At 43.8% G+C, this 57671-nt stretch carries 59 protein-coding genes (2 of these 59 cut by a window edge); 44 read left to right on the top strand and 15 right to left on the bottom strand.

Going from position 1 to position 57671, the window contains the following annotated elements; all coding sequences use genetic code 11:
• Positions 1–704 carry the 5' end (the start) of a peptide MFS transporter gene (locus tag QWY16_RS17030; protein WP_300990420.1) on the bottom strand. Its footprint begins 793 nt before the window's first position, so only the first 704 of its 1497 coding nucleotides appear in the window; it begins with the start codon at positions 702–704; its stop codon lies off the left edge, out of view.
• A 412-nt stretch (positions 705–1116) separates the two neighbouring features.
• Here QWY16_RS17030 and QWY16_RS17025 point away from each other — a divergent pair, with 412 nt between their 5' ends.
• The 13 genes from QWY16_RS17025 (at position 1117) to QWY16_RS16965 (ending at position 19445) form a co-directional block, all read left to right on the top strand.
• Positions 1117–1458, top strand: a complete 342-nt coding sequence (locus QWY16_RS17025; RefSeq protein WP_300990419.1) for a helix-turn-helix domain-containing protein — start codon at positions 1117–1119, stop codon at positions 1456–1458.
• Positions 1459–1716: 258 nt separating this feature from the next.
• Entirely contained in the window at positions 1717–2229 is a 513-nt protein-coding gene (locus QWY16_RS17020; RefSeq protein WP_300990418.1) for a hypothetical protein, read from the top strand.
• A 200-nt stretch (positions 2230–2429) separates the two neighbouring features.
• Positions 2430–2927, top strand: coding sequence for a DUF4334 domain-containing protein (locus tag QWY16_RS17015; RefSeq protein ID WP_300990417.1), 498 nt, complete (start codon positions 2430–2432; stop codon positions 2925–2927).
• A 113-nt stretch (positions 2928–3040) separates the two neighbouring features.
• The gene (recQ, locus tag QWY16_RS17010) at positions 3041–4822 is read left to right on the top strand and encodes a DNA helicase RecQ (protein WP_300990416.1); all 1782 of its coding nucleotides are present in this window, start codon (positions 3041–3043) and stop codon (positions 4820–4822) included.
• 242 nt (positions 4823–5064) lie between these two features.
• Complete coding sequence (gltB, locus tag QWY16_RS17005) at positions 5065–9657, top strand: glutamate synthase large subunit (protein ID WP_300990415.1); 4593 nt, start codon at positions 5065–5067, stop codon at positions 9655–9657.
• An 18-nt stretch (positions 9658–9675) separates the two neighbouring features.
• On the top strand, positions 9676–11163 hold the full coding sequence (locus QWY16_RS17000) for a glutamate synthase subunit beta (protein ID WP_300990414.1): 1488 nt from the start codon (positions 9676–9678) through the stop codon (positions 11161–11163).
• A 247-nt stretch (positions 11164–11410) separates the two neighbouring features.
• Positions 11411–11845 carry a hypothetical protein gene (locus QWY16_RS16995; protein WP_300990413.1) on the top strand — a complete coding sequence of 145 codons (435 nt, stop codon included), beginning with the start codon at positions 11411–11413 and terminating at the stop codon, positions 11843–11845.
• A gap of 86 nt (positions 11846–11931) precedes the next feature.
• Positions 11932–12837 carry an HD-GYP domain-containing protein gene (locus QWY16_RS16990; protein WP_300990412.1) on the top strand — a complete coding sequence of 302 codons (906 nt, stop codon included), beginning with the start codon at positions 11932–11934 and terminating at the stop codon, positions 12835–12837.
• A gap of 134 nt (positions 12838–12971) precedes the next feature.
• The gene (locus QWY16_RS16985; RefSeq protein WP_300990411.1) at positions 12972–13568 is read left to right on the top strand and encodes a hypothetical protein; all 597 of its coding nucleotides are present in this window, start codon (positions 12972–12974) and stop codon (positions 13566–13568) included.
• 112 nt (positions 13569–13680) lie between these two features.
• The gene (locus QWY16_RS16980; RefSeq protein ID WP_300990410.1) at positions 13681–15138 is read left to right on the top strand and encodes a circularly permuted type 2 ATP-grasp protein; all 1458 of its coding nucleotides are present in this window, start codon (positions 13681–13683) and stop codon (positions 15136–15138) included.
• Entirely contained in the window at positions 15138–17021 is a 1884-nt protein-coding gene (locus tag QWY16_RS16975; RefSeq protein WP_300990409.1) for an alpha-E domain-containing protein, read from the top strand. The genes QWY16_RS16980 and QWY16_RS16975 overlap by 1 nt, the downstream gene beginning before the upstream one ends.
• A gap of 142 nt (positions 17022–17163) precedes the next feature.
• Positions 17164–18609: a DEAD/DEAH box helicase gene (locus QWY16_RS16970; protein ID WP_300990408.1), complete on the top strand. Its 1446-nt coding sequence runs from the start codon at positions 17164–17166 to the stop codon at positions 18607–18609.
• 269 nt (positions 18610–18878) lie between these two features.
• On the top strand, positions 18879–19445 hold the full coding sequence (locus tag QWY16_RS16965) for a LysM peptidoglycan-binding and 3D domain-containing protein (RefSeq protein WP_300990407.1): 567 nt from the start codon (positions 18879–18881) through the stop codon (positions 19443–19445).
• Between the two features lie 86 nt (positions 19446–19531).
• Here QWY16_RS16965 and QWY16_RS16960 read toward each other — a convergent pair whose 3' ends face one another.
• A complete protein-coding gene (locus QWY16_RS16960; protein ID WP_300990406.1) occupies positions 19532–19765 on the bottom strand; it encodes a DUF378 domain-containing protein in 234 nt (77 codons plus the stop codon).
• A gap of 446 nt (positions 19766–20211) precedes the next feature.
• Between QWY16_RS16960 and QWY16_RS16955 the strand changes: the two genes are divergently transcribed.
• From QWY16_RS16955 to QWY16_RS16935, 5 genes are all read left to right on the top strand, one after another.
• Positions 20212–21054, top strand: a complete 843-nt coding sequence (locus QWY16_RS16955; protein WP_300990405.1) for a MurR/RpiR family transcriptional regulator — start codon at positions 20212–20214, stop codon at positions 21052–21054.
• A 79-nt stretch (positions 21055–21133) separates the two neighbouring features.
• Positions 21134–21970, top strand: a complete 837-nt coding sequence (locus QWY16_RS16950; RefSeq protein WP_300990404.1) for a transporter substrate-binding domain-containing protein — start codon at positions 21134–21136, stop codon at positions 21968–21970.
• A gap of 20 nt (positions 21971–21990) precedes the next feature.
• Positions 21991–22656, top strand: a complete 666-nt coding sequence (locus QWY16_RS16945; RefSeq protein WP_300990403.1) for an amino acid ABC transporter permease — start codon at positions 21991–21993, stop codon at positions 22654–22656.
• A 13-nt stretch (positions 22657–22669) separates the two neighbouring features.
• Positions 22670–23392 (top strand): amino acid ABC transporter ATP-binding protein, encoded by a 723-nt coding sequence (locus QWY16_RS16940; protein WP_300990402.1) that lies wholly within the window; start codon positions 22670–22672, stop codon positions 23390–23392.
• A gap of 221 nt (positions 23393–23613) precedes the next feature.
• The gene (locus QWY16_RS16935; protein WP_300990401.1) at positions 23614–24039 is read left to right on the top strand and encodes a CBS domain-containing protein; all 426 of its coding nucleotides are present in this window, start codon (positions 23614–23616) and stop codon (positions 24037–24039) included.
• A gap of 71 nt (positions 24040–24110) precedes the next feature.
• On the opposite strand, the gene QWY16_RS16930 is transcribed toward QWY16_RS16935, so the two are convergent.
• Positions 24111–24521 (bottom strand): BTB/POZ domain-containing protein, encoded by a 411-nt coding sequence (locus tag QWY16_RS16930; RefSeq protein ID WP_300990400.1) that lies wholly within the window; start codon positions 24519–24521, stop codon positions 24111–24113.
• Positions 24522–24716: 195 nt separating this feature from the next.
• Here QWY16_RS16930 and QWY16_RS16925 point away from each other — a divergent pair, with 195 nt between their 5' ends.
• Positions 24717–25016, top strand: a complete 300-nt coding sequence (locus QWY16_RS16925) for a cupin domain-containing protein (protein WP_300990399.1) — start codon at positions 24717–24719, stop codon at positions 25014–25016.
• A 39-nt stretch (positions 25017–25055) separates the two neighbouring features.
• On the opposite strand, the gene QWY16_RS16920 is transcribed toward QWY16_RS16925, so the two are convergent.
• Positions 25056–25772, bottom strand: a complete 717-nt coding sequence (locus tag QWY16_RS16920; RefSeq protein WP_300990398.1) for a DUF6904 family protein — start codon at positions 25770–25772, stop codon at positions 25056–25058.
• 11 nt (positions 25773–25783) lie between these two features.
• Positions 25784–26491, bottom strand: coding sequence for a 23S rRNA pseudouridine(2604) synthase RluF (gene rluF, locus QWY16_RS16915; RefSeq protein ID WP_300990397.1), 708 nt, complete (start codon positions 26489–26491; stop codon positions 25784–25786).
• 227 nt (positions 26492–26718) lie between these two features.
• Here rluF and adh point away from each other — a divergent pair, with 227 nt between their 5' ends.
• The 4 genes from adh to QWY16_RS16895 all read left to right on the top strand — a co-directional run bounded on the left by adh (position 26719) and on the right by QWY16_RS16895 (position 29638).
• A complete protein-coding gene (adh, locus tag QWY16_RS16910; protein ID WP_300990396.1) occupies positions 26719–28242 on the top strand; it encodes an aldehyde dehydrogenase in 1524 nt (507 codons plus the stop codon).
• A 123-nt stretch (positions 28243–28365) separates the two neighbouring features.
• Entirely contained in the window at positions 28366–28728 is a 363-nt protein-coding gene (locus QWY16_RS16905; protein ID WP_300990395.1) for a DUF779 domain-containing protein, read from the top strand.
• Positions 28729–28863: 135 nt separating this feature from the next.
• Positions 28864–29058, top strand: a complete 195-nt coding sequence (locus tag QWY16_RS16900) for a hypothetical protein (protein ID WP_300990394.1) — start codon at positions 28864–28866, stop codon at positions 29056–29058.
• The gene (locus QWY16_RS16895) at positions 29051–29638 is read left to right on the top strand and encodes a Fic/DOC family protein (RefSeq protein ID WP_300990393.1); all 588 of its coding nucleotides are present in this window, start codon (positions 29051–29053) and stop codon (positions 29636–29638) included. The genes QWY16_RS16900 and QWY16_RS16895 overlap by 8 nt, the downstream gene beginning before the upstream one ends.
• 43 nt (positions 29639–29681) lie before the next feature.
• On the opposite strand, the gene QWY16_RS16890 is transcribed toward QWY16_RS16895, so the two are convergent.
• Entirely contained in the window at positions 29682–30494 is an 813-nt protein-coding gene (locus QWY16_RS16890; RefSeq protein WP_300990392.1) for an AAC(3) family N-acetyltransferase, read from the bottom strand.
• 91 nt (positions 30495–30585) lie between these two features.
• On the opposite strand from QWY16_RS16890, the gene QWY16_RS16885 reads away from it, so the two are divergent.
• Together QWY16_RS16885 and QWY16_RS16880 are read left to right on the top strand one after the other, a co-directional pair.
• A complete protein-coding gene (locus QWY16_RS16885) occupies positions 30586–31068 on the top strand; it encodes an acyl-CoA thioesterase (protein ID WP_300990391.1) in 483 nt (160 codons plus the stop codon).
• A 230-nt stretch (positions 31069–31298) separates the two neighbouring features.
• Complete coding sequence (locus QWY16_RS16880; RefSeq protein ID WP_300990390.1) at positions 31299–31511, top strand: hypothetical protein; 213 nt, start codon at positions 31299–31301, stop codon at positions 31509–31511.
• 78 nt (positions 31512–31589) lie between these two features.
• Here the strand turns inward: QWY16_RS16880 and QWY16_RS16875 are convergent, their stop codons facing one another.
• Genes QWY16_RS16875 through QWY16_RS16865 form a run of 3 tightly spaced genes read right to left on the bottom strand, consistent with a single transcriptional unit; the run spans position 31590 to position 34097 of the window.
• Positions 31590–32609 (bottom strand): SEC-C metal-binding domain-containing protein, encoded by a 1020-nt coding sequence (locus QWY16_RS16875; RefSeq protein WP_300990389.1) that lies wholly within the window; start codon positions 32607–32609, stop codon positions 31590–31592.
• 49 nt (positions 32610–32658) lie between these two features.
• Positions 32659–33183: a GNAT family N-acetyltransferase gene (locus QWY16_RS16870; protein ID WP_300990388.1), complete on the bottom strand. Its 525-nt coding sequence runs from the start codon at positions 33181–33183 to the stop codon at positions 32659–32661.
• Between the two features lie 11 nt (positions 33184–33194).
• Complete coding sequence (locus QWY16_RS16865; protein ID WP_436837152.1) at positions 33195–34097, bottom strand: acetamidase/formamidase family protein; 903 nt, start codon at positions 34095–34097, stop codon at positions 33195–33197.
• Between the two features lie 132 nt (positions 34098–34229).
• On the opposite strand from QWY16_RS16865, the gene lepB reads away from it, so the two are divergent.
• A complete protein-coding gene (lepB, locus tag QWY16_RS16860) occupies positions 34230–34763 on the top strand; it encodes a signal peptidase I (RefSeq protein WP_436837151.1) in 534 nt (177 codons plus the stop codon).
• Positions 34764–35230: 467 nt separating this feature from the next.
• Positions 35231–37591 (top strand): purple acid phosphatase family protein, encoded by a 2361-nt coding sequence (locus QWY16_RS16855; protein WP_300990385.1) that lies wholly within the window; start codon positions 35231–35233, stop codon positions 37589–37591.
• Between the two features lie 674 nt (positions 37592–38265).
• On the opposite strand, the gene QWY16_RS16850 is transcribed toward QWY16_RS16855, so the two are convergent.
• Entirely contained in the window at positions 38266–39429 is a 1164-nt protein-coding gene (locus QWY16_RS16850; RefSeq protein ID WP_300990384.1) for a pyridoxal phosphate-dependent aminotransferase, read from the bottom strand.
• A gap of 87 nt (positions 39430–39516) precedes the next feature.
• Here QWY16_RS16850 and QWY16_RS16845 point away from each other — a divergent pair, with 87 nt between their 5' ends.
• The gene (locus QWY16_RS16845) at positions 39517–40317 is read left to right on the top strand and encodes a carbon-nitrogen family hydrolase (protein WP_300990383.1); all 801 of its coding nucleotides are present in this window, start codon (positions 39517–39519) and stop codon (positions 40315–40317) included.
• Between the two features lie 46 nt (positions 40318–40363).
• Here QWY16_RS16845 and QWY16_RS16840 read toward each other — a convergent pair whose 3' ends face one another.
• Positions 40364–40942: a GNAT family N-acetyltransferase gene (locus QWY16_RS16840; RefSeq protein ID WP_300990382.1), complete on the bottom strand. Its 579-nt coding sequence runs from the start codon at positions 40940–40942 to the stop codon at positions 40364–40366.
• A 152-nt stretch (positions 40943–41094) separates the two neighbouring features.
• On the opposite strand from QWY16_RS16840, the gene QWY16_RS16835 reads away from it, so the two are divergent.
• The 4 genes from QWY16_RS16835 to QWY16_RS16820 all read left to right on the top strand — a co-directional run bounded on the left by QWY16_RS16835 (position 41095) and on the right by QWY16_RS16820 (position 45372).
• The gene (locus QWY16_RS16835; protein WP_300990381.1) at positions 41095–42033 is read left to right on the top strand and encodes a carbohydrate kinase family protein; all 939 of its coding nucleotides are present in this window, start codon (positions 41095–41097) and stop codon (positions 42031–42033) included.
• A 29-nt stretch (positions 42034–42062) separates the two neighbouring features.
• The gene (locus QWY16_RS16830; RefSeq protein WP_300990380.1) at positions 42063–42512 is read left to right on the top strand and encodes an OsmC family protein; all 450 of its coding nucleotides are present in this window, start codon (positions 42063–42065) and stop codon (positions 42510–42512) included.
• A gap of 357 nt (positions 42513–42869) precedes the next feature.
• Positions 42870–43871 (top strand): M14 family zinc carboxypeptidase, encoded by a 1002-nt coding sequence (locus tag QWY16_RS16825; RefSeq protein ID WP_436837197.1) that lies wholly within the window; start codon positions 42870–42872, stop codon positions 43869–43871.
• A gap of 73 nt (positions 43872–43944) precedes the next feature.
• Positions 43945–45372, top strand: a complete 1428-nt coding sequence (locus QWY16_RS16820) for a M20/M25/M40 family metallo-hydrolase (RefSeq protein WP_300990378.1) — start codon at positions 43945–43947, stop codon at positions 45370–45372.
• An 85-nt stretch (positions 45373–45457) separates the two neighbouring features.
• Here QWY16_RS16820 and QWY16_RS16815 read toward each other — a convergent pair whose 3' ends face one another.
• Positions 45458–46150 carry an oxidoreductase gene (locus tag QWY16_RS16815; protein ID WP_367281323.1) on the bottom strand — a complete coding sequence of 231 codons (693 nt, stop codon included), beginning with the start codon at positions 46148–46150 and terminating at the stop codon, positions 45458–45460.
• A gap of 235 nt (positions 46151–46385) precedes the next feature.
• On the opposite strand from QWY16_RS16815, the gene QWY16_RS16810 reads away from it, so the two are divergent.
• The 3 genes from QWY16_RS16810 to QWY16_RS16800 all read left to right on the top strand — a co-directional run bounded on the left by QWY16_RS16810 (position 46386) and on the right by QWY16_RS16800 (position 49554).
• The gene (locus QWY16_RS16810; RefSeq protein ID WP_300990377.1) at positions 46386–47066 is read left to right on the top strand and encodes a hypothetical protein; all 681 of its coding nucleotides are present in this window, start codon (positions 46386–46388) and stop codon (positions 47064–47066) included.
• 93 nt (positions 47067–47159) lie between these two features.
• Complete coding sequence (locus QWY16_RS16805; RefSeq protein ID WP_300990376.1) at positions 47160–49268, top strand: type IA DNA topoisomerase; 2109 nt, start codon at positions 47160–47162, stop codon at positions 49266–49268.
• Positions 49269–49347: 79 nt separating this feature from the next.
• Entirely contained in the window at positions 49348–49554 is a 207-nt protein-coding gene (locus tag QWY16_RS16800; RefSeq protein ID WP_300990375.1) for a heavy-metal-associated domain-containing protein, read from the top strand.
• Between the two features lie 918 nt (positions 49555–50472).
• Here the strand turns inward: QWY16_RS16800 and QWY16_RS16795 are convergent.
• Together QWY16_RS16795 and QWY16_RS16790 are read right to left on the bottom strand one after the other, a co-directional pair.
• Positions 50473–50871 (bottom strand): hypothetical protein, encoded by a 399-nt coding sequence (locus tag QWY16_RS16795; RefSeq protein WP_300990374.1) that lies wholly within the window; start codon positions 50869–50871, stop codon positions 50473–50475.
• Between the two features lie 39 nt (positions 50872–50910).
• A complete protein-coding gene (locus QWY16_RS16790) occupies positions 50911–51081 on the bottom strand; it encodes a Na-translocating system protein MpsC family protein (RefSeq protein ID WP_300990373.1) in 171 nt (56 codons plus the stop codon).
• A gap of 210 nt (positions 51082–51291) precedes the next feature.
• Here QWY16_RS16790 and QWY16_RS16785 point away from each other — a divergent pair, with 210 nt between their 5' ends.
• Positions 51292–51792: a DUF2243 domain-containing protein gene (locus QWY16_RS16785; RefSeq protein ID WP_300990372.1), complete on the top strand. Its 501-nt coding sequence runs from the start codon at positions 51292–51294 to the stop codon at positions 51790–51792.
• On the top strand, positions 51793–52581 hold the full coding sequence (locus QWY16_RS16780) for a cytochrome c oxidase assembly protein (RefSeq protein ID WP_300990371.1): 789 nt from the start codon (positions 51793–51795) through the stop codon (positions 52579–52581).
• 48 nt (positions 52582–52629) lie between these two features.
• On the opposite strand, the gene QWY16_RS16775 is transcribed toward QWY16_RS16780, so the two are convergent.
• On the bottom strand, positions 52630–53211 hold the full coding sequence (locus QWY16_RS16775) for a protein-L-isoaspartate(D-aspartate) O-methyltransferase (protein ID WP_300990370.1): 582 nt from the start codon (positions 53209–53211) through the stop codon (positions 52630–52632).
• A gap of 160 nt (positions 53212–53371) precedes the next feature.
• Here QWY16_RS16775 and msrA point away from each other — a divergent pair, with 160 nt between their 5' ends.
• The 7 genes from msrA to QWY16_RS16740 all read left to right on the top strand — a co-directional run.
• Complete coding sequence (gene msrA / locus QWY16_RS16770) at positions 53372–54049, top strand: peptide-methionine (S)-S-oxide reductase MsrA (protein ID WP_436837150.1); 678 nt, start codon at positions 53372–53374, stop codon at positions 54047–54049.
• 113 nt (positions 54050–54162) lie between these two features.
• The gene (locus tag QWY16_RS16765; protein ID WP_300990369.1) at positions 54163–54858 is read left to right on the top strand and encodes an MgtC/SapB family protein; all 696 of its coding nucleotides are present in this window, start codon (positions 54163–54165) and stop codon (positions 54856–54858) included.
• Positions 54859–54989: 131 nt separating this feature from the next.
• On the top strand, positions 54990–55379 hold the full coding sequence (locus QWY16_RS16760) for a GntR family transcriptional regulator (RefSeq protein WP_300990368.1): 390 nt from the start codon (positions 54990–54992) through the stop codon (positions 55377–55379).
• A complete protein-coding gene (locus QWY16_RS16755) occupies positions 55376–56473 on the top strand; it encodes a DUF1648 domain-containing protein (RefSeq protein ID WP_300990367.1) in 1098 nt (365 codons plus the stop codon). Before QWY16_RS16760 ends, QWY16_RS16755 begins: the two co-directional genes overlap by 4 nt.
• Positions 56474–56495: 22 nt before the next feature.
• Positions 56496–56690 (top strand): PLD nuclease N-terminal domain-containing protein, encoded by a 195-nt coding sequence (locus QWY16_RS16750; RefSeq protein WP_300990366.1) that lies wholly within the window; start codon positions 56496–56498, stop codon positions 56688–56690.
• Positions 56687–57568, top strand: a complete 882-nt coding sequence (locus QWY16_RS16745) for an ABC transporter ATP-binding protein (protein ID WP_300990365.1) — start codon at positions 56687–56689, stop codon at positions 57566–57568. Before QWY16_RS16750 ends, QWY16_RS16745 begins: the two co-directional genes overlap by 4 nt.
• Positions 57565–57671, top strand: partial view of an ABC transporter permease gene (locus QWY16_RS16740; RefSeq protein ID WP_300990364.1) — the beginning only. Its footprint extends 679 nt past the window's final position; only the first 107 of its 786 coding nucleotides appear in the window; the start codon lies at positions 57565–57567; the stop codon falls past the right edge of the window. Before QWY16_RS16745 ends, QWY16_RS16740 begins: the two co-directional genes overlap by 4 nt.

Below are 57671 nucleotides of genomic sequence, written 5' to 3'. Positions count from 1 at the left end.
AAGATTTTTATAGTCCGTGACTTTTCAGTTGGAGACAAAGGGTTGGGAACAATTGTTCCGGCAAGGCCGAGGTTTTTCTTTTTCGTTGCAACAAAAAGGACTAAACCGAGGAACATCCCGACTGCCGCAATACTAAACCCTAAATGGAAGTTGACTTTCATGCCGACTGTACCAACAATCAATGGAGCCAGGAAAGCTCCTAAGTTGATGCCCATATAGAAGATGCTGAAACCGGCATCCCGGCGATTGTCATTTTCTGCGTAAATCTCCCCGACAACACTCGAGACATTAGGTTTTAACAAACCGGTTCCAAGTACAATCAGAACCATGGAGACGAAGAACAGAGGCAAGCTGCCTGGAATCGCAAGTGCGATATGTCCAAGCATGATCAGAATACCGCCATAGAATACGGCTTTTGATGTACCGAATATCCGATCGGCCAACCAGCCTCCGATAATGCCGGACATGTACACCAGTGAACCATAGATGGACATGATGGAAAGCGCAACGGTCTGGTCAAGTCCTAATCCGCCTTGTGAAAGTTCGTAGTACATATAGTAAACAAGGATCGCTCTCATGCCGTAATATGAGAACCGCTCCCAAAACTCTGTAGTGAATAATGTAAAAAGCCCCTTAGGATGGCCAAAAAAACCTTTTTGCGGCACGCTATTTACGATGTCTTGTCGAGTGTATTTGTCAGACATCTTACAACCTCCTTTTTATGTATGTTACTATAATACTTTTTTTGAAGTTGAAAATCAAAATAAATTTAAAAATTAGTAATATAGGCACTGCATAAAAAGAGGATAAGGTTTTCAAAAGATGGAATATTCGTTAAAGTTTGATTGGAATAATAGTCTACCATAAAAGAAGAACTGTAGAGCTATATGGGTTCTGTTTCCATTTATCCGAAAATATAGGTATTAGGTAATTGGAAGAACTATGAAAACAAGAACAAATAACCATTAAATGGACCCGGGGTCGAAATATGTCGAAGTTGTTCACTAAATTATCGAAAATTTAGTCGAATATTATAGAAATATATTGTATAATATTCTAAGATACAGTATATTTTAAATAGTTAGAAATTTAACCACAAAAGGAGCAGGAAGAAAAATGAAAGATTTAGGGAAAAAAATCAGAGATTTAAGAGAAGCAAGAGAGCTATCCCCGGAACAATTAGCTGAAAAAGTCGGTTTTGCAAAAAGCACCGTTTGGGCTTATGAAAGCGGGAAAAAGCAAATCTCTGTTAGCCATCTTTCAATGCTTGCCGATTTCTTTGATGTATCGGTTGACAGTCTACTGGATCGGACTGAGAAAGTCATTGATTTATCCACTATAAATGACTATAAAATATTGCTCGACAATAAGCCGCTTGATGAAACGGAAATTGCTGAAGCGGCGTCATATATTCAAGTGAAGCGCCGAATGGGAAGTTACGGAGCCGTCAATTCTTAATTTATTATTTTATAAAAACTATGATAAAAGCCCATTCGCTTCAGGAATGGGCTTTTATTTTTTGGAGTTTCTTGTTAACACTTTATTTAATAGCCTTCTTATAATAATGGAAGAAGCAGAAAAGAAGCAGGAGATAAAAAAAAGGACAAGAAAAGGGTCCAGGGATACTGCTTGGCTTAAAAGTTTTGTATGATATTTATATAGATAGAGAAACAATCATAAATTGTATGAAATTTAAGTGAAGCGGGCGATGATGCTATGGACAGAACCATTTTATATGAAACATACCGGCTGGCTATGCTGATTGATTTGATCAAGCCTGAAGACTTAATCCAGAAAATTGATGAGTATATAACAGAAAAGCCGATTGAAGAGATTCCTCATGTGTTTTATGTATTATCCCTTTCAAGCAACCGCCGCCGCATGCTTGAATTATTGACCGATTTATCAAAAGGCGTCGATCAAGATCTTCCTAGCTGCATTGTGGCGGGCCTGCTTCACCGTGAACAAGAACGTTTTGGGACAGAAGAGTTATATCGAAAAGCGGGAATGCTTGCTTCTTTATTAGCTGATCAGGATGAAGAAGTGGCCGTAGAATTCACTCATTTAAAAGCGGCAAACGATGCAGCTCAGCAAGCATATGGCATGCGGTTCAAACGCAAAAAAGCGCGAGAGCGAATGCTCGCTAAAAATGAGAAGGATTTGAAAGATGCCCTTGCAAAGTACGAAAAGTATACTGGGTTTTTCAATGATCAAGATTGGGGAAAGTAAACTGCAATTATTTTACCGGCTTTGCCGCTCTCTTTTTGGTAGTACATCGCTGCGGAATGTATATTATAGAAGAAAGCCGAACAATGAATTACTGTCGCCGCTTCAAAAAGAAAGTGGAAATCAGAGAATTACCAGTATAAGGAATCATTACAAACCTCTTTCTATGGCTGCTGTTAAAAAATGAAAAAGGAGTGTCTTCGATGAAAGCTGCGGCAGAATTCTGGATGATAAAAGAGCGCGGGGAAACGGACACCCATACTGCCTGCAGAATTTTTGATGAACTTCCTCCAGTAGGACTCGAAGAGCTGCTTGGTACATGGGAAGGCAGCGAATTTCGCACCGGGCATCCGCTGGACGGTGTATTGAAGAAACTAAATTGGTACGGCAAAGCATTTCATGATGCAGAAAATGTAGATCCTTTATTGTTCAGAGGGTTAAACGGAGACATATTTGCCGTCGATCCGGTTCCAATTATGGACTTGCGAAAACTGATAAAAGCGGAAGGCGGCAAAGCCCGGATGCGGCAAGTGGCCCATCGCGGAAAGGCTAGCGCAGCAATGGTCTATGACAATTTACCGATTATCGACCATTTCCGTAAAGTGGACAATCAGGTGTTAATGGGCATGATGGATCGCAAAGGCGATAAGGAACCTTATTTTTTCGTATTGGAAAAAGTGGAAACTGTTTCAGAAGCATAGGCTTTTGGAACAGTTTTTTTATTTCACCGCTGCCAGTGAATTCGGAAAGAGAAAAATTAGCCGAAAATATGATAAGCTACTCAGTACGAGACGAGTTTTGGGAGTGTTTAATTTTGTTGGAAGAAGCAAGAAAATTATTGCAGTCGTATTTTGGGTATGAGACGTTCCGGAAGGGTCAAGAACAAGCGATTACACAAGTGTTTGAAGGCCATAATTCGATTTGTGTCATGCCCACTGGCGGAGGGAAATCGATGTGTTATCAGATTCCTGCGCTGGTGATGGAAGGCACGACCATTGTAATATCTCCGCTGATCTCTTTGATGAAGGATCAAGTGGATTCACTTTTGGCTGCCGGGATACCAGCAGCTTATATAAACAGTTCCCTGGGTTTTGATGAAGTGCGGGAAACTATGTATGACGTCCAGCGAGGTGCGGTGAAACTTTTGTATATTGCACCGGAACGCCTGGATTCCGAAATGTTCCTGAACGAATTGCAAGGCGTTCATGTGCCGCTGATCGCTGTTGATGAAGCGCATTGTATTTCACAATGGGGACATGATTTTCGCCCGAGTTACCGCTTGATCAGCCGCATGGCGGGCTTGTTTCCGAACAATCCGACTGTGCTTGCGCTGACAGCGACAGCAACGCCGCAAGTACGGGAAGATATATGCCGTATTTTAGATATTGAAGAACAGCATACCGTTATGACTGGATTTGAACGTTCTAATTTAACTTTCTCGGTGATTCAGGGACAAGACCGCGAACGTTTTGTAAAAGAGTATGTGCAAAAGAATGATAAAGAAGCAGGAATCATTTATGCCGCTACTCGGAAAACAGTCGATTCCGTTTACGACATGCTGGTGAAAAAAGGTGTGAAAGCAGCCAGGTACCATGCAGGAATGCCGGATGCAGAACGTAAAAACGGGCAGGAGCAGTTCCTGAACGATGAAGTGACTGTGATGGTGGCTACCAATGCCTTTGGAATGGGTATAAACAAATCCAATATAAGATATGTTATCCACTATCAGCTGCCAAAAAATATGGAGAGCTATTATCAGGAAGCCGGGCGTGCTGGACGTGACGGATTGCCAAGTGAATGTATGGTTCTATATGCCTCACAGGACGTCCAGACCCAGCGTTTTTTGATCGATCAAGCACAAGATCCAAGCCGGATTCCCGGAGAATTGGTGAAACTGCAGGCAATGGTCGATTATTGCCATACTGAAAGCTGCCTGCAGCAATTCATCATTCATTATTTTGGTGATTTAGCTGCTGAACCATGCGGCCATTGCGGAAGCTGCAATGATGAGCGGGAAAGCATGGATGTTACAAAAGATGTACAGATGGTGCTGTCCTGCGTCATTCGCATGGGCCAGAAATTCGGGAAGATGATGACGGCGCAAGTGCTGACGGGCTCTCGCAATAAAAAAATTCTAGATTTCGGCTTTGATAAATTATCGACTTACGGCATTCTAAAGCATCAGTCCGCTAAAGAAGTGTCAAACTTAATGGAATTTATGATTTCCCAGGAACTGCTGGCAGTAGAGCAAGGGGCATACCCGACAATCTATGTGCCTGACGGTGGGCGGGATGTGCTTCTTGGCAAGCGGAAAGTAATGAGAAAAGGTGCAGTTGTAACGAAGCGGATAGCAGAAAACGATCCATTGTTTGAAGAACTCCGAAAAATCCGGAAAGAACTGGCCGATAAAGGAGGAGTGCCGCCGTTCGTTATTTTTTCGGATAAAACATTGCAGGATATGTGTGCGCGCCGTCCAAAAAATGCTGAAGACTTCCTGGAAGTGAATGGAGTCGGAGCCAATAAGCTAGAGAAATACGGAGAGGCTTTTCTTGAGGCGATCCGTGTTTTTGAAGCAACCACTAATTCAATAGGATAAACTGAAAAGCCCCTGTTTCAATAGACAGGGGCTTTTGGCTGTCTAGATGTATAATTATGCAGTGAATTAGATAAAGAGAGAGCCGATCAGAAGATGGATTTGAAAGCGTTTACAGCAACTACGTTGACATTTCTTATAAAAAACCTTGAAATTTATGCTTATTTTTGTTGTATATATATTCATCTCTTGTGTTATAATATTCTGACATTCCGACACTTTAATGTGTTGAAGGAGGCGATTTGATGAGAATGAAAGAATATCCATCACAACAGGGGCTTTATCATCCCGATCAAGAGCATGAGGCATGCGGCATCGGTATGATCGCCAATATCAACGGTGAAAAATCGCATGCGATTGTGCAAAATGCCATAAATATCCTTTGCAATCTTGAGCATCGTGGCGGCCAATCTTCGGATACAAGTACAGGAGATGGAGCAGGCATCCTTACGCAAATCCCCCATAGATTTTTTCTGAAACAATGTGATAAAGAAGGTATCACTTTACCGGATGAAGGAAAATACGGAATTGGTATGTTGTTCATGCCAAAAGATTACGACCTACGTATGGAAATTAAAGACATCATTCTTCGGATTGTAAAAGAAGAAGGACAAAACTGTCTAGGTTGGCGTCCAGTTCCAGTCAATGATTCATTCGTCGGTAAAGTGGCATCTAAAACAAAACCGGTCATTCGCCAAGTATTTATCGGCGCTTCAGAAGATTTAACAGACCGGATGGACTTGGAACGCCGGCTTTACATCATTCGCAAACGCATTGAACAGGAAATGGGCAATGACGAAAAGTACAAAGATGTGTATTTCAGCAGTCTTTCATCCAGTACCATTGTTTATAAAGGCATGCTGATTCCGGAGCAGCTGGATTCATTCTATATTGATCTCAACCATCCGGAATTCAAATCGGCAGTCGCACTTGTCCATTCCCGTTTCAGTACGAACACATTCCCCAGCTGGCAGCGTTCCCATCCAAACCGGTACTCGATCCACAACGGCGAGTTCAATACGCTAAGAGGAAATGTCAATTGGATGCGGGCCCGCCAGCTGCTTTGCACGTCGCCGTACTTTAATGAAGAAGATTTGAAGAAAGTATTGCCGGTCATCGATGAAACCGGAAGTGACTCGTCCATGTTTGACAATTGCTTTGAATTTTTGCATTTATCAGGCAGATCCCTTGCGCACACGGCCATGATGATGGTTCCGGAGCCTTGGGTGAACGATCCGACGATCAAGCAAGAGAAAAAGGATTTTTATGAATATCACAGTACGCTAATGGAGCCTTGGGACGGCCCGGCTGCTCTAGTCTTTACGGATGGGCGGCAGATTGCGGCATGTCTGGACCGCAATGGACTGCGGCCTGCCCGCTACTATGTCACCAAAAGCGGCATGATCGTCCTTGGTTCTGAAGTAGGGGCACTGGATATTTTTGCGGATGACATCATCTATAAAGAACGGCTGCATCCGGGCAAAATGCTTTTAGTAGATCTGGAAGCCGGAAAAATCATTCCGGATGAGGAAATTAAGCTGCAAATCGCAGCGGAGCTTCCTTACAAAGACTGGCTTGAAGAAAATATGGTAAATCTGGATGACCTGCCTGAACCCGACATGAACGCGAATAACAACACGGACCTAGCGTCCGTGTTGCTGGAACAGCAATTGGCTTTCGGCTATACAACGGAAGAACTGCAGAAAATCATTAAACCACTGGCTACAGAAGGAAAAGATCCGGTTGGTTCAATGGGCTACGATTCTCCTTTGGCTGTTTTATCCAAAAAGCCGCAGCTTTTATATAACTATTTCAAACAGCTGTTTGCGCAAGTGACAAACCCGCCGATCGATGCGATCCGGGAGCATATCATTACTTCTGCCCGCACGACGATCGGAGCGGAAGGAAACCTGGTGCAGCCTGTACCGGAAAGCAGCCGGCATATCCGCTTGGAAACACCTATTTTGACCAATCTTCAATTGGAAAAGCTGCTCCAGCAAAAGCATGCTGAATTCAAGGCAGTGACGCTTCCGATTGTATTTCCCAAATCAGGAGGTCCTTCAGCGATGGAACAAGAGCTGGAGGCATTGTTCCTGAAAGCGGATCAGGCGTTTGAAGAAGGGGCTACTTTGCTGATTTTGTCGGACCGCGGCGTTAATAAGGAATATGCAGCGATACCGGCATTATTGGCGGTTTCCGGGCTGCATCATCATCTGATCCGCCAAGGTACACGGACGAGACTAAGCCTCTTAATCGAATCGGGGGAACCGCGTGAAGTGCACCATTTTGCAGCGCTATTAGGATACGGCGCAGAAGGGATCAATCCTTATCTGGCTTTCCGCTCAATCAAAGAATTAATAGCAATAGAAGATATGGCGGGCACCACTTACGAAGAAGCGGAAGAGACCTATGTCAATGCGGTGACGGATGGCATCATTAAAGTGCTTTCGAAGATGGGGATCTCAACGATTCAAAGTTACCGGGGAGCGCAGATCTTTGAAGCAGTCGGCATTCACATGGATGTTATTGACCGCTATTTCACCCGTACTTCTTCACGACTTGGAGGCATCGGACTTGAAATCATTGCCAAAGAAGTGCTGATGCGCCATGAACAGGGCTATCCGGAGCGCAAAGCAGGAGACCAGTCGCTGCAAACAGGCGATGAATTTCAGTACCGGGCAAACGGGGAGACCCACCAATACAATCCGGTTACAATTCATACATTGCAGCATGCCTGCCGCACCAATAACTATGAAGTCTTCAAGAAGTATACAGGGCTTTTAACGAAAGAAACTTCGAATGTCCAGTCGCTTCGCGGTTTGATGGCATTTAAAGAACGGACGCCTGTGCCGATTGAGGAAGTGGAGTCGATCGAAGAAATCTGTGCACGCTTCAAAACCGGTGCTATGTCATTTGGTTCCATCAGCCAAGAAGCGCATGAAGCATTGGCTATCGCCATGAACCGGATTGGCGGCCGAAGCAATTCAGGAGAAGGTGGCGAACAAGTTTCACGCTTTATACCGGATGCCAACGGCGACAACCGCCGAAGTGCCATCAAGCAAGTAGCATCCGGCCGTTTCGGTGTGACGAGCCATTATTTGGTCAATGCCGATGAAATTCAGATTAAAGTAGCTCAAGGCGCGAAACCCGGAGAAGGCGGCCACTTGCCAGGTAAAAAAGTTTATCCGTGGGTTGCTGAAGTACGCGGCTCGACACCGGGTGTGGAACTGATTTCTCCGCCGCCGCATCATGATATCTACTCAATTGAAGATTTGGCGGAGTTGATCTTTAACTTGAAGAACGCCAATCCGACGGCCCGCATCAGCGTCAAGCTTGTATCTGCTGTTGGAGTAGGGACGATTGCAGCCGGTGTTGCCAAAGGACGGGCAGATCTCGTGCTGATCAGCGGCTATGACGGAGGAACGGGGGCAGCACCGAAAACCAGCTTAAAGCATACCGGGCTGCCTTGGGAAATCGGACTGGCGGAAACGCATCAGACATTGATGCTGAATGGTTTGCGTGACCGGATTGTCGTTGAGACCGACGGTAAAATGATGACTGGCCGCGATGTCGTAATCGCAGCGCTATTGGGAGCAGAAGAATATGGCTTTTCCACTGCGCCGCTTGTCGTTCTAGGGTGTATTATGATGCGCGTATGCCATTTGGATACATGTCCGGTTGGCATAGCGACACAAAACCCGGAACTTCGGAAAAAGTATATGGGAGATCCTGACCATGTTGCCAACTTTATGCGCTTTATCGCAAGAGAAGCCCGTGAATTGATGGCAGAGCTCGGATTCCGTACGATCAATGAAATGATTGGCCGCACAGATGTCCTTGAAGCCAATAAAGCGATTGACCATTGGAAAGCGGAAGGCATTGATTTGTCCGCATTGCTGTATCAGCCGGACCTGCCGGAAAAAGTGGGGCGCTATGCAACCATCAAACAAAACCATGGTTTGGAGCACACTCTAGATTGCCAGGAATTGCTGCCGCGCTGTGAAAAAGCGATCGAAACCGGAGAACGCGTCGAAGTGACTACTGCTATCCGCAATATTCACCGCGCCACTGGAACAATTGTCGGAAGTGCCATATCCAAAAAATACGGGGCAAAAGGACTGCCGGAAGATACCATCAAGTTGAATTTCAAGGGATCGGCGGGCCAAGCTTTTGGAGCGTTTACGCCAAAAGGGATGACGTTGAAATTGGTTGGAGACGCGAACGACTTTGTCGGAAAAGGCTTATCCGGAGGCAAAATCATCACATATCCTGCGAGTGATTCGACGTTTCTGCCGGAAAATAATATTATTATCGGCAATGTCGCCTTTTACGGTGCTTCTGCCGGTGAAGCATATATATATGGATTAGCGGGTGAACGTTTTGCCGTTCGAAACAGCGGTGCGAAAATTGTTGTTGAAGGCGTCGGCGACCACGGCTGCGAATACATGACCGGCGGCCGTGTTGCCATTCTCGGCAAGACAGGCAAGAACTTTGCTGCCGGGATGTCCGGCGGGATCGCTTATGTATTGGACGAAGAAGGCACTTTCGGAAAGCGCTGCAATGCAGAAATGGTCCACCTGCAGCCCATGGCCGATCCTGCAGAAATCGAAGAACTGCGTGAAATGATTACGAAGCATGTCAGTTATACCAATAGTAAGAACGCCAAACGCCTCTTGGCAAATTGGGATATTTACTCGGCGAAGTTTGTGCGGGTCATTCCAAAAGCTTACCTTAAAATCAATGAACGAATCAGTAATCTGCAAAACAGCGGCATGTCTAAATTTGATGCTGAAATGGCGGCATTTGAAGAAAGTAAAATGGCTGGAGCAGGAAAATAAGCGAATTGGGGGGATACGATGGGAAAAGCGACTGGATTTATGGAATACAACCGCCAGACACTGAAAGAACGCAATCCAGCGGAGCGGACGAAAGACTGGTCTGATTACACGATTCCGTTGTCAGATGAAGAAGTGAGAAAGCAAGGCGCACGCTGCATGGATTGTGGCGTGCCCACTTGCCAGTCGGGAATGGAGCTTAACGGAGTGACAACCGGTTGCCCGGTTTATCACCTGATTCCCGAATGGAACGATCTTGTTTACCGGGGGCAATGGAAAGAGGCATTACGCCGTGAACATGTCATGAATAATTTCCCGGAATTTACAGGCATCGCTTGTCCGGCTCCATGCGAAGGAGCTTGTGTGCTGGGAATCAACGAACCGCCAGTTGCCATCCGGACGGTTGAGCGCTCCATTATTGAGCGCGGCTTTGCAGAAGGCTGGGTTGTTCCGGAACCGCCAGAAACACGCACTGGCAAAAAAGTGGCAGTCATCGGCTCAGGACCTGCGGGGCTCGCGGCAGCTGCCCAGCTCAACAAGGCGGGGCATCTGGTGACAGTGTTTGAAAGAAGCGACCGTGTAGGCGGTCTTTTGACATACGGCATTCCTGAAATGAAATTATCTTACGACGTGGTCATGCGCCGTGTCCGCATTCTCGAGCAGGAAGGCATCACATTCGTCCCCAATACCGAAGTCGGAAAAGATTACCCGGTTTCAGCGCTTCGTTCAGACTTTGATGCAGTTATCATGTGTGCAGGCGCTACCATTCATCGGGATCTTCAAGTAGAAGGAAGAGAGCTGAAAGGAGTCCATTATGCGATGGATTTTCTTCATGCCAATACCAAAAGCCTGCTCGATTCCAATCTGGAAGACGGTCAGTATATCTCGGCGGAAGGAAAGAATGTAATTGTCATCGGTGGTGGAGATACTGGGACAGACTGTTTAGCAACAGCCGTCCGGCATAATTGCGACAGCCTCGTCCAATTCGATGTATATGATAAAAAAGGAGCCCTCCGCGACGAAGCCGGAAATCCATGGCCTCAATATCCGCGTATTCACCGTGTAGAATACGGCCAAAAAGAAGCGGCTGCTGCATTTGGTGATGATCCAAGAGCTTATGCTGTCATGACAAAGAAATTTGTCGGCAATGAAGAAGGGCATGTAAAAGAAGTCCATACTGTCAACGTTAAACTGAAAATCGGGGAAGACGGGAAGCGGATTCGTGAAGAAATTCCAGGGACAGAAAAAGTATGGAAAGCGGACTTGGTGCTGCTCGCTATCGGTTTTAGCGGACCAGATCAAAACCTGATTCAAAAGCTGGATGTGGAAACGAAAGCCAATTCCACCGTAAAAGCCGAATATGGCAAATATGCTACCAATATAGAAGGCATATTTGCAGCAGGTGATATGCGCAGGGGGCAAAGTTTAATAGTCTGGGCAATCAACGAAGGCCGGGAAGCAGCAAGAGAATGCGACCGCTTTTTAATGGGATCTACAGTATTGCCATAAAGATGAGAAAAGTCGGGGATAAATCCTCGGCTTTTTTGTTTTAGTAATTAGAATGATTTAATTTCCTTAAATTGTTAAAAATAATAGAATTATGTTGTACCAAGTGCCTAGTTCGTATATACTAAATAAAGTGAAGTAGCCTTTTTTGAGACTTTTTTACAGTTTGAAGACAATAGGAGAGTCTTTGGCCGGTACATCTCAAGTTTGTTTTCTTCACTATAATAAAAAAATGACAGGAGGAAATAAAATGTTTAAGAAAAGTTTAATCGCCGCATTTGTTGCTATTATGGTTGTCATGATGATCAGCACTTCAGCATTTGCCGCAGAAAAGACAACAATGAGCCCGGAAATAGCCCAAGCATTGACAGAGATAGAGACAGTTAATGCTGCTATCTATTCCGAAATTGCTAAAGCCCAAGAAGAAGCACAAGAAATGTATAACCAATACCGTTCAGATTACTATGCAGCTGACGATGCTGAAACTAAAGCAGCGCTGACAGCTAAATATGACGAAGAAGTGACGGCGTTAATCCATGAGTTGGATATGAAAACACGGGAAATGACTCGCCTTGGAGTCGAAGATGCTACGGCAGCAGGAGTTACAGTTGAAATTGAATGGGTGCCTGTACAGTTTCCAGACCGTGTTGCATTGATTGATCCTATGAAGGTAATTGACTGGTAATTGGTTGTATAAAAGTATAGCGATAGAGTACTATGAAAGTATAGAAATCCTATATTTTCATAGTTTTTTTGAAAGGTAGTGAGTTTGTGAAGGGCTTGAACATTTTAAAGAACAAGTACTTGGAAACCGTTAAAAACGGTTCTACGTCCCTGAGTCTATTAGGCCGTGGAGATGGTGTCGAGCTGATGAAGCAAACTGTATTAAAAGACAAATTAATAATTCTCTTTCCTGCAGAAGACTCTAATGTTCAGGAGTTTTTCTATATATTGAGTGGTACATTTGAGGTTGAAGTTGATGAAGAGAAAGTAGAGATTGGTCCTGATGACTTTTTTGCTGCCACTGGCTTAAAGGAAGCAATTAATTTTTATGCTAAGACAGACGTTACTTTTTTGTCAGTTTCTACGGCTCCAGTATTTCACTCGCTTAGCAACGAAATCAATGAATTACGTAAAATTGGGGAAATCGTTGAACAAAAAGACCGCTATACATTTAAACATAGTTCTCGAGTGTCAAAATATGCAGTAAAAACCGCTACAATGATGAATTTAGGGAGAGCCCAAATTCAGAACCTCTTTATCGCTTCAATCCTCCATGACATCGGAAAAATCAATATCCCGGAAGAGGTACTGAAAAAACCCGATAAATTGACAGACGAAGAGTTTGAATTAATTAAAAAGCACCCAGGTGACGGAGCCGACATGTTACGTAAAACGGCATACGCTGATTTAGCAGATATTGTGGAACAGCATCATGAACGGGTAAATGGCCGGGGATATCCTTTCGGATTGAAAGGCGAAGAAATATTAGTCGAAGCGAAAATTATCGGTGTTTGTGATACTTTTGATGCAATGACCGAAGACCGCGCATACCGCAAAGCTTTTACAGCGCAGTATGCGATAGATGAAATCAAACGGCTGGCCGGCATTCAATACGATCCGGAAGTTGTAAAGGCATTTGAACAGGTGATGCTTGAAGAAGGCAGACTTTCCTAAAAATGAATCTAACCGTTAAGACACCTAATATGCCAAAAGGTGTCTTTTATTTTTTTCTGAAAGGTTTGAAAATGGCTGAATTAGTCAATAATAAGAGCACAGTATATTTTAAAACTGAGAAGGAGTGAATCAATATGGCTAGAGGTTCAGGTGGAGTATTCGGAAAATTGTTATTATTGGGAGTCGGAGCAGTAATTGGTGCAGCTATGACTCAGAAAAAAGTAGATTCGGATGGCACATCCACATCCCAGGCAAGCAACTTGAAAGAGAATGTGAAAAAAGGTCTAGAGCGGTTCAATGAACAGTCAGGCGGTATGGTCGACAAGGTGAAACCTACTGTCAACAAAGCTGTGGAAAGCGTAAAAAGCGCCATCGACAGCCAGCAAAAGATGATGGATAAAGAGAAGGATATGCTAGACAAAGCGAACCAGACTTTGCAGGATGAAGTGGGCAGTACTTCAGGTGGAAGTTCGACCGGATCATCTTCGACAAGTACAGGAACGACGGGCACAGCAGGTGGTTCAGCAGGGTCTGTAGGATCTACAACTGGCTCTTCAACAACAGGTGCCGGTTCAACAGGAGCAACAAGTGGAAGTGATGCTATCGACTCTACTCCGGCAGGCGGCATTTATGGCGGCAGCACAGAGTATAGCGAGTCGCTGAAAAAGAATTTAGACAAAGACGATCCGTCAAAAAGCAAATCTTCAAACAATTCAACATTTGACAAATAAAATAAGTTAAAATAAAAACATGGAAAAGCTATTGCTCGTTTGCGACAGAGCCATAGCTTTTTTGTAACTTTAAAATTAACAGAAAATTATAAAAACCTGAGGGAGGGTTTCCATGTTTAAATCGTATAACGTAAAACCATTTTTTGATGAGATGTTCACGGCTGAAGGTTTGCCGAAGCCCCATTATCAGAAATTTTATGAGATGCTTACCCGATTTTCAAAAGATGATTTAAAAGAAAAACATGAAACGGCTCAACTTTCCTTCTTGCGCCAAGGCATTACGTTTACAGTGTACAACAATAATGTAGGCACTGAGAGGACGATGCCTTTCGATTTTGTTCCGATTATCATTTCACCTGAAGAATGGAAAACGATTGAAAAAGGGATGATTCAGCGGACAGAAGCCCTCAACCGTTTTTTAGACGATGTTTACCACGATCAGCAAATCCTCGAAGACGGCGTGGTTCCCCGAAGACTGGTCGAAGAAAACCCTTATTATTATGCGAAGCAAGTGAAAGGAATCGATATCCCACTAAAAAACCACATCTTCTTAGCAGGCATCGATTTAATCCGCGACGAGAATGGAAAATACCATGTTCTCGAAGACAATTTGCGGAACCCTTCAGGGATGTCCTACGTTTATCAGAACCGTTATGTAATGCGCCAAGTATATCCCGAATTCTTTTCCAAACATTCGGTCCATGCCCTTGAACATCAGCTGTCTCATTTACATGAGGCAATTTTGGATCATGCGCCTAAAGCGACGGGAGATAAAGCTTTTGCGGTGCTGCTGACTCCTGGAATGTACAATTCTGCCTATTACGACCATGTTTTTTTAGCGCAGCAAATGGGCATCGATTTGGTTGAAGGGCGGGATTTGATAGTCAGAAATAATATTGTGTATATGAAGTCTATCCGGGGGCTGAAGCGGGTAGATATTATTTATCGCCGCATTGATGATGACTTTTTGGATCCAGAGGCTTTCCGGGAAGATTCTGCTCTTGGAGTTCCAGGATTGGTGAAGGCTTACCGCCACGGCAATGTGGCTATTCTAAACGGCATCGGCAACGGAGTTGCAGACGATAAAGCGATTTATGCCTATGTTCCTGAAATGATCCGCTACTATTTAAAAGAAGAACCGATTATCGACAATGTGAAGACTTATCTGCTAGATAATCCTGAAGAGCGTGAATGGGTGCTTGAACATCTGGAAGAATTGGTAGTAAAGAATGTCGGCGCATCCGGAGGCTATGACATGCTTGTTGGCCCACATGCATCCCAAGAGCTTATTGAAAAATTCCGGGAGAAAATCATAGAAGCCCCGCACCAGTATATTGCTCAGCCGACCATTAAATTATCAAGAGCTCCGGCGTATCAAGGAGAAGAATTTTATCCTTGCCACGTAGATTTGCGGGTCTTTGTGATGAGAGGAGCCGAAACCCGAGTGCTTCCAGGGGGGTTGTCCCGTGTTGCATTGAAAAAAGGTTCGCTCGTCGTCAACTCTTCTCAAGGCGGAGGCGGAAAAGATACCTGGGTATATAAAGAAAAAGAAGAGAGGGGGGCTCTTTAATGCTAAGCCGTGTAGCCAACTCATTATATTGGATGTCACGAAATGCGGAACGCGCTGAAAATAATGCCCGCATTCTGGATGTACAATTGCTGCAGATGATTGAAGCATCTGATGAAGAACTGGTCCGGGAAAGTGACTGGAAACTGACGTATGAAATTTGTTCGTCGTGGCAGGAGTTGAATCAGCTCAAGTCTTTGTCGCCTTATAATGATGATCAACTGATTCATTATTTGGCCATGTCGGATAATAACTGGAATTCGATTGCCAATTGTGTTCGGTTAATAAGAGAAAATGCACGGGTCAGCAGAGACCATATAACGGATGATTACTGGGAAGTTTGGAACAGCTGTTATTTAGCGTTGCAGAACATTGATACTCAACAATGTTTGACAGGCGAGATCCGGGAGTTTCTGGATTTGGTGAGAACCACTTCCCTGACTTCACAAGGTATTATTGAATCCACCATGCAGCGGGGTGTGGAGTATCAGATTATCAAAATCGGCAAATGGCTGGAGCGAGCTGAAAAAACAGCGCGAATACTAAATGTCGTCTGTGAGCGGACTTATGAACAGCAGCTGCAGGAACAAACTGAAGATTATTATTATTGGCTGTCAGCTTTAAGGATGACTAAAGGCTATGAAGCTTATTTAAAAGCCCATCTGCCTAAAATGGATCCGCGCCAGGTTCTGAGTTTCCTGATTTCCGACAAGTCTTTCCCACGCTCAATCCGCTACTGTCTGGATCACGTAAGAGATGCGGTGGATGAATTGGAAGAAGGGAAAGTTTCACACTATTCTTGGGAGCTTTTTGCGAAGCTTGATGAAGTAAGGACGGAATTTGATGAAATCGATATAGACCAGCTTTCTGCCGACGAAATGATGGATTTCTTAAATCATTTCCAGGATGGCTGCAATGAAATTGGCCAGCTTTTCTCAAAGACTTATTATTTGATCGATCCTTCAACGGAAGAAACAGCCGACAGCCAAACCCAAACTCAATTTCAATCTAATAGTACGAAGGGAATTACCACTATGAAGTATAAAGTCGAGCATGCGAATATATTCAAATACGAAACGATCGTTGACCAGAGCATGAATTCCATCCGATTGAAACCGAAGACAGATGAAACGCAGCGCCTATTATCTTATCGGGCTGACATCACTCCGGCTACACTTACGAAAGAGCATATCGATATCTGGGGAAATGATGTAGAGACGTTTTTCATTGCAGAGCACCATGAGAACCTGGAAGTTAAGACGACGAGTATTGTCAGTATCCAGAAAAGCCCGTTTATCCACCGCATTGAGTATTCGCCGGAAATGAATGCCATTTTCCATTCCAAATTATTCAGTGAGCAATATATGGCTTACTTAAGCAATACATCGTATACGTATTTGAGTTCTGAGCAAATCGAGCAGATTGGAAGAGACTTAGGCGAAATGACGAATCCGGTGCAATTCTCGATTGATGTGATGGGGTATCTGCACGACCGCTTTACTTATGACGGCGAGTCGACGACGGTCTCAACAAAAGCAGAGGAATCGTACGATCTGATGAAAGGTGTGTGCCAGGATATCACCCATGTCATGCTCGGAATTTTGCGCGGCAATCAAATTCCAGCCCGCTATGTCAGCGGTTATTTATATGTCGGAGAAAATTCGGCGCTTGTCGGTGATGCTGCCAGCCATGCCTGGGTGGAAGTAATGGTGCCTGGGATCGGCTGGGTAGGGCTTGATCCGACAAATAATGTAGAAGCTCTTGAACACCATATACGCGTTGGAGTTGGCCGTGACTACAACGACGTCAGCCCTGTGCAAGGTGTATACAGAGGGGGCAGCCAATCGCTCGACGTCAAAGTCTCTGTCAGCTTGTTGGATCAATAACTTGTTTGAAAATCAGCGGTGATTTCTCCGCTGATTTTTTTATTAAATAAAAACTTAATAATTGTTTAATAGAAGAAATAGGCTCATCCATGGCATAATATAACGACGTATAGATTTTTTTGAGCGGAGAAGGAGCAAGAACATGAACACAATAAAATTTAAACAATATAAAATCAGTGAACCGATTTTAAGAGCGCTGGAAGGTTTGGGCTATACGAAGCCGACTGAAGTACAGGAAAAAGTGATTCCGGCAGCACTTTCAAAGACTGACATTGCTGTTAAGTCACAAACAGGCAGCGGGAAAACTGCAGCATTTGGGATACCGATCTGTGAATTGGTCGATTGGGAAGAAAACAAACCGCAGGCTCTTATTTTGACACCGACACGGGAACTGGCAGATCAAGTAAAAGAAGATATCACAAACATTGGCCGCTTTAAACGCATTAAAGCAGCGGCAGTTTACGGCAAACAGCCATTTGCCTACCAGCAGGCGGAACTAAAGCAGAAATGCCATGTGGTCGTGGGAACTCCAGGGCGTGTGTTTGACCATATCGAACGCGGAACGCTAGACTTGAGCCGCATTGAATACCTGGTGCTTGATGAAGCGGATGAAATGCTGAATATGGGCTTTATCGAACAAGTGGAAGCCATTATCAACAAATTGCCAAAACAGCGGACAACCATGCTTTTTTCCGCTACATTGCCTGAAAATGTAGAAAATCTTCAACGCAAATACATGAAGAATCCAGAGCATATTGAAATTGCCTCAACAGAGACCTTGACAGACCGGATTGAACATTCGCTCTACACAGTTGAAGAAAAAAAGAAATTTTCTTTGCTGCGTGATGTGACGGTTGTTGAAAATCCGGATAGCTGCATCATTTTCTGCCGTACGAAAGACAATGTTGACTTTGTGGTAGAACAACTTGAAAAACATCATTATACCTGTGATAAACTGCACGGTGGAATGATGCAGGAAGACCGCTTTGCGGTGATGAATGAATTCAAGCGAGGCGAGTTCCGTTATTTAGTTGCGACGGATGTAGCGGCACGGGGAATCGACATTGACAGTATAACTCATGTCATCAATTTCGATATTCCACTGGAGAAAGAAAGTTATGTGCACCGGGCGGGAAGAACAGGCCGTGCCGGCAAAAAAGGGAAAGCCATCACTTTTGTAACACCGCACGAAGACAAATTTTTAAATGAAATTGAATCTTATATCGGCTTTGAAATTCCGCAGCACACTTCCCCTTCAGCACAAGAAGTAAGCGCTGCTGAACCTGCTTTTGTTGAAAAGCTGGAAAGCCTGCCCCAACTGAAAAAGAATAAAAACGAGCAAGTGAATAAAGATATCATGAAACTGTACTTCAACGGCGGAAAGAAAAAGAAGTTGCGGGCCTTTGATTTTGTTGGCACCTTAACGAGCATTCCGGGAGTTACAGCGGAGGATATTGGGATTATTAAAATCCAGGACACCGTTACTTATATTGATATCTTAAATGGCAAAGGACCCATGGTGCTGAAAGCCATGAAAGACAAGACAATAAAGGGCAAAACCTTGAAAGTCCACAAAGCAAATAAATGATTTGAAAGCGGATGCCGTGTAAAATGGCATCCGCTTTTTTGCGTTTAAGAGATAAAACCGAAGTGAAAAAAAGGAATTATCATACAAAAGTAATGACTTTTGTCGTGTTCACGTAAGTCATTATGAGGAGGTTTATTACGAAAGAAAAGTACCTATGTCATAGAAAACAGTCAAACTGTAATGAAACAGGTCACTGAATGTTACATGATTGTAATGTTATCGTGCTATTTTGTTTGTATTGAAAAAACACAAACGAAGGAGAGAACAGATTGAAAAAACTATTGATTATTCTAAGTTTTGCACTGGTTTTGTTCCTTGGCACCTCACTTGAAAGCTCGGCAGCAGCAAGTACATACACAGTTAAAAGTGGAGACACCTTATATAAAATTTCTAAAATGCATAAAGTATCGGTCAGCAATTTAAAGTCATGGAACAAGCTAAAGTCCGATGTCATCAAACCGAAACAAAAATTGAAAGTTACAGGTGCTAAAGCGAAACCGGCATCTAAAACAAAAACACCCTCACGGTCATCCGCTGGATCAGTAGTCAAAGAATTTACAGTTTCCTCTACAGCTTATACAGCATCATGCAAAGGATGTTCAGGAATCACCAGAACCGGCATTAACCTGAAGAAAAATCCTGGATTAAAAGTTATTGCAGTAGACCCAAGAGTGATTAAACTGGGGACAAAAGTCCATGTTGAAGGCTATGGTTATGCAATTGCTGGAGATACTGGCGGTGCCATCAAAGGCAACAAAATCGATGTATTCATTCCAACAAAAAGCGCAGCCCTTAAATGGGGAAGAAAAAACGTGAAGATTAAAATATTAAAATAAAACAAAAGAAAATCCTCCGTGCAGCGAGTTCTGCATGGAGGATTTTTGTGGTTAATAAGCCAGTTCCATTTCAGTGGGCTGCTTTTTTAACGGCGTACATCGCTGTGCCGATGATCATGGTTTACCATTGGCAAGAATCTTAAAGCATAAAGAGCGCAAAGGCCGACGATAACATAAATGATTCGGGAGAATGCCGATTTAGTTCCAACTTCTCCGCCGAAAATAGCTGCCACTAAATCAAATTGGAATAACCCGACAAGCAGCCAGTTTACGCCTCCAATGATCAATAAAATAAGGGCAATAGAATTCAAGGCTTTCATTGATTCTTTCCTCCTTCCCTTTATTTACAGATGTTGTTAATTAAATAATACCCCCTTAGAAAAAGAAAAAAACTTAAACAATCAGAATATTTACAAACGAAAAATATTTCATTATTGTTTCAAAATAGCGTTTAGTGCATAAAGAACTAGGGAATATTTTAATATTGTTAAAGAAAATCCTGTATAATTCCACTTTTCCCTTTTCTTTGAAAAATTTTTTATGTCTTTTATCTACCAAATTACACAAACTTACTTAGGTTGAGAAAGAGCAAGAAACCTATAAATACATATTAAAAATAAAGCATTCCAAAATAGGCAATAAATATTCGAAATATTTATAAGTAATTATTTATGGAGAAAATTCAAAGAACTATTGCAGGAATTCCTGCATAAATGTATACTTTTTATAAGTATTTGAGTAAGTTCTCGTTTTGGAGGCGTGATAGATGCAGGATTTACTGCGAAGTGTTTCGGATGCGTATAAGGGTTTTAGTACTGGACAAAAGAAAGTTGGAGACCTTTTTTTCCGAGAACCTATTTTTTTGGCATTTTCATCTGCCTTAGAGGTGGGAAGAAGAGTAAATGTCAGTGAATCTACCGTCATTCGCTGGACTCAGAAGTTAGGTTATAAAGGTTATGCCGAATTTCAGCAAGTAGTTCAGCGGAAGCTGGCTGAAGAACGGTTTGAACAGGCTGAACAAAAAACACTGGAACCGAACGCCGACCAATCTTTTTTAGAAAACTTACTTGATGCGGAAATCACTAGCATCATAAAGTTAAAGCAGTCGATGAATGAAGACGATCTTCTGCAAGCTGTTGATTTGATCAGTTCTGCCAAGCACCTCTACATTGCCAGTGATTTTTTTGATTACGGTCTGGCCCATTGGTTTTCAGGATGGCTGGATATGACAATTGGCTCTACGGAAATGATTTATCCAGCAGATGGACATTATTACAGCCAGTTATCCAAAATAGGGCCCGGAGATACTCTTATTGCATTTGTGTTTCCCCGTTATACTAGAATGGTTGTCGAAACAGTCCAATCTGCTAAAGAACGGGGAGCAAAAGTGATTTTGTTAACTGATTCACTTGAATCACCAGCTTTAGCATCTGCTGATATCACAATTAAAGTCTCATTGAACACAAACTTAAATATTGATTCGTATACAGCGGTCCATGCACTCTTGACTTCGATTATGCGGTTTGTATATGTAAAAGAGCATGCCAAAGTAAAAGAGAACCTGGCGAGGATCGAAGAAGTATATAAAGAGAAGAATATTTTTTACTAAAAAGCGCTCACACTACTGGTAAGTCCCGAAACGCTTCTGCGCTTTGGTCAATTATATAAATCGAAAAGGGGAGAATAAGATGAAAAAGAAATTATCATTTTTAAGTGTAATTTTGTCAGCAGGTTTGGTTTTGGCAGCTTGCGGAGGATCAGAAGACTCAACCGGTTCGGAAGGATCAAGCACTGAAGGCGGTGGAAATGAGCTGGGGTTATTGGAGGAAGGTAAATTCACTACTGCAGCCAGCGGACTTTATAAACCATTCAATTATGAAGAAGGCGGCAAACTGACAGGCTTTGATATTGAAATCGGTGCAGCCCTCGCGGAAGAAATGGGATTGGAACATAATCCGGTAACCAACCCGTTTGAAACAATTATCCAGGGCTTGATTGGCAAAAAGTATGATGCGGTTATCGGATCAATGGCAATTACAGATGAACGTGCGAAAACGGTTGCGTTCTCAGATCCTTACTATCTATCGGGCGGTAAAATTTGGGTAGCTGAAGGAAATACAGAAATTCAGGAACCGGCTGACCTTGAAGGCAAGAAAATCGGGATTGTTGCCCAAACAACATATGAACCGGCTGCAAAAGAGTTTACAGACGACATCCAGTATTATAATAGTGATGTTGTAGCTTTGCAGGAATTAGTGCCAGGACGCGTAGATGCAGTTATCACAGCTGATGTTGTTGGCTTTGAAGCGCAGAAGGCCGGCCTTGAAATTAAAGATATCGGCGAAAATTTATGGATTGAAGAAGCGGCAATTGCTGTACGTCCGGAAGATAAAGCGTTGCTAGAAGAAATCAACAGAGCATTGGATGCCATCATTGAGAATGGAACTTATGCGGAGATTTCTGAAAAATGGTTCGGTACTAACCTCCTCGAAGTGGAGACAGAAGGAATCGAAGTTCTGCGCTAAGCTGAGAGAGGGGAATCGCCATGGAGAGTATTCGAACGATAATTGATATTTTTCTAACCACATATCCGGGATTTTTGGAAGCCGTTGTCATCACCTTGCAATTGACTGCAATTTCGGTGATTCTCGGTACGGTGCTGGGCCTATTCTTTGCACTGATGAAAATTTCGAAATCCAAGATTCTGCAAGGCATTGCGAATCTTTATATTACAATTATCCGGGGAACGCCATTATTGGTACAGATTATGTTCCTGTATTTCGGGATTACACAAATTATTGTCCTGGATAATTTCTGGGCAGGAGCTATTGCCCTTGCGGTTCATAACGGGGCCTACATCGCAGAGATTTTCCGCGGTGCCATTCAAGGGATTGACCAAGGACAGACAGAAGCGAGCCGGGCGCTCGGCATGACGAACAACCAGACCATGCGGAGAATTGTTTTCCCGCAGGCGCTTCGCCGTTCCATTCCGCCGCTTGGCAACCAATTCATCATCACACTAAAAGATTCATCTCTGGTATGGATGATCGGAGTAGCAGAATTGTTTTCAGTGGCGAACCGGGCAGCGGCAAGCTCGTTTAAACAATTCGAGACATTCATAGTCGTAGGTTTCTATTATTTAGTGCTGGTTATGATTTTCACTTATATCGTCAGATGGTATGAGAACAGACTGGATGTAGACAAAGCGTAAGGGGGGACAAATCATGATCATTGGAGAAAACATCCACAAATCCTTTGGGGATTTGGAAGTGTTAAAAGGCATCGATTTAGAAGTGAAACCCCAAGAGGTTGTGGTGCTTGTCGGCGTCAGCGGATCGGGAAAAAGCACGCTTTTACGCTGCTTTAACTTTTTGGAGGAAATGAACAGCGGAAAAATCACGATTGATGGCCATGTCGTTAACCCTAAAAAGGATAAATTAGCGGATATCCGTGCCGAAGTGGGAATGGTGTTTCAGCATTTCAATCTTTTCCCGCATAAAACAGCGCTGGAAAACGTCATCGAAGCACCTGTCACTGTGAAAAAGATGGATAAAGAAAAAGCGAAGCAGCTCGGCATGGCGCTTCTTGAAAAAGTAGGGCTTGCGGAAAAAGCGAATGTCTATCCAAGCAAGCTGTCAGGCGGCCAAAAGCAGCGGGTGGCTATTGCCCGTGCCTTGGCGATGGAACCGAAAGTCCTGCTGTTTGATGAGCCTACATCGGCGCTTGACCCGGAACTGGTGGGCGAAGTGCTCCAAGTTATGAAGCAGCTCGCTGAAGAAGGGATGACGATGGTAGTCGTCACGCATGAAATGAAGTTTGCCAAGGAAGTGGCGGATCGGGTAATTATGCTCGATAAAGGCGTTATCGTCGAATCAGCGGATCCAAAAACCTTTTTTGAGAATCCGAAGCATGAACGGACACGCCAATTTATTCAACTGGTGGAATGATAGCAAGACTAAAAGGGATCCGATTTTTGAATCGGATCCCTTTTTCTTTTCCATTAAGGTGTTTTTAATTCAAAAAATCGGTTAAAGAGTAGTAGACGCTTTTGAAAGGAGGCAAGTCCACGGGGATTAGTGATTGAATGTAGCAGATCAGGAAAATTGGATAAAGCTTCGTTAAGACTGTAAGTTAACAAAATAACTTTTCTAAAACGGAGGAATAAACCATGAAAGTTACAGAAATTATGACCAGCAATGTGGATACTTGCTCAACTCAAACTTCTTTGCAGGAAATTGCAGCAAAAATGAAAGACTTGGATGTCGGATCGATTCCTATCGTGGATAATGATAAATTAGTCGGCATCATAACGGATCGGGATATCGTCACACGCGGAATAGCTGAACAAAAATCATTGGACAGCCCGGTATCGGACATTCTTTCATCCAACCCAGTGACTGCGAGCACGGATATGGATGTTGAAGACGCCGCAAATTTAATGGCACAGCATCAAATTCGGCGGCTGCCGGTTGTAGAAGGCGATAAAATCGTAGGGATTGTTTCTTTGGGTGATATCGCGGTGAAAGACAAATCTTATGATAATGCAGAAATCGCATTGGATGATGTATCTGAGCCAGCTGAACCTGAACGATGAACTTTATGGAACATGCAAAAAACCAGCTCACAAAAGAGCTGGTTTTTTATATCCAGAATGGATAACAGAGGTTATTCTTTTTCGATAACAGATGCAGAAATAAGAGGCAGATCTTCTTCGGCTACTCCGTCATAGATGCCATGCACAGCTACAGAATCTCCTGCTTCAACTAAAGTTTCAGCCATATTGCGGATAAATACCTGGTTTTCCCCGTCTGTTAAGATGAAAGCAGGAAAAGCGCCGTCATCTGTCAATTCTTCCACTTCTCCTGATAAAATGACTGCAGTTCCTTCAGCTACTTCACCATCCGTTAAAGTAGTGAATGTGATGGGCTCCGCTTCATCTACTGCTTCAGGAGCGGTCGGATCAAGTTCTCCTTCAGGAGCGGTGACTTCTGTTTCGCCTTCCTCAGTAAGTTCCGCATTTCCTCCACAAGCCGCCAAACATAAAATGAGCATTAGTGGGATTAACTTTTTCACCATACTAGATCAACTCCCGACCATAATAAAAGATGTCTTGTTAAAATATACCCTCCACTCTGCATAGGTTAAACAGAAATAACTTCCGCTTTAGACAAAACACATGGCTAGCTTAATGCTAGACCCAAAATGTAAATGATTTACAGCTTGGCTTAAAGGGTATAGTGAATAAAACTGTTTGAAAGAGGAGCGAGAAAAATGGAGTTAATGAAGACCTCTTTTTATTTAAACGATAAGGCAAAACATATTCAGCAAGTGCTTAACTTTGAAAAAACGAAAATTATCAATATACAGTTGCGGCAAGGCGAGACGATTCCGGAACATGAAGTTGATGCAGACGTTGTGATCATTGTAAAAAGCGGAAGAGTAAAATTTGTTATCGAGGGACAACCAGCAGAAGTCTCGACTGAACGCATTCTTTACATGGTTCCGCATGAAAAACATAGCTTGACCGCAATTGAAGCAAGTGACTTAATAGTGATGCAAATTAAACGATAAAAAAGCTGACGCTTCGAATTCGAAGCGCCAGCTTTTTAACTACCACTCTATTTCCTCCGGGTACTCAGTTTGCAGCCTGATTTCATGAATCGGCACTTTGTTGGGGGTAGCCGCTGCCAGGACCTGGTTTCGGAAAGCGACGTAATCTTTATCTTGCATAGCAATTTTCAAAGCGATGACGCCCAAGCTTTTCTCGCGCTGTTTTTTAGGCATGTCTATATATTTTATATTTAAGAAATCAATGTATTGGATGGCGTATTCTTCCCCTGGAACCGCTTGTTGAAAAGCTTTTAAAATCTGCTGATATTCCTCTTCAGGCACTTGTCCATGCAGGCAGTCGAGCACGAGTGACTGGAACCGGGCAATGACATGCAAATGGACGTCCCAGTCCGGAAATTTGGCATCTTCCCGGTGAAGCCGGACAAAATCTTTCAGCGCGATAGCTGCATACAGAACTTCAGGCCATAGCACTTCGGTTGAAAAATAGATGTTCTTGTCTGGAGCGATAAAACTATGCTGCTTTTTCATATGGTCATGCAGGCCGTTGAAAACAGATTCGACATTGCGGTCTCCTTGTGCAGCATGACGGAGCTCATAGGAAATCCCGAGAATGCGCGTACGTGCGCCTGCATAATCATAATATTTGTTTTCGTCACCGATTACATAGTAAAAAGCCTGATTTAGCTCATCTAAATCAAAGTAATCGCCGCTGATTTTGACGCCTGTGTGGTTCGGAGTATTCGTCATTGTAAGCATGCCTGATTCTCCTATCGTTTCGGTTTATAGTCCAGTTGAGCGAATAATTCGTTCCGTTCTTTATCGGTCAAATCCCGCCACTCCCCGACGGACAGATCTCCAAGTTGAATGTTCATGATACGGATCCGTTTTAAGCCGCGTACTTCGTATCCCAAAGCGCTGCACATGCGGCGGATTTGGCGGTTCAGCCCTTGGCGCAAAATAATGCGGAAAGAGTATTTGGATAATTTTTCGGTTGTCGTAGGGAGCGTCGTCGTATCAAGAATCTCTACTCCTTCCGACATTTTCTTAAGGAAAGATTCGGTTACCGGCATATCCACTTTGACGATGTACTCTTTCTCATGTTCGTTTTCTGCACGCAGAATTTCGTTGACGATATCTCCATCATTCGTCAATAAAATCAACCCTTCCGAATCTTTGTCCAGCCGGCCGACATGGAATATGCGAAGCGGATGGTTAACAAAATCGACAATATTCCCTTCAATATGGCGTTCTGTCGTACTGGTGATGCCTACGGGCTTATTGAGTGCTATATAAACGTATTGCTGCTTCGGCTGTTCAATGATATTGCCATCTACCCGCACTTCATCGCCAGGCTGCACTTTGCTTCCAAGTTCAGCCCTTTCGCCGTTGATGGTCACCCGTCCGTCTTCTATAAATTTATCCGCACCGCGTCTTGAAGTAATGCCTGTTTCACTTAAAAACTTATTGATTCTCATAAAAAAATCCCTTCGAATGTATATTTCATTGATATATCCTATTATACCCTGATAAAACCTTAAACAAAACGGAGGATAGGCAAGAGAAGAGAATTTACAATAAAAGGGTTGCAATTTTTAGATTAGTTTGACAATATAGAAGGGAAGCTGTCTCTTGGAATGGTCTGCTGGACATGGATAATGTAAGCGGATACATAGAGGCGAAAAAAGATAAGGGAGGAAACAGAATGGTATTGTATTCAGCTCCAAACACGGAAGGCGCAAAAAGCAGATTTAAAGAGAGATATGAAAATTATATAAATGGTGAGTGGCGGGCGCCGGCAAAAGGCCAGTATTTTGACAATGTATCACCGGTAAACGGAAAAAAATTCACGGAAATCGCCCGTTCAACAGCGGAAGATGTAGAAGCGGCACTCGACGCGGCGCATGCGGCGAAAATAGCATGGGGCAAGACTTCCACCACGGAACGTTCGAATATCCTGCTCCAAATTGCAGACCGGATGGAACAGAATTTGGAGATGCTGGCTGTTGCAGAAACATGGGACAACGGAAAAGCGGTCCGTGAAACACTGAATGCCGATTTGCCATTGGCGATTGATCATTTCCGTTATTTTGCAGGAGTCATCCGAGCACAGGAAGGTTCCATCAGCCAAATCGACGAAGACACGGTTGCTTATCATTTCCACGAACCGCTTGGTGTGGTCGGGCAGATCATTCCTTGGAACTTCCCGCTTCTTATGGCGACTTGGAAAATGGCGCCGGCTTTGGCAGCGGGCAACTGTATTGTGTTGAAACCGGCTGAGCAGACACCTGCCAGTATTTTGGTCTGGGCAGAGCTGGTTGGAGATCTATTGCCGCCGGGCGTATTGAATATTGTAAACGGATTCGGCTTGGAAGCTGGAAAACCGCTTGCTTCGAGCCCGCGCATCAGCAAAATAGCTTTTACAGGCGAAACAACGACGGGCCGTATGATCATGCAATACGCTTCCCAGAACCTGATTCCGGTTACATTGGAACTGGGTGGGAAATCACCGAATATTTTCTTTAAAGATATTATGGACCAGGATGATGCATTCCTTGATAAAGCAATCGAAGGTTTCGTTATGTTCGCTTTGAACCAAGGTGAAGTTTGTACGTGTCCTTCACGTGTGCTGATCCAGGAAGATATATATGAAGAGTTTATGGAGCGGGCCTTGAAACGGGTAGCAGCTATCAAAATCGGCAATCCGCTTGATCCTGAAACAATGATGGGTGCCCAGGCTTCACAAGAACAGATGGAAAAAATCATGTCGTATCTGGATATCGGAAAGCAGGAAGGCGCTGAAGTATTGATCGGCGGTGACCGCAACATTTTAGAAGGCGATTTGGCAGAAGGCTATTACATCAAGCCAACTGTTTTCAAAGGCGACAACAAAATGAGGATTTTCCAGGAAGAAATTTTTGGGCCGGTCGTATCAGTGACAACGTTTAAAACAAAAGAAGAAGCACTTGAAATCGCTAATGACACCTTGTATGGATTAGGAGCGGGCATCTGGACACGCGACACGAATACCGCTTATCGTTTTGGCCGCGGCATTCAGGCAGGTCGCATCTGGACAAACTGCTACCATCAATATCCGGCTCATGCTGCATTCGGCGGTTACAAAATGTCGGGCGTCGGCCGTGAGAACCATAAAATGATGCTGGACCACTACCAGCAGACAAAGAATATGCTTGTCAGCTACAGTGACAACAAACAAGGATTCTTTTGACTCCGCTTTAACGGTCAGTAAGAAAATCAACTGACCGTAAAAGCCCGAATGGATCAACTAATAATCTGCAGGATGAAACCCCTGCAGATTAAGTTTCTCTTTACCAGGAAAGAAGGGATACCTATGGTCGAACGTGTAACGGCAACTGAGGCAGCGCTGGAACTGATAGAATTGCTGAAACAACAGCATGGGCCAGTCATGTTCCATCAGTCAGGAGGCTGCTGTGATGGCAGTTCACCTATGTGTTACCCAGAAGGTGATTTGTTCATCGGTGATCAGGATGTGCTGCTCGGTGAAATCGGCGGCAGCAAATTCTATATGCATAAAAACCAGTTTGACTACTGGAGCCATACGCAGCTGATGATTGATGTAGTCGCAGGACGGGGTGGCATGTTTTCTCTTGAAGGAGTGGAAGGCAAGCGGTTTTTGACAAGATCGAGGGCATTTACTCCTGAAGAAACAAAAGAATTACAGCAGCAGGTATAAGAAAAACCGGGTGTTGAAACACCCGGTTTTTCTTATTTTTTTATAGGATTTTTTAGCTTGAAAAACGTTTGAATCCTGGGTTCACAATGGAAAGAGAGGGGGGAAAATGCTATAATAAAAGAATGAAAGGTGGTAATGATTTTGACGAAATTAGTGAACCGGGTTACCCATGAACAAGCTAACCGTGCCATTTCCTATGCGTCACATTCTCTCGCCACTGAAGGGTTCAACGTGACAAATGAGGATCGGAATTTTGTTCGGTCGGTCTTGACTGGTGAACAGACGGAAGCGCAATTCCACCGGGCCATTAAGACGAAATACAATGTCTAAATATCAGCACTCTTCGATGTACTGCTATCCGGATTCGGACGTATTGATCAACCATTTTAACTTGATGGATGATGAGAAATTGAAAGAGCTGGAGAAAGTCTATACGCTTTTCCGTCTTTCTGAGCTGAAAATTAATAAGCCTGCAAATCCTGTGGATATGGAAGCTTTTTTGGCGATACATCAATACATTCTTCAGGATGTGTATCCCTTTGCAGGGGAGTTGCGGAAAGAGATGATTTCAAAAGGAACTTCCTCTTTTGCCCATCCGAAGTTTATCGAGCCTGAACTTCATAAGATTTTTGCAGAGCTGGCTGCTGAAGACTATTTAAAAGATTTACCGCGCGAAAGATTCATTCAGCGGCTCGCATATTTTTTAGCGGAATTAAATGCGCTTCATCCTTTTCGGGAAGGCAATGGGCGCACCGTCCGGGAATTTGCCAGACAGCTGGCTATTAATGCAGGCTATCAGCTGGACTGGGAAAAGATCCCGGGACCTGCTGAAATCATTAATGCCTTCGTGGACTCATTTAACGCTAATAATAACAGGCTCGAAAATTTACTGGATGAAATTATCTCTTAAGAAAAGCCGGTCCCTTCATTAATGGGATCGGCTTTTCTTAATGCTATTTTTCAACCGGTGCCGGATGGTTCTGAAGCCATTCGATGCCAAACTCGACGAGCGGCCGCATTTCGACCAGCTTCACTTCCGCTTGTCCGAGGGTGCCGGCAATAATTTCGCCTGGATAGTCTTTTGCCAGTTCCGGAAAACGGTCAGAGTCCATGTCTATACAGTCGTAAGTCTGCCAGACGCGTTTTCCATCAATCATCATTGCGGCGCCTTGCGGAGAAGTGGTCCGCGTTTCCTGGACAAATTCAGCGTAATGCAAAGCCGTACACGAATCAAAACCAGTACCAATAAAGAGAATCTTCACATCCGCTTTCATCATTTTACCAAGCGGTGAGCTTTTTCCGAACGAATCGTCGATTGGCTGTTCGCTCATCCATTCGGCTGCTCGTTTTCCTAAAGCCATAAATGAATGAGAGGGATGAGGGCTGCGAATGGTATCAGGATAGCGATGAAAACATTCCGCAATTTTTCCCATTCCCCGGAGTTCAGTTAGATGGGGATCATAAGCCGGCGAATTTTCACGGAATGGCTGATGCCAGTTTTCAGGTATGGGCGGATTCATCCAGTAAACAGGATCAGAGTTGTCTGTAGACTGTGAAGGCATAATCAGGGTGCCTTTAGCCGTTATGGTCTCTATTAAGGCTTCTGCAACGGCCTGAGCGCCTCCAGCTATCCATCCCATCGATTTTAGCGATGAATGGACCATAAGAGAGTCTCCGGCTGTTATGCCCAATGTTTTGAGTTGCTGTTTTAAGGTTTCTTTTGATTGGAATTCCGGTGTGTTTAAAATATGCAGAAATTCAGTCATCTTTACGCCCCCTTGATGTAAATATACCATAGCAGCAAAGCTTGCCGTTTTCCTTTTCACAAGTTAGCATTAATTGAAAGGAGTGTTGAAAATGGAAGCAAAGCCAATGAAAGAATCCAGAACAATCCAGACGAAATTGGTGCTGCCGCCGGATACGAATCACATGAATTCGATTTTTGGCGGAAAGGTACTGGCGTATATAGATGAAATAGCAGGCATCGCAGCCATGAAACATTCACGCCGCCATGTCGTGGTCACGGCTTCTATCGATTCTGTCGACTTCTTATCCTCAGCCCATGTCGGGGAAGTGCTGGAATTGGAAGCAAATGTGACTTCTACAGGACGCACATCGATGGAAGTCTACGTCCGGGTAAAATCTCAAAATCTGCAGACCGGTGAAGAAAAATTGACTACTGAATCATTTTTGACAATGGTGGCCATGGGCGATAATGGAAAACCGGTGCCGGTTCCTGGAGTGATTCCAGAATCTGAGGGAGAGAAACTGTTTTTCAACTCAGCACTAGCACGGCGGGAGCATCGGAAAATGAGAGTGAAAACTCCTCGTACGACTTAAAAAAAGGATGAGGTATTCAAGGTTTTGAGAGAAGATAAAAATGTTAACCTGTGGATAAAAAGAAGTCAGAAAAGTTATCCACATGTGAATAAACATCTTTTTCACTAGTAGTCCACAGAAAAGAAGGATAACTTTTTGATTTTGTGCATAAACTGCTATTAAATTTTTATTTTTCAATAAATGCCTGTTGATTAAATTTTGGGTGTTTCTGTAATAAAGGAGTTGAGACGATGGAAGTTTTTCTTAATTTTATAAAAGGGATTTCCTTGCTTTTCTTTGCCGCAGGAATTATTTTATCGGTTTTGGTTCTCTTTAATTATGGTTTGGGATTTTCAGAAAGCGAGTGGATGGCCATCCGTTTTTTGCGGCTGTATTTATTTTTGGCCGTAACTGGAATCCTGGTTTATATACTGATTCGGTTCCGGAGAAGAAAAGGAGAGTAGAAGGATGTCATGCAGTAGAGACATTCTCTATTGAAATGAAAAGAAAAAGAGCAGCCGCGGCTGCTCTTTTTTCTTGGTTTAATTTTTAGCTAGCAGTTCTTCGAAATAAGAACCGAATTCTTTTGAACGTTTCAAGATAGTGCTCGATGAAACATTGAACTTTTCGCTCAAGTCTTTTGGAGCAAGCATTGGCCCTTTGATCAATTCATGGTCCTGCAGGAAGCGCCAATAACCTGCAACAAGTGCTTCCGGTTTTTGGACAGTTGGCTGCTGGCTGACCAGGTAGCTGTTCATGATGCTGGTCACGTTGTCTACAGTTTCATCATCAAAATCAGCTTGCTCGATGTGTTTGCTAAGCTCAGCCATAACCGAACCGTGTTCCGGTGAAAGCTCAATGCTTTCTTCTACGGTACCGGTTGAATATTTCACAATTTGTTCAACGACTTCCAGATAATGCTCATGCACATATTGGTTGCCATCTGCAGCTTTTTCAGCTTCCATCTTGGCTTTCAATTGCTCAAAGAATGGATTGAAATCGCCGACTACGGTCAAGTAGCCGTTCAAGAACAATGCGCCTTTTTCTCCAATGCGGGAATCGGGAAGCAAAATTGCCAATAAGCCTTGGCCATCCTGCATGTCAGTCGGAGGCTGGTCAGTCATTTCGTAAATATCGCCGGTGAAAGCATCTTTAAACTGAGCGGATGCCTCATTGCCTTTGATGAATTGTCCCAGGAAAACCCGGACGTTCTTCCAATTTTCAAGAACTTCTTTAGTAGTTGGGCGTTGAGCAAGCTCAATATGCTTCACTAAGAAATTCTGCCACAATTCCGGTTTTTTCATAAACAAAAAGTTTTCAATGACAAATGCTTGCGCATCATTTTCTGCCATCGATTCCATTAACTGAGGCTGCCATTCCTGTTGAAGCTGACGGAAATCCGGCAGTTGTTCCTGGTTCGGGTTTTCTGAAAAGAATTGCTGGCGAACTTTGAAAAGTTCGTCATTCACTAAGTCATTAATGGAAACGGATTGTTGTTTTCCGTGACACTTTTTGTATTTCTTGCCGCTGCCGCATGGGCACGGATCATTTCTTCCTACCATTCTTATCACCTACATTTTTTCTTGAGTGTAACACAGAATGGCGTTTCGCTCAAAAGTCGGACGATTCTGACGTCAATTTGCCGTATAAAAACATGTCATGCCGCTTTCCGTCACGCTGTAAAAATTCCCGATAAACCCCTTCTTTTTGAAAACCCAATCGCTCATACATGGCGATTGCAGGCTGATTATAATCAAAAACAGTGAGCTGCAGCCGATGCAAGTTCAATTCATTCCAGGCGTAATTCATCAGTATAGCCATGGCTTCTGTGCCGTATCCATGGCCTTGGAAATCAGGGCCAAGCGCAATGGACAACCAGCCGACCCTATGTGGCCACTCAATATCTTCAATGGCGCAGACGCCCATGAAGGTATCGAGCCCGACCGGACGGATGGCAAAGCGAAAATCCCGCTCCGTATTTTCCTGGAACCAGTCGTTTGCCTGCTTCTCGGAAATTTCACGGATCGGGCTGGAATTGTAATTTCGGCCGAATCCCGCTTCGCCGTTCCATTTTCGATAGTCGGGTAAATCTTCAGCACGCATTGCCGTTAAACAAACTTTTTCTCCTTTAAACATAATGGCCTCCTTCAACTGAATAATTGAATGTCCAAAGAATCCAGCACATGCTGGGGCACGAAAAAGCGGACAGTGACAAGCGGATCCACCACTTGGCTGATTTGAGTTTCACCAGCTACGCTCATCAGCATGGTAATTTCACTGACACTCATGTCGGTATAAGGAAGCAGCAAGTCAATTGTTTCTTCGACAGCCGTCTTCACCGCTTCATCAAGAGTCATTGCCGAAACAAGCATGGCGAATCCATCACTGTTTTGAAGAATCGGGAATTTGGAATGCTTTCCTTTGATGACATCAAAGGTTACGGTGGCACGCCCAGGAACTTCAATTCCGGAAACGCTGACTTCTCCGTCTCCCATCGCCGCATGAAAATCGCCTAAGGCAAAAAGAGCGCCTTCTGTAAAGACAGGAAAGTACAGCGTCGCGCCTTTCGTAATGAGTTTTGTATCCATATTGCCTCCATGCGGCCCGGGGGTACCACATGATACAGGTTTTCCTTCAGGGGCTACTCCGATTACGCCAATCATGGGATTCAAAGGCAGATGGAGGCGTTCATTGAATATCGCTTTGCCGTCTTTGATCGGAATAATCTTCGATTCCATTTGCTCGAGCCGGTGACCCATCACACCAAGTTCCGGTCCAGTTACCATAACTCCTTGAGTGCCGATTTCCAATTCATCAATCGTCACTTTCAAAAGGTCCCCATATTCCGCTCCTTCAATAAAAATCGGTCCGGTTGCAGGATTGATTTCATTCCAATCGATTGCAGCGACTTCCTGATCGGCGGACTGGATCTGGTTTTTAAAGCAATCATAGGTTTCAATTGCCACAGTATCCCCTGGACGGATATGCAGCACAGGCGGATTTAAGGTGGAGAAACTGTAGATGACCTCTTTAGCGGGCAAAGTTTTCAAAAGTTCCATCTCCTTTTCGGAATATTTACATAATTGTAGCAAGACCATAAAGGAATAGCAAAAGTCAAAGTGCAAGCAGGCGGGCACTGTAGTAAGATTGAATGGAGAAAAAATAGCAAGAGGGGGATGCCTGTGGATGAAGAAGCATTGAATGGCCTTATTAATTGGATGAAAATTATTATTCTTACTGCCGCCATTGTTCTGGTATCCCGCCAATTTTTGTTTGAACCGGTTTCGGTGCATGGGCAATCCATGATGCCGACTTTTGAAGAAGACGATAAAGTAGTCTTGAGTAAAATCAGCCGGATTGACAATTTCGATATGATTGTTTTTGTAGCACCCGATCAGAAAAATTACATCAAACGCGTGATTGGCATTCCGGGAGACCGGGTGGAGATGAAAGATGATCAATTGTACTTGAATGGAAAGCGGGTTGCCGAACCTTACCTCGAAGAAAACCGGAAATGGGCAAAAGAAAATGGCTATCCGGAACTGACAGCCGATTTTGGAGAATTTATAGTGCCTGGGGACTGTTATTTTGTTTTAGGGGACAATCGGTTAAACAGCGTCGATTCCCGGATGATTGGTTTTATTTTAGAAGAAGCGGTCATTGGGGAAGTGAAGTTCCGCTTGTCGCCGGTAGAGAACATCGGCATCGTCAAATAAGGGAAGCGGCCTATTTGGAACCGGATTGGAAATTAAAAGTTTAGGCAGCGATTCTTGATAGGAACAAAATATATTGAGCTTGAAATTCCAGTGAGAAACGGATTAAAAATACTTCGGCTGGAATCGTTTGCAGGTAAAGCGGACAGCTAAGCAGGAAACAAGGCAGTATAAAAATAAGAAGCCCGGAATAATTCCGGGCTTCTTATTTTTATGCTGCTGAATATTTCTGTCTCTATAGATTGAGAGCATCCCTTTTGTCATGTTTTGTCAAAAAAATTGTAGTACATGGAACCTATTTACAGCTTTCTTTTTGCTGTTTTTCCTGTATAATAAGAAAAATCAGAAATCTTTTTAAGATTTAGGAAGCTGAAATTCTATACAGCTTGCATGGGAAAAAGATGTATGGTGCATCTTAAGCTTCAAAACAATAGGAATTAGGTATGGGAGTGATAATGATGGCTCATTCAATGGGAAACTCGAAAACGTGGAAGAACTTATCTCTAGCGGCCATTGGGCTTTTTATAGCATTTTCTCCTTTGAGTGCAAATACCGGTACGGCAGCAGCAAATGGAGCGGCTGAAGCGAAAGCAATCAGCACTGTAAGCGGCCAAGATTTACGGAAGGACACGGTAATGAATACGTATGGCCTTGCCGGAAAACTGGTGGATGAACAAAAGCGCACTTATCAGGATAAAATGTATAGTTCATTGAAAATCTGGGACAAAGAATTTCTGGCCCATTACAACAATCCAGACGTTTATCCTGCAATAGCAATAGCATTTGCGCCTGGAGCGGATGAAACCAGCTTTAATTTTTCCTGGTACTCCCCAAAGACCAACTTTCCCGGTGTCATTCAATACGCCAAAATTACAGAAGGAGTGCCTGCAGAATTTCCGGAAAAGGCTGAAGTTGCAGCCGCTGCATTGGACAAGGCATCATTTGGTTTTGCTGCTCATGAAGCGACAATCACCGGCATTGAACAGGCCTCCGAGTACGTTTACAGGCTGGGTGACGGCAAAGGGAAATGGTCGGAAATGTACAGTTTCAAAACACGCAATGCAGATGCATATAATTTCCTGTTAATGGGTGACCCGCAAATCGGTGCTTCCGGTGATGTGGCGGAAGACAGACAAGGCTGGGAGAATACATTGAACAAAGCAATTGAAAAATTCCCGGATGCCAGTTTTATTCAATCAGCGGGGGACCAAGTGGATTACAGAAGCTCAGAAAAAGAATTTGTTGCTTATTTTGCTCCTGAAGCCCTGCGGCAATACCCGACTGCCACCACCATTGGGAACCATGACTACAATAAATATTACGAATACCATTTTAATGTGCCAAACCAGAACCCTGAATTAGGGAATTATGACAACTCCGGTGGAGATTATTATTTCACTTACGGTGACACATTGATTATGAATTTAAATTCGAACAATGACAAAGCAGAAGAACATATTCAGTTTATGAATGAAACAATCGAAGCAACTGCTGACCGGGACTTCAAATGGAAGTTTGTCGTATTCCATCATTCCATTTACAGTGCAGCCGCTCATTCTGATGCAGAAAAGGTTATCAAATTGCGGGAAAGTTTGGTGCCGGCAATAGATGAGCTGGATATTGATGCTGTATTGATGGGACATGACCATAGCTATGTCCGCACCTATCAGATGAAGGCGCTGCAGCCACTGAAAAATCACATGGTTCAAAATGGCAGTGTCGTGAATCCGGAAGGAACGGTTTATTTTACAGCCAATTCATCGAGCGGCAGTAAATATTACGCAATCGAACCCGACCCTGAGCCGTATGCAGCGGTAAGGAACCAGCTGGAAACAACCACATTTACGAACGTGGCGGTTACTGCAACGAGCCTGGAGTTCACTACTTACCGCGCCGATACGATGGAGGCAGTGGATTCCTATAAAATCATAAAGGACCCTGCAATTCCCGTAGTGGTTCCAGCGCTGGAGAAAGTAGAGCTGGAAGTTACCGGTAATGTATTGCCTGTTAAACCCATTTCCCTTTACCCGGAAGTAGTGCTGAAAGTGAAAGGGACAAATGTGGAAGGGGCGCAGTATGATATCCTTCCGGAACAAATCGAATACAAAGCAGACCGGGAAGGGCAAGTCTCTTTCGCAGCTGATGGCAAGGTTTCTCTGGCTGAAAATGCAGAACTAGGAGAAGTCAAGGTTTGGGCAGAAGTGGCAATTGAAGGAGAGACGTTCAAAACGGAAGAAACCACTCTTTCCATCGTTGATCAGGAAGAACAGCAGTTCATTGAAAAAAACAGTGAATGGTCTTATCTCGATGACGGTTCTGACCAAGGAACGGAATGGAAAGAACCAGAATTTGATGACAGCGACTGGGACACTGGAAACGCTCCTTTAGGTTATCCGGAAGATGAAGAACATGAACGATTTGGAAAAATTGAAACGGAAATAGGCTATGGATCCAAAGAATCCGATAAATTCGCTACCTCTTATTTCCGAACCGAGTTTGAAGTGGAAGATTTAGATTCGATTGGGGATTTAGGCTTTATCGATTTTACTGTGGATGACAGTGTAATCCTTTACTTGAACGGACAGGAAATCGGGCGCTTCAATTTGCCTGAAGGCGATATCTCCTTTGACGATTATTTATATGATGTAGCTGATAAAAATCTGTCTGAAGAAGGCAAAGTGGAAAGAATTCGGTTGGATGAAAACCAATTGGATCATCTGGTGGAGGGACGAAATGTCCTGGCAGCAGAAGTGCACCAAGACGATGCCCAAAGTTCTGATCTGTATTGGGATATGGAATTAATAACGGCAATAAAATCTAAAAACGAATAATCGAACCCTTACGGTCACTGGTACCTTGCTTGAAGAAGCTGGATAACAGAAGCGAGCTGAAACGCCCGACAAATGAATGTGATTTGTTGGGCGTTTTTTATGGAGGAAAGAGGAATCTTTCATCTTTTCAACTGCAAACGGCGGCATTTAAAAGGCGTAAATAGTTGACTGAAATAAAAAAGCTCGGCCGATTATAGGCTGAGCTTTTTTAGACTGTAGACAAAGTCAAAGGCTGATGAATATGGTTGAATAAAACCAACCGGGCCGGCCACTTCGCTTTCCGTGGGCTCGGCTTCAGCCTCCTCGTCACTTAGAAAACCCGGTGCTCCTGCATTGCACCTGCATCGCTGCGCTAGCTTCGGTGCAGAAAAAACCGCCGCTGCGCTAGCTTCGTCGCAAACGAATCGTGCAAGCACAATTCGCTTCCTGCGGGGTCTTCAGCTCGAGTCGCTTCGCTGCTCCCACAGGAGTCTTCGTGGCCGGCCCGGTTGGGCTTCACTTTTGAATTAAGGCGATGATGTCAAAACACGGCTTCAACTGCAGCAATTGCTCCTCGAGGACGCTTGGGATTCCAGCCTGCTCCAGGATCCGGCATTGCGCCAATAAAAGAGGGATGTTTATTCCGTTAGCATGATAAATATACTTTTTTCTAATACTGTTGAACAGAGCCGGCATCAAAACAAATTCAATTTCTCGATCCGTGCAATAGCTTCTGCAATGCGTGCTTCATCCACCAATAGGCCGACACGGATATAACCTTCGCCGCTTTCTCCAAAGCCGCTGCCAGCAGCTGTTGAAATATTGGCGTGTTCCAATAGATAATCCGCAAACTCGATACTGGTAAAGCCTTTAGGAACAGGCAGCCAAGCAAAGAAAGAGCCTTTCGGGGCATCAATCTTCCAGCCTATGCGCTCACACTCTCTCTTAAGGACAGTCCGGCGTTTTTCGTAAGTATCGACCAGGCTGGTGACGCATTGCTGATCGCCTGTCAGTGCTTCTGCCGCTGCCAGCTGGAGGGCTGGAGAAAGACCGGCAAAAAGATGATCCTGTATCAGGTTCAGCGCTTCGATAATTTTCGGATTGCCTACTGCAAAACCGATGCGCCATCCGGCCATATTGTATGTCTTCGACAAGGTGTACATTTCGACACCTACTTCTTTCGCGCCTTCGGACTGCAGAAAACTTGGCGGTTTTATCCCGTCAAATCCAACAGCTCCGTAAGCAAAGTCATGAATGACTGCAATATTGTTTTCTTTCGCGAAAGCTACCGTATCATCGAAAAAGCTTGGATTGGCGACAGCGCCTGTCGGGTTGTTCGGGTAGTTTAAATAGATGAGTTTCGCCTGTTCTTTGGCCGATTCGGGCATTTCTGCAAAGTCTGGCAAAAAACCATTTTCCGCTTTAAGAGGGAACGTTTCAAACTGGGCTTCCGCTAAAGGAGCACCGGATAAATAATCAGGATATCCGGGATCAGGAAGAAGCATCAAATCGCCGGGGTTTAGAAAAGCGAGCGGCAGCTCAACTAAGCCGATTTTTGTGCCGGCAAGCACTGCAACTTCCGTATTTGGGTCGATATCAACATCATATTCGCGTTTATAGAATTCAGCAGCTGCTTGGCGCATTTCCGAAATGCCGCGAAAAGGCGAGTACTTATGATTTTTCGGGTCCGCTACTGCTTCCTGCATTGCTTTGATGATATGTAACGGCGTTGGCTGATCAGGATTTCCTTGTCCGAGATTGATAATGTCACGGCCTTCTGCCAATGCATCGCTTGTTTTCGCCGCAAGCTTCGAGAAGAACTGTGGCGGCAATTGTTGTAATCGATTTGAAAATTCCATGATTGCGTCCCTCATTTTCTAAATAATTGCACTTCTACTCCAAATCTTATAGAGTTTAAGTAGGATTGTCTACTGGAGGAGAAAAATATGAGAATTGCTTGTGTTCAGATGGATATTGTATTTGGGGAACCGGAAGCCAACTTTAACCAAGTTTCAGCGTACTTGGCAGAAGCTTCCAGAAAAGGGGCAGATACAATCGTACTGCCAGAAATGTGGAATACTGGCTATGCTTTGACAAAATTGGAAACACTGGCGGACGGCTCGAACCGCACAGTCAACTTTCTGAAGGAATTTGCGAAAGCCAATCAGGTTAATATTGTCGGTGGGTCTGTTTCAATCATAAAAGACAGCGGTTTTTATAATACGATGTTTGTGGTGAATAAAGACGGAGAACTGGTATCTGAATACGATAAAGCCCACCGTTTCGGGCTGATGGATGAACATATTCATTTGGAAGAAGGCAATGGGCTTGGCACTTTTGAATTGGAAGGCGTGACTTGCGGCGGGGTGATTTGTTATGACATCCGTTTCCCTGAGTGGATCCGTGCCCAGGCATTAAACGGAGCTAAGGTCATTTTCGTTCCTGCTGAATGGCCAGAAGCCCGTATTGATCACTGGAAAATCTTATTGCAAGCCCGGGCAATTGAAAACCAGTGCTTTATTGTCGCCGTCAATCGTGTCGGCAGCGATCCGAAAAATGCTTTTGGCGGAAGTTCAATGGTTATTGCCCCATGGGGAGAACTCCGTTTGGATATGGCAATGCAAGAAGGCATCGGCTACGCGGACATTGATCTGGATGAAGTGGAAGAAGTGCGCAAGCGCATTCCGGTATTTACAGATCGCCGTGAAGCGCTATACAGCAGCTTTCAGCCATCAAAGAAACAATAAAAAACAACTGCCGCCCCGGGAAAAAACGGAGGCGGCAGTTGTTTTATTATATCAAAGCAGTGGCGCTTACTTTCTTAACCATATGGTGGAATGGCTCGCCAATAATGGTCCAGGGTTCGGAAATAGCAAAGCCCAGCCGCTCATACAAGCGAATAGCTCCTTCCTTTTCAACGTCAACATTAAGGGACAGTTTTCCTCCACCGGCCTTCAGAACTAAAAGGTCTGCATAAGAAAGCAGTCTGGTTCCGATTTTCTGCCCTTGGAATTGAGGGGATACAGAAACTGTATCGATATACCATTCATCAAGATGGGCTTCCGGTTCAATCGTCCGGTGATGGCCTTCGGCTTCGAGCAGGTCAATCAGGTATTGATCGAGTGCCTGTGCTTTACTGCCAGGATAAAGTACCAGTGTTCCTGCAACGGCTTCACCCATTTCGGCGACCCAAGTGAAAAGATGGCTGTGCCGGGTATTGCAGCCGCGGATCATTGCCTCGACTTTATGCAAAATGGCTTCCGGCTCAGATTCAGCTGTCATATGGGCTGCGATATCGCCGATCGCATTGATGATCAGCGGAGCTACAGCTTCTGCATCTTCAGGCGTAGCCTGACGTATCGTAAGGTTCATGCAATATCACTCCTTTTATTTGCTTAATTATAACAGTGCCTGAAATAATGGAAGAAGTAAATGAAATGCATAAGCTTAATCAAAGTGAAGAAACTATCATTTGCTGATTAAATACCTAGCGCTGCTGAGCGTTAAAACCAGGAGGCAATTTTATGATAAACCCAAAGCACATCCTTACTTATGGAGATGCTTTTGTCGATTATATTGCATTAGACACTAAAAATGATTCATTTAACAGGCATTTGGGAGGGGCAACCGTCAATGTGGCTGCTGGTGTCAGCCGGCTTGGCCTGCCTTCCAAGTTCATCACCATTACCGGAGATGATGATACTTCTGCATTCGTTCGTGGAGAACTTGAAAAAGAAGGAGTCGATTTAAGCTATTCCATTATTGTGCCGGAAAAAAGGGTGAGCGGTGTTTATGTCCACTTTACTCCAGAATATGATCGCATATTTGCCAATTACGAAAATGAGACGCCCGATCTTCAAGTAGCAGCACATGATTTGAAAGGCGAAGCATTCAAGAATGCAAGTATATTTCATATGTGTACGGGCACAATGTTCCATCCGGAAGCCTTGAAGACCACGGTTGAAGCAGTCCGGCTTGCAAAAGAACAGGGAGTGCTTTGTTCCTTCGATGTCAATATCCGTCCGCTTAGATGGGAAAGCGAAGAGCAATGCCGGGACACTGTTTTTAAATTTCTGGCAAATGTTGATATATTGAAATTGACAACAGATGAATTGATTTTTTTAATGGAAACTGATTCTGTTAAAGAAGGGATAAAGCAGCTGTCAAAATTCAACATACCGCTGGTGTTGTTGACGGATGGAGAAAACGGGACGCATGCCTTGTTTGAAGGAGAGGATTTCCACGTGCCGGTCATTCCGGTCCAACCGGTGGATACAACCGGGGCGGGAGATGCCTTTGTAGCGGGGACCCTCCGCTATATCCATTTGAACGGGATGCCTAAAACAAGGGCGGAAGTGATTGATTGCACCTTATTCGCCAATAAATTAGGGGCACTTTGCACCACTAAACCCGGAGCGCTTACGGCGATGCCGAAGCTGGGTGAATTAGAAGAGTTGTCTTAATAAGCATAAATAGTAAAGGGGAGAGGAAATTGGCAAAACACAGTTTTCATTTAACAGCGCAATGGCCGGGGCTTCGCAATGATGTGGGAGAAATCGAAGCAGGCAACTTAAAAACCGAAATTTCGATTCCGCCGGAAATGGACGGACCCGGAGTCGGGACGAATCCCGATGAAATGCTGCTGGGAGCTGCAGCGACCTGCTACATCATTACGCTAGCGGCTATGTTGGAGCGCAGCAAGCTGAACAAGGAATCCCTGACGATGGAATCTGAAGGCATCGTGGACGTTACGAACGGCGTTTTTACGTATCAAAAGATCATCCATCGACCAAAACTGGTACTGGACAAAGAAGCATCGGAAAAAGATTTTTCCCTCGCTCGGAAACTTGCTGAAAAAGCAGAGTCATCCTGCATGATTAGCCGGGCAATTAAAGGCAATGTAGAGATTGAATTGCAGGCAGATATATCTATTGCCCAATAATAACCAGTTACTTAAACCATCCGCCTCTGAATTTCAGAGGCGGATGGTTTTTAGATGGGTTGCTTCATTGATTCAATTAGTCCTAAAGACCCTAATAAATAGAATATTACAAAACTATATTCCTGTTTTGGATTTTTTAGAAGGATTTTACAAAGCTTGAAATGAATAACCCTTAGGGATGCGAAACTTTCTGAGGGACAGCTTGTTCATTTCTTTTGCGCGCATCCAGAACCGGAAAATTTTTATAAAACCAGAGGGAGTGGTGGATGAATGGTCAACGGATTCACAAAACAGAAGGATGGGAAACAGAATCGTGCAAGGAAGAAGCTGGTGGCATTTTCAGTTGCCGGGGCGTTAATGCTGAGTGCTTCACCGTTTACAGCCCCTACGGCAGAAGCTGTTGGCAATGGACCAGGATATGGCGGCAACGAAACCATCAACACATCAATTTTGCACACGTATGATGAAATGGTAAATTTCTTAAAGAAACAGGAAGGAAAGCAAAAGAATATGGAACTGGAAGTAATCGGCCAAAGCGTTAAAGGGCGAGATCTATATTTGGTGAAATATTTGACGGATCCTGAAAATCCCACCATCCTGTTTTTGACCCAGCAGCATGGCAACGAACAGCTGACTACGGAAGGTGCTCTTGAATTTATCAAGCATTTAGGGACAGGGAAAATGAAAGGGATTACAGACGGGGTCAATATCCTGATTGTGCCAATGCTCAACGCAGACGGAGCGATGGGAGATGTCGATTTTTCTTTGGAGGATTATGTGGCCAGCGGAGACCGCCATTTAACGCGCTATAATGCCCGTGAAGTGGATTTGAACCGCGACCACGTCAACAAAATACAGCCGGAAACCCAGGCGCTCCATAATAACGTGATGCGCAAATACGATATTGATTACATGATTGACCTTCATCATCAGGGCACAGAGAGTGAGCGGGACGGCAAGCTTGTGTCGGGATCTATTCTTTATCCGACTACTCCCAATGTTGATCCGGACGTTTTACTGAAATCCAAACAGCTTGGCGCCGTAGTCTTTAATGCCGTTGACCCTACAGGATGGGGCCATATCGCCAAATACAGCGGAGGCGATGCAGAAACCATCAGCCGCAACGGAATTGCTGTAGAATATGGCATTTCAACGCTGTTATTTGAAATGAGAGGTATGTCCGACCATGAATACGAACCGTATGTCCTTGGGCAGAAAAGCAATGGCTACCTGATTAAGCAGACCATTACGACACTTGATGCTGCAGTGCGCGCAATAGCGGACGGTTCCATTGCAGACGCTGATATTTCATTCTGGGATACACTTGCCACGCAAACCACACGCTCGTCCGAAGAATAAAAACAGGAACCTGAATTTTATGCATTGCTTTTTCCGTACAACTATAAAATTTCTAAAGGAGTGTTAGAAAATAATGAAGAAATTTTTATTCAAGAATGACAGCCAGCCCGCTAAAATAAAAAAATCCATTTTAAGCTATGCGTTAGCAGGAGCATTGGTGTTTAGCGCTTCGCCATTTGCCATTCCTGTGGCAGAAGCAGGCAGTGTTTCGGCTGCAAATAATGCGGCTCAAGATCAGAAAATAGTGAAGCGGGTAGAAGCTGAACGGGCTATTGAGCACGTCCGCTACTTGTCGGAAGAAATCGGTTCAAGGCCAGGTGGGCTTGAAGCGGAAAAGCAGGCAGCAGATTACGTAGCCAGAACCTTGAAGGGTTATGGCTACGATGTGGAGTATCAATATTTTCCGGTAGCAGATCAATACATTGCGGACGTTTCTTTTGAAGATGGAACAGCCTGGGAAATGGGTGCTGCACCTAATGGCAAAATAAGTGCTGAAGCTGTTTCAGGAGATGTGATTTATGTTAAAGGGGGCCTCAGCCCATCTGATTTCCCTACAGAAACAAAAGGGAAAATCGTTCTGTTGACCAGAGAATCTACGACCGCCAATTATCGCACTCAAGTCGATAACGCAGTCAAAGCCGGTGCTGCGGGCGTCATTCTTCAAAGTGTAGTGGGAAGCCGGGGGAATTATGGATCTGCATTTAATCCGAGCTTAACAGCTTCTTATGACGTTCCGGTATACGGGGCGGCATATGTGCAGGGCGAGTGGCTGAAAGAACAGCTTGAAGAAGGAGCGGTGCGGCTTGAACTTACTGCTGCCCGTTACACGGACTTGAAGTCGGTCAATGTGATCGGCACGAAAAAAGCGAAAAACCAAAAAGCGGATAACAAAGAAGTTCTATTGACTGCTCATATGGACAGTGTAGTAGGTGCTCCCGGGGCTAACGACAATGCTTCTGGCGTAGGACTGATGCTGGAATTGGCACGTATATACAAAGGCTATAATACAGACAAAGAATTGAAATTCATTGCATTCGGGTCAGAAGAAAGAGGATTGCTTGGAGCCAGATACTATGTCGATCAATTATCACAGCCTGAAAGAGAGAACATAGAAGCAGTATTCAATCCGGATATGGTCGCTACTAAATACGAGCAGGCCAAAAATTTATATGCCATGACGGTTGATGGCAGCAAAAACATTGTGACGGATTCCACAGTGGCAGCTGGAGCGCGTCTTGGGAATTCGGATATATTGCCAGGACAGTTCGGATCAAGCGATCACGTGCCCTTCCATAATGCAGGCATTCCGGCAGCACTGTTCATCTGGATGGGAATAGACAGCTGGGATCCGCTTGTCTACCATATTGAAAAAGTTTACCATACGCCGGAAGATACCATTGAAGACAATATTTCTGAAGAACGCATGCAATCAGCATTGGATATTATCGGCGCGGGCTTGTTTGACGTCATCCGGAAAGACGTGCCAGCAGCGAAGAAATAACTGGGCATCTAAGAGTGTTAAACAGGACTGGCTAACAATATCGGACCTGGAGTGAAATAAAAAAATGACATCGGATTCCCCGATGTCATTTTTTTTGTTGCGCTGTTTTGGAGCGGCTGATTTCATAAATCCGGTTGGACGGATAAGTGAAATGGCCGCTGTAATCTGTCTGGCCGACCTGGTACATCGCATAAGCGACACGCCGTGCGCTTACAGGCTTATATTTCTTCAGCTTCCCAAACAACAGCGGACTGAACACTGGAGCTAAAAAACTGGCGATTTTTTCGCCAAGCCGAAATTCCTGCCGGTCACCCAGCAAAAGCGAAGGCTGGAAAATATGCAGTGCATGCAAATCCAAGTTTTTCAGCTGCTTTTCCACTTCACCTTTGGTACGGCTGTAAAAGACTTTTGAATGCGGATCGGCACCTAGCGCTGAGACGATCAGGAAATTTTCAGCGTTGTGCTTTTTTGCCAACTCAGCCATCTTTAATGGATATTCATAGTCCACTTTCCTGAAAGCTTCTTGTGAACCGGCTTTTTTGATAGTTGTGCCTAGACAACAGTAAATATTATTCACATTAAAATATTCTTCATAATTTTCAAGCCGGTTATAATCAACCAATACCTGCTCTAATTTTGGATGTTTGATTTCCATTCGTTTTCGGACGAAAATCTTTACTTCTTCATATTTCGGACTTTCCAGCAGTATATGCAATAATTCGGTACCGACCAATCCGCTGGCTCCTGCGAGCAAAGCAGTTTTGCTATCAATTGTCATAGTATGCTCCTCATCCTTTTCTATACAACGGCCCGGGTTTTGAGGCAGCCGGGTTATCTCCGTAAAACCTTGATATCCTATTAAAGCACATTGGCAACTGTTCAGGGAATAGCAATATTTTAAAGAAATAGTAAAACTTTTTTTTATTATACTACTCCGGATTTCCTTGTGCAGAGGATTTTAAATTTACAGGAAAGGGAATATTATTTTTAATGCTGGGAACGGAGGAACTAATATGACGGAAATCCTGTTCATCCTATTATATTCTGTCATTATGTGGCTAGTTATTGAAATTGCAGTTGTCCTTTTTGCAGCCACCGGCCTTAAAAAACCCATTGCCCGTTATCAAGTCATTTCAATGCTTACTGCTACGGGATTTACTACAGACGAGTCTTCATTGATCATCGATCATCCCATACGAAGAAGGATTAGTGCTGCTGTTATTTTGTTCGGGTATTTCTCTCTCGCAGTGATGATTTCATCAATTGCCTCTATCTTATCGAATGATGTGCGCACAAATCTGCTGGTGATCGTTATCATTATATTTTTCGCTGTCTTGATGCTATTAAGAAATAAAGTCATCTCAACTTTCTTAACCAATAAGTTTGAACACGAGATGGATGAAGAATACGATTTGGAAGATTGGCCGCTTAAAACAGCGCTGTCCTTGAAAGAAAACGATATGGTGGCAGAAGTGGAAATAAGAGAAGACTCCAAGTATACAGGCCAGGCATGTGAACAATTGATTTTGAGGGATGATGATATTCATTTGCTGTTTATCAAAAGGGGAAACATCATTTTACGCAAATCATTGCTCGAGGAAAAATTGCAGCTTGGAGACCGGATTATGATTTTTGGAGATAAAGAAGCGATAAAAAATAAGTTTTCAGGCATGCTGGTAGATGAATTAGATTAAAAGGATAACCAAGCGTGATAGCTATCAAAAAGCTATGTTTTTCAGCGTGAAAGGGTACAATATAGAGAAAGGAAGAGCGAAAGGACGGAATATATGAAACCAGTTATAGTGGCTGAAAAGCCAAGCCAGGCAAAAGCATATGCTGAAGCGTTCAAGACGACGAAGCGCGAAGGTTATATGGAAGTGGCTCCGGACCCGATATTTCCAGAAGGTGCCTACATTACTTGGGGCATCGGCCATCTAGTGGAATTGAAAGAGCCAAAGGCCTATGACCCGAAATGGGGCAAGTGGAAACTTGATGCTTTGCCAATTCTGCCTGAGCAATATCAATTTCAAGTAGCACGAGGGAAAGCCCAGCAATTTGGCATTATTAAAAAACTTATCCACCAAACCGATACCGTAATTAACGCATGCGATGTGGATCGGGAAGGATCTAATATATTTTACAGCATCTATTATCAGACAGGCGCTAAAGGCAAGAAAATCCAACGGTTATGGATCAACTCGCTTGAAGTGGATGAAGTGCGCAAAGGTTTTAAGGAATTGCGTGATAATCGCCAGGACTTATTGCTGTATCAAGAGGCGAAAGCCCGTCAGATCAGTGATTGGCTGGTCGGCATGAATGGCTCCAGGCTTTACTCTTTGCTGCTCCAGGAAAAAGGGATACGTGAAGTGTTCGCCATTGGCCGAGTCCAGACTCCTACAGTATTTCTGATTTATCAGCGGGAAAAAGAAATTGAGGCATTTGTGCCTGAACCGTTTTATGAAATTGAAGGCGTATTTCAAGCCGAAAAAGGCAAATATAAAGGGAAAGCGAAGATCAAAGCGAAAGAGCGCAAAGAAGCGGAAGAGTTGCTGGCCAAACATGAAATCCTGAAAAAAGCGGACGGTGTGGTGGTCCAGCTGAAAACGACGGAAAAGCGTGTACCGCCGCCTTTATTGCATTCGTTGTCTACATTGCAGGCCGTTGCCAACCGGAAGTGGAAATACAGTCCGGCAAAAGTGCTGTCCGTCATGCAGGGTTTGTACGAGAAAAAACTTGTCAGCTATCCGCGAACAGATGCCCAGCACATTACACCAGGCGAATTCAGCTATCTGGCAGGGCAAGTGGAGAAGTACCAGCAATTGATCGGGGCAGAATTTCCGATTGCGTCAAAAGCGCCGAAAAAGCGCTTTGTTGACAGTGCGAAAGTGCAGGAGCACTACGCCATCATCCCGACGAAAACCATTCCGACGGCACGGAAACTGGAAGGGCTTGCCCCGGATGAACGCAATCTTTACGAAGAAGTGCTGCGCACGGCACTCGCTATGTTCCATAGGGACTATCGCTATGCCGAAACGAAAGTAACGACGGATGTCCAGGGGCTGCCTTTCTTCACGACCGGCAAGACCGATCTCGAACAAGGCTGGAAAGAACTGTTTCCGCCTGCCAAAGAAGCAAAGCAGGAACCCTCTCTTCCGGAACTTCGGGACCGGGAACCGGTAAAAGGCGATATTGCGATTAAAGAAGGCATGACCACTCCACCGAAACCGTATACTGAAGGCCAGCTGATTGCTATGATGAAAACATGCGGAAAGTTTGTTGACGATGTGGAAGACACCGAAATCCTGAAGGAAATCGAAGGGCTGGGAACGGAAGCGACTCGCAGTGGGATTATTGAGACCATTAAGCGGCATGAATATATTACAGTAAATAAAAACATCGTCTCAATTACTGATAAAGGACGTATTCTATGCCAGGCGATTGAAGGGAATTTATTGTCAAGCCCCTCGATGACAGCAAAATGGGAAACTTATCTGAAAAAAATTGGCCAAGGCGAAGGGTCTTCAGAAGTTTTCCTTGACACAATCGGCAAATTCATCCGTAAATTATTGGACGAAGTGCCAGCGCAGATGCAGAAAAATGGCTTGCCTGAACAAATGGCCACACCGGATGCAAAAGATGAAATAGCGCTGTGCCCACGGTGCAAAAAAGGCATGATTGTTTCACGCAAAGGATTTTACAGCTGCACGGAATATGCCAACGGCTGCAAGCAGTCGTTTCCGGCAACTTTTCTTAAAAAGCGGCTCACCGCAAAACAAATTGAGTATTTGTGCACAAAAGGAAAAACACCTGTGATTAAAGGGTTTGTCTCTAAAAATGGCAAAAAGTTCAATGCGAAATTGGTGCTTGAAGAAGGAAAACTAAAGATGGAGTTTTGACTTCTGAGCATCATCCCTTTTAATTATCCGGTTTTTGGGTATAGACTAGAGAACTGGATATTTGAAAGGATGATTTTTAATGGCGACAATGACTGTCAATGTAAAAGAAGCGACATCTGAAAATTCTATTCAAGCATTAGAAGGTATATTAATGAAAATGAGCGAAGTGGAACGCGCACTTGTTGACGTCGAAGAAGGCGGACTCAAAATCACTTACGATGAAAACCAGATAGATGAAGATCAAATTATTAAAAGGATTCAGTTGGAAGGCTTTCATATCGCTTAAGAAACAGGAACAAAGTTTCTTTACGCTGCTGGAAAAGTAATGTAAAATGAATTTACTTGGAAAACAAGAGTGTTTCCGACTTATAAGGAATAATTGCTTTTTAAAGTAAATAATTTTGATTGTATGTAATTTAATTTGATATATGATTTGGTATCGTGTTTCAGACAATAGAGCTGCTAACAAAGCCGAAAAGAATCCCTCGGATTCTTTTCGGCTTTGTTCGGCTTTTATTAGAAAAGGGGCTGGGTTCTATGCAATATTTCATTGATCATAAGCGCAAGCAGATTCATCAAAGATAATATGCCGGAGACCATTGTGGCTTTACGGAGACACCAGTCGAGAAAAGAGAGTTTGCAAATTCCTTTTCATACATTGAGCGGCTTGAAGAGGAAAAAGAATATATAGAGTGCCCATTTTGCCGAACCATACAGATCGCCATGGATTAACTTCGTATTGAAAAGGAGGCCATTATGGATTACTAAGAGTTAATAGCAGAACGCGGATATTAGCATGGCCAGATAATTAAACAGCTCGAGTACAAACAAACGATAAAAGGGTTTACTAAGAAAGCACAAAAGGTTTCGGGCTTGATAGAAACTTCCTGGCTGAATAACCGGACTATCATAATCAGACAATCAGGAATTTTTATCCATATTGAAAAAGCTGGATCTCCAGCCAATCTTAAATAGAAATATGCATGAAGTGGTTTTAGACTGGAATTTCGGGGACGGCAAAGCTTATATCGTATTAATTTTGGAACCCGACAATACATCAAGTGAAACAGCAAAAACCCTCGTCTTTCTTTTAAGGCGGGGGTTGCTTATTAATGTGAAGGGGCAATTGCTTCTAGAATTAAGACCGTATACCCTTTATCTCCATTAAAATCCCAGTCCACAAAAGTCTCCAGAACTTCTCTTTTTAATTTCTTCCATAATTAGATTCTTTCGCCAACCGGTATTCCAATGGCCGTTTTGCGAGTTTTAATTGCTCCATAAAACCGCTCTTGATCAGTTCTTTTTCAATTTGAACGAAAATCCCTGCACGTTCAACCACTATCGTCCGATTGTTTAACCAATAAGATTCTGTTTTCTCGGGTTCCATTTGTCCTTTTATGCTTATTTCTCTCACTTCTTTATCAAAAGCTTCATGGTCAATTTCAGCTGGCCACTTAAAATCCTGGCAATCTGCGTCCTCGTGCAAAATCGCTAAAATCAAACCTGATTGGTTTTCGGGATGCCAATCCGCATAAATTTCTTTTACATCAAATTCTCCAATTCCTCGTAAATTCAGCTTGATTTCAGATGTAAGTTCACTCATTACCATATCCCTGGTCTCCAAAACGCGTGGTCTTTGATTTTAGTTAAGCAGACACTTTTCAGTAGGCTCTAAAAATCCTCTTATATGGGCCGTAATGAACGGAAATTTAATAGTAACAAATACAGAAGTCGGCCCTTTGCCGAAATGCATTCGCAATAATGTGGAAATGTAACCACCAATTTCCGTTTGGACCGATTTTGAATGCAGCATTATAATCTCCTCCAAACCAAATAATTAGCAATCCATTCTAGTTGCCTTAAGTATAAGCCTATACAACAATAATGGACGGAAAATTCAATCTTCCGATGGGTGCGAGGTTTTAATTGATAGAAATGCGGGTATCATTTTCCAACAATGCTAATAGATTATAAGTACATCCAAATAAGAAGAAGATATTAAGGCATAGAGGAGGCAGTCCGTATGGTCGCGACTAATGATGGTGCGAAAGCTTACGTTAATGGCAAAAATCGCAAGCTATATTCAACACGCAACTTGTGGTCCGGCGTTCTCTTTGGTCTTGGTTTAGCCGCTTTTGTTGATGAAACGGTCTTCCATCAGCTTTTGCATTGGCATCATTTTTACGATCAATCAACAAGCAATATCGGTTTGGTCTCGGATGGCTTGTTTCATGCATTTAGCTGGTTTGCCACCATAGCATCGCTGTTTTTGTTTGCGGACTTAAGAAGAAGGGACGCTTTTTGGCTAAAGCGATGGCTGGGAGGCTTGTTTTTCGGAACCGGTGCTTTCCAGCTCTACGATGGGACAATTCAGCATAAGTTGCTGAGGCTGCATCAAATCCGTTATAACGTTGATATACTTCCATATGATGTGGCTTGGAATATTATTGCACTTATCCTGCTTATAATCGGCGGCATATTGCTCTGGAAAACACGCAAGCTTCCGGAAAGAACAGGCAGTTAAATGGAACACGGGCTGCACTCGGAGGTTACCGCAGCAGAATTTGGGGTAGCATTGTTGATGCTGACAGCTATTGTGATTTACATGAACGCATCAGTTGTGTCAGGGAAGAGAAATAGAAAGTGGCCGCTGTACCGGATTTTCTTATGGATTTTGGGTGTTTTAGCTATTGGAGCCGTATGTATAGGTCCATTAGCGAGCCGTGCCCATAGCGATTTCACTGTGCATATGTTCAATCATCTATTGATTGGTATGCTGGCTCCGTTGTTGATGGTGCTGTCGTCACCGGTAGCGCTTCTTTTAAGATCGCTTTCAGTAGCATCGGCAAGAAAAGTGGCGGGGATATTAAAGAGCAGGCTAGTGTATTTCATGGGCCATCCCATTACAGCGGCAATCTTGAATACAGGTGGGTTATTTGTGTTGTATACGACGGACTTGTATTTCTTGATGCATGACTATTTTCTGTTGTACGTGCTCGTCCATTTTCATCTTTTTGCTGCTGGTTATTTATTTACTGCTTCCATCATTTATATTGATCCGGTGGCACATAGAGTCGGCTTTCTTTATCGGGCGATTGTTTTGGTGACAGCACTTGCGGGTCATGGGCTATTAGCAAAACTGATTTATGCCGATCCGCCGGAAACGGTTTTAAAAAGCCAGGCAGAGGCTGGTAGCATGCTGATGTATTATGGCGGCGATGCCATTGATGCGGTTCTGATTATCGTGTTTTGTTATCAATGGTTTATCTCCGCTCGTCCGCGCCAAACGGTGCCGGAGGGCGGGTTTAAATAGAAGTCTGTGCTTCAGGTCAAAATATCCGACGCTGAAGCACAGACTTTTTTATTCGTACTTCCCTTTCAGCGGTACAAATCTCACATAGTTCAAAACTTTAGAAGTTACATTTCCATTTTCGTCTTTTTCGATAAGAGTTAATTCCTGCATAGCAGATGAACCGACAGGTATTAGCATTTTTCCATTATTCTTCAGCTGCTCCACCAGTTCGTTCGGCACTAAGGAAGCAGCGGCTGTAACCATAATGCGGTCATATGGGGAAAATTCTTCCCACCCAAAGCTTCCGTCATCAAGTTTAAAATGGATATTGGTGAATCCTGCTTCAGCGAGCCGCTCTTTAGCGCGATTATGCAACTCCTTAATGCGTTCAACTGTAAAGACTTCCTCTGAAAACTCAGCTAATAAGGCGGTTTGAAATCCGGATCCTGTTCCGATTTCGAGTACTCTCGAATCAGGCTGGAGATCCAGGGCTAGTGTCATTTCCAGGACAAGGGAAGGCTGTGAGATCGTTTGCTCAAATCCAATGGGAAGGGCTTCATCAAGACCCGCCAATTCCTTATGCGAATCCATGAAAAAGCGCCGGTCCAATTCTTGGAAATAAGAAATGATTTCTTTTTTACGGCTTTTCATGGTTTCCACTCACTTTCAATATCAAGATTGTTAGTATTATTTCTTGTCTCCATTTTAATAAAATTCAATGCCGCTTGCCTACTATTTTAGCTGGGTAAGCTTTCAAACTTTCTATGTCTTTTTAGGTGTGTTTTACTAAAATTAAATGGAGGGAACTGCAATGGAACAACAGCTCACAATTAGAGATTTGGAAAAAGAGATGGGGGATTCTCAGCGAACTGCAGAAACAGCGACCTTTGGAATGGGCTGTTTCTGGGGGCCGGAAGCGCGGTTTGGAAGTTTGCCGGGTGTCCTTCGAACAAGAGTCGGCTTTTCAGGAGGCACAACTCCCAATCCTGCTTACCGCAACATGGGTGACCATACAGAAACGGTCCAAATTGATTTCGACCCGGAACTCATCCCTTTTGAAGAAGTGCTTAAACAGTTCTGGAGAAACCATTACCCAAATAGGGACGAATATAAAGGAAGACAATATATTTCACTGCTGCGCTTTCACAGCGATGCTCAAGCAGAAGCCATTGAGCGGGTGAAAAAAGAAATGGAAGCGGAACTGGGCGAAGAAATTGAGACAGAAATCGCTTCTTATACGCAGTTCGCACTGGCAGAAGAACGCCATCAGAAATATTACCTGAAGCGCTATCCAAAAGCTTTAGAGCAATTGGAGATATTTTATCCGAACCCTGATTTACTGATAGACTCTACATTTGCTGCCCGTTTAAATGGTTTTGTCAAAGGCTTCGGAACCAGAGAAAGCTTAAAACAGGAAATTATGGGGTGGAACATCAAAAAGGCGAATCGACAAATACTGGCGGATAAATTATTGAAACTTAAATGGTAAGGTTTCAGTAAAAATGTTTTGGCCATGCTGCTTAATTTAAGACTGATAAAAAAATATTTGGGTAAACTTTAGTAAACGAAAAAAGTGAAATAAGACGGTCAGGAGGAAAGCTGATGGATTTTCTGCCTGGAGATTATTTGAGTATCATCATTCGCTTGCTGATTGCCGCTTTTTTGAGTGGATTAATCGGAATCGAACGGGAAGCGCAACAGCAGCCTGCAGGTCTTCGGACGCATTTGCTCGTTGGGACCGGCTCTTGTTTAATGATGATCTTGTCGGTCACTGGATTTGATGCTTTTTTGGCACGGGACAGCGATGCCATTCGTTTTGACCCCTCGAGGATTCCGTCTTATGTAATTAGCGGCATCGGTTTTTTAGGAGCTGGAACAATTATTGTGCATCGTGGCTCTGTAAAGGGCCTGACGACAGCGGCATCGGTTTGGGTAGCAGCAGGGCTTGGCTTGGTTGTAGGGATCGGCATGTATTTTGTCGCTATTTTAACCACGGTAATTGTGCTGGTTGCGCTATCGATTCTTGGGAAGCTTGAAGCAAAATACCTTCCTTCCCATAATCCAAAAGAAATTTTAGTAATTGCAGAAGACCGGGAAGATGTTTTTTCATCCATCAGTGGACTTTTTGAAGAAAATAAAGTGGTTATCATGGATTTCCATATTGAGACTGTCGAAGCCCATAGTGATAAAAACGTTTTGGCTTATCGGTTTATTATTAGAGATGAAAATATAAAAAATGAAATTGAACTCGTAAAAAAACTTCAACAGCATAAATCTGTTTACAAAGTAACAAAATAATATTCTATGAAAAGCTTTGGCAATTTAATGTCTCAGCTTTTTTTATTGTTCAGTGATTGACGGTGAGGCATGTCTGTTATATGATGTGTATAACAACTGTTCTATAGTAAATAGAACAAAGAGGTGAGCAAATGTATATTGAAATTGAACCGCAATCGGAAGTGCCGATTTATATGCAGCTGGCTCAGCAAATAATGGAAGGGGTAGCGAATGGACAACTGCTTCCAGGTTCTCCTTTGCCTTCAGGAAGGGCTTTTGCGGCTGATCTTGGCATGAACATGCATACGGTCAATAAAGCCTATCATTATTTAGAAGAGAAAAAAATAATCGAAATCATTCCGAAAAAAGGGGTTTTCATTCATGCGGATGGTTTACGTGAAGCGACAGCTGAGGAAAAAGAGCGGATTGAGCAGGAATTAAGGCCAATTCTGGCAGAAGCTTTATGCCTTAAGCTAAGCAAAGAGGAAATGGCACAAATGATCGAAAAATTGATGCGCAATATACAGGGGGGAGTAAAATGACGATTTTTCTTATGGCTGCCATCATGATTCTAATAATCGGTGTTCAGGCTTTCGTTCCTTTTTTAGTGAAGAAAACAGAAGTGTTTGGAGTTTATGTGCCGCAGGAGTATACACAAAAAAAGACACTTGAACTATTAAAAAAAAGGTATGCAACGATGGTGGTGCTTGCGGGAATCGTGGCTGCTGCCATTTACGCGATTCTGCTCAGCGTGACAGAAGCCACTGAAGAAGCCGCTGCCTTCTGGGGCCTCGGGCTTCAACTGGCCTTAATATTATTCAGTATGGCTTTATATCTCATCAATCATCTAAAAGTGAAAAACGAAAAGCAGCAAGAAGGATGGACAGTGGGAAAGAAAGAAAAAGTGGTAGTGGACTTGCAGTTCCGGAATGATTTGGAGATGGTGTCCGGAATTGCCTTTTTGCTGCCTATGCTAATCACTGCTGGATTAATTTTTTATACCATCAGCCAGTATGGCAGCCTGCCTCATCAGATTCCAGTCCACTGGGGGCCAGGCGGAACACCTGACCGTTTTACAGATAAAACCGCCTTCTCCAGCATCTCACTCTTGCTGGTGCTGTTGATGATGCAAGCACTGTTTTATTTCTTGAATCAGGCAAGAAAGACAAGCGGGGCCAAAATCATGGCCAGCCAGAAACAGCGGTCACGGGAAAGGGAATTGGCTTCCCGGAAATACGGCAGCTGGCTGTTGTTCATTACCACTGTTTCTGCGACGTTGCTGCTGGGCAGTTTTCAATTGTCCATTATTCATCCGGAACTTGGCAGCGCTCTCTGGAACATGGCGTTGATCATAGGTTTTCTCATCTTGGTGCTGGGTGGAACAGCGCTTTATACTTTCAAAGTGGTCAAAAGCGGTCTAGCTGCTGCTGAACAGCAGCAGCAACCCGGAATTATTGATGCGGACAGAGATGAACACTGGAAAGCGGGAATTTTTTATGTAAATAAAGAAGATCCTTCGGTGATGGTGGACAAACGCTTCGGAGTTGGATGGACCGTTAATTTCGGAAATCCGAAAAGCTGGCTTTATGTGTTGTTGCCGTTCGTCGTGCTGTTAGCTATTGCATTGTTGATATAAGCGAAAAGGGGGATGAGGGAGAATGGACCAAACTACTTTACTGATGCTGCTATTGCCGATTTTAGTGATTCAATTGGGATTGATGGTTTTCACATTAATCGACTTGGTTAAAAATCCGAATCCGAAAGGGCCTAAATGGCTATGGGGAGCCATTATCGTGTTCATCAATATTCTAGGGCCGATTTTGTATTTGGCAATCGGGAGGCGGAATTATTGAGCATACTGGAAATCTCAAACCTGACGAAACGTTATGGTGAAGAATTAGCCGTCAAAGACCTTTCTTTTTCGCTGGAACAGCGGACATCTACTGCATTAATCGGACCAAACGGAGCTGGAAAAACCACTACTTTATCGATCCTTGCGGGATTACTGAAGCAAACGAGCGGTTCAGTCCAATTGAATTATGAATCAGGCATCGGATTTTTGCCCCAGCACCCTCAATTATTTCCCTGGCTGACTGCTCTGGAGTTTCTCGAGATGGCGGCTCGGCTTAGCGGAGTGAGAGCCAAAGATGTCAGGCGTCAATCAATTAAAACCTTAGAGATGGTGGGATTGGGTTCTGCTGCGAACAAAAAAACAGGGGCTTTTTCGGGAGGTATGAAGCAGCGCCTTGGGTTGGCTCAAGCAATTGTCCACCAGCCGAAACTACTGCTATTGGACGAGCCGGTCTCTGCACTGGATCCGGCAGGACGTAGAGAAATTATGGATCTGTTGAAATCCTTGCAGCATGATACAACCATTCTGTATTCAACGCATATTCTGAATGATGCGGAAGAAATGACCAATCAATTGCTGTTCCTGCAGCATGGCCGACTGGTTGAACAGGGGTCATTGGCAGAAGTCAAAGAACGATACGCAGAACCAAGCATCCGCATTCGTTTCCAGGATGCCAACTGTGCCAGCAGATTTGCTGAAGGAAACAGATGGCATGCAATTACGAAAGGAGCTTCTGTGGTTTTGCCGATTGATGAAAACGGACCGCAGATGAAGGAGGTCTTGTCAGTTCTTGCATCGAGTGCAGAAGGGATAATTGGCGTGGAACGGCAAAAAGCTACGCTTGAGGAAATCTTTTTGAAGGTGGCGGGTGCGGAGTGAATCAATTCGGCGTTTTACTGAAAAAAGAATGGCGGGAAAACTTCAGGAACTATAAATTATTCTGGATACCGGTTGTTTTTATCCTGTTTGGCATTATCGAACC

The organism is Planococcus shenhongbingii (assembly GCF_030413635.1).
Classification (GTDB): domain Bacteria; phylum Bacillota; class Bacilli; order Bacillales_A; family Planococcaceae; genus Planococcus; species Planococcus shenhongbingii.
The sequence above is the reverse complement of the archived record's forward strand: the minus strand, read 5'-3'. Positions and strand labels throughout refer to the sequence as shown.

What these genes read in the sequence shown, in the direction of transcription:
- adh (WP_300990396.1), top strand. Translation starts at nt 26,719, where the DNA reads ATGGTATTGTATTCAGCTCCAAACACGGAAGGCGCAAAAAGCAGATTT.
- QWY16_RS16885 (WP_300990391.1), top strand. Translation starts at nt 30,586, where the DNA reads ATGGAAGCAAAGCCAATGAAAGAATCCAGAACAATCCAGACGAAATTG.
- QWY16_RS16940 (WP_300990402.1), top strand. Translation starts at nt 22,670, where the DNA reads ATGATCATTGGAGAAAACATCCACAAATCCTTTGGGGATTTGGAAGTG.
- QWY16_RS16995 (WP_300990413.1), top strand. Translation starts at nt 11,411, where the DNA reads ATGTTTAAGAAAAGTTTAATCGCCGCATTTGTTGCTATTATGGTTGTC.
- msrA (WP_436837150.1), top strand. Translation starts at nt 53,372, where the DNA reads ATGGAACAACAGCTCACAATTAGAGATTTGGAAAAAGAGATGGGGGAT.
- QWY16_RS17000 (WP_300990414.1), top strand. Translation starts at nt 9,676, where the DNA reads ATGGGAAAAGCGACTGGATTTATGGAATACAACCGCCAGACACTGAAA.
- QWY16_RS16880 (WP_300990390.1), top strand. Translation starts at nt 31,299, where the DNA reads ATGGAAGTTTTTCTTAATTTTATAAAAGGGATTTCCTTGCTTTTCTTT.
- QWY16_RS16970 (WP_300990408.1), top strand. Translation starts at nt 17,164, where the DNA reads ATGAACACAATAAAATTTAAACAATATAAAATCAGTGAACCGATTTTA.
- QWY16_RS16870 (WP_300990388.1), bottom strand. Translation starts at nt 33,183, where the DNA reads ATGTTTAAAGGAGAAAAAGTTTGTTTAACGGCAATGCGTGCTGAAGAT.
- QWY16_RS16985 (WP_300990411.1), top strand. Translation starts at nt 12,972, where the DNA reads ATGGCTAGAGGTTCAGGTGGAGTATTCGGAAAATTGTTATTATTGGGA.
- QWY16_RS16875 (WP_300990389.1), bottom strand. Translation starts at nt 32,609, where the DNA reads ATGGTAGGAAGAAATGATCCGTGCCCATGCGGCAGCGGCAAGAAATAC.
- QWY16_RS16935 (WP_300990401.1), top strand. Translation starts at nt 23,614, where the DNA reads ATGAAAGTTACAGAAATTATGACCAGCAATGTGGATACTTGCTCAACT.
- QWY16_RS16790 (WP_300990373.1), bottom strand. Translation starts at nt 51,081, where the DNA reads ATGCTGCATTCAAAATCGGTCCAAACGGAAATTGGTGGTTACATTTCC.
- QWY16_RS17020 (WP_300990418.1), top strand. Translation starts at nt 1,717, where the DNA reads ATGGACAGAACCATTTTATATGAAACATACCGGCTGGCTATGCTGATT.
- QWY16_RS16795 (WP_300990374.1), bottom strand. Translation starts at nt 50,871, where the DNA reads ATGAGTGAACTTACATCTGAAATCAAGCTGAATTTACGAGGAATTGGA.
- QWY16_RS17015 (WP_300990417.1), top strand. Translation starts at nt 2,430, where the DNA reads ATGAAAGCTGCGGCAGAATTCTGGATGATAAAAGAGCGCGGGGAAACG.
- QWY16_RS16835 (WP_300990381.1), top strand. Translation starts at nt 41,095, where the DNA reads ATGATAAACCCAAAGCACATCCTTACTTATGGAGATGCTTTTGTCGAT.
- QWY16_RS16825 (WP_436837197.1), top strand. Translation starts at nt 42,870, where the DNA reads ATGCTGAGTGCTTCACCGTTTACAGCCCCTACGGCAGAAGCTGTTGGC.
- QWY16_RS16900 (WP_300990394.1), top strand. Translation starts at nt 28,864, where the DNA reads ATGATTTTGACGAAATTAGTGAACCGGGTTACCCATGAACAAGCTAAC.
- QWY16_RS16960 (WP_300990406.1), bottom strand. Translation starts at nt 19,765, where the DNA reads ATGAAAGCCTTGAATTCTATTGCCCTTATTTTATTGATCATTGGAGGC.
- QWY16_RS16950 (WP_300990404.1), top strand. Translation starts at nt 21,134, where the DNA reads ATGAAAAAGAAATTATCATTTTTAAGTGTAATTTTGTCAGCAGGTTTG.
- QWY16_RS16810 (WP_300990377.1), top strand. Translation starts at nt 46,386, where the DNA reads ATGACGGAAATCCTGTTCATCCTATTATATTCTGTCATTATGTGGCTA.
- QWY16_RS17025 (WP_300990419.1), top strand. Translation starts at nt 1,117, where the DNA reads ATGAAAGATTTAGGGAAAAAAATCAGAGATTTAAGAGAAGCAAGAGAG.
- QWY16_RS16800 (WP_300990375.1), top strand. Translation starts at nt 49,348, where the DNA reads ATGGCGACAATGACTGTCAATGTAAAAGAAGCGACATCTGAAAATTCT.
- QWY16_RS16815 (WP_367281323.1), bottom strand. Translation starts at nt 46,150, where the DNA reads ATGACAATTGATAGCAAAACTGCTTTGCTCGCAGGAGCCAGCGGATTG.
- QWY16_RS16780 (WP_300990371.1), top strand. Translation starts at nt 51,793, where the DNA reads ATGGAACACGGGCTGCACTCGGAGGTTACCGCAGCAGAATTTGGGGTA.
- QWY16_RS16980 (WP_300990410.1), top strand. Translation starts at nt 13,681, where the DNA reads ATGTTTAAATCGTATAACGTAAAACCATTTTTTGATGAGATGTTCACG.
- QWY16_RS16920 (WP_300990398.1), bottom strand. Translation starts at nt 25,772, where the DNA reads ATGCTTACAATGACGAATACTCCGAACCACACAGGCGTCAAAATCAGC.
- QWY16_RS16855 (WP_300990385.1), top strand. Translation starts at nt 35,231, where the DNA reads ATGGGAAACTCGAAAACGTGGAAGAACTTATCTCTAGCGGCCATTGGG.
- QWY16_RS16975 (WP_300990409.1), top strand. Translation starts at nt 15,138, where the DNA reads ATGCTAAGCCGTGTAGCCAACTCATTATATTGGATGTCACGAAATGCG.
- QWY16_RS16755 (WP_300990367.1), top strand. Translation starts at nt 55,376, where the DNA reads ATGACGATTTTTCTTATGGCTGCCATCATGATTCTAATAATCGGTGTT.
- QWY16_RS16805 (WP_300990376.1), top strand. Translation starts at nt 47,160, where the DNA reads ATGAAACCAGTTATAGTGGCTGAAAAGCCAAGCCAGGCAAAAGCATAT.
- QWY16_RS16820 (WP_300990378.1), top strand. Translation starts at nt 43,945, where the DNA reads ATGAAGAAATTTTTATTCAAGAATGACAGCCAGCCCGCTAAAATAAAA.
- QWY16_RS16760 (WP_300990368.1), top strand. Translation starts at nt 54,990, where the DNA reads ATGTATATTGAAATTGAACCGCAATCGGAAGTGCCGATTTATATGCAG.
- QWY16_RS16925 (WP_300990399.1), top strand. Translation starts at nt 24,717, where the DNA reads ATGGAGTTAATGAAGACCTCTTTTTATTTAAACGATAAGGCAAAACAT.
- QWY16_RS16840 (WP_300990382.1), bottom strand. Translation starts at nt 40,942, where the DNA reads ATGAACCTTACGATACGTCAGGCTACGCCTGAAGATGCAGAAGCTGTA.
- QWY16_RS16955 (WP_300990405.1), top strand. Translation starts at nt 20,212, where the DNA reads ATGCAGGATTTACTGCGAAGTGTTTCGGATGCGTATAAGGGTTTTAGT.
- QWY16_RS16895 (WP_300990393.1), top strand. Translation starts at nt 29,051, where the DNA reads ATGTCTAAATATCAGCACTCTTCGATGTACTGCTATCCGGATTCGGAC.
- QWY16_RS16945 (WP_300990403.1), top strand. Translation starts at nt 21,991, where the DNA reads ATGGAGAGTATTCGAACGATAATTGATATTTTTCTAACCACATATCCG.
- QWY16_RS16850 (WP_300990384.1), bottom strand. Translation starts at nt 39,429, where the DNA reads ATGGAATTTTCAAATCGATTACAACAATTGCCGCCACAGTTCTTCTCG.
- QWY16_RS16905 (WP_300990395.1), top strand. Translation starts at nt 28,366, where the DNA reads ATGGTCGAACGTGTAACGGCAACTGAGGCAGCGCTGGAACTGATAGAA.
- QWY16_RS16750 (WP_300990366.1), top strand. Translation starts at nt 56,496, where the DNA reads ATGGACCAAACTACTTTACTGATGCTGCTATTGCCGATTTTAGTGATT.
- QWY16_RS16775 (WP_300990370.1), bottom strand. Translation starts at nt 53,211, where the DNA reads ATGAAAAGCCGTAAAAAAGAAATCATTTCTTATTTCCAAGAATTGGAC.
- QWY16_RS16930 (WP_300990400.1), bottom strand. Translation starts at nt 24,521, where the DNA reads ATGGTGAAAAAGTTAATCCCACTAATGCTCATTTTATGTTTGGCGGCT.
- QWY16_RS16845 (WP_300990383.1), top strand. Translation starts at nt 39,517, where the DNA reads ATGAGAATTGCTTGTGTTCAGATGGATATTGTATTTGGGGAACCGGAA.
- gltB (WP_300990415.1), top strand. Translation starts at nt 5,065, where the DNA reads ATGAGAATGAAAGAATATCCATCACAACAGGGGCTTTATCATCCCGAT.
- QWY16_RS16765 (WP_300990369.1), top strand. Translation starts at nt 54,163, where the DNA reads ATGGATTTTCTGCCTGGAGATTATTTGAGTATCATCATTCGCTTGCTG.
- rluF (WP_300990397.1), bottom strand. Translation starts at nt 26,491, where the DNA reads ATGAGAATCAATAAGTTTTTAAGTGAAACAGGCATTACTTCAAGACGC.
- QWY16_RS16890 (WP_300990392.1), bottom strand. Translation starts at nt 30,494, where the DNA reads ATGACTGAATTTCTGCATATTTTAAACACACCGGAATTCCAATCAAAA.
- QWY16_RS16785 (WP_300990372.1), top strand. Translation starts at nt 51,292, where the DNA reads ATGGTCGCGACTAATGATGGTGCGAAAGCTTACGTTAATGGCAAAAAT.